The 57,083-nt window shown below is 64.8% G+C and carries 55 protein-coding genes and 3 tRNA genes (2 of these 58 cut by a window edge); 44 read left to right on the top strand and 14 right to left on the bottom strand.

Features of this window, described 5'->3' with window-relative positions; translation table 11 throughout:
• The 3 genes in view from KA261_01525 to tgt are tightly spaced (at most 17 nt apart) and all read left to right on the top strand, a layout consistent with a single transcriptional unit that may run on beyond the window.
• Positions 1 to 665, top strand: partial view of an ABC transporter ATP-binding protein gene (locus KA261_01525; protein MBP7696462.1) — the 3' portion only. The gene continues 112 nt to the left of window position 1, outside the view; only the last 665 of its 777 coding nucleotides appear in the window; its start codon lies off the left edge, out of view; its stop codon occupies positions 663 to 665.
• Between the two features lie 17 nt (positions 666 to 682).
• Positions 683 to 2,059 (top strand): DNA repair protein RadA, encoded by a 1,377-nt coding sequence (gene radA, locus KA261_01520; protein MBP7696461.1) that lies wholly within the window; start codon positions 683 to 685, stop codon positions 2,057 to 2,059.
• Positions 2,056 to 3,171 carry a tRNA guanosine(34) transglycosylase Tgt gene (gene tgt, locus KA261_01515; protein MBP7696460.1) on the top strand — a complete coding sequence of 372 codons (1,116 nt, stop codon included), beginning with the start codon at positions 2,056 to 2,058 and terminating at the stop codon, positions 3,169 to 3,171. Before radA ends, tgt begins: the two co-directional genes overlap by 4 nt.
• 185 nt (positions 3,172 to 3,356) lie before the next feature.
• On the opposite strand, the gene KA261_01510 is transcribed toward tgt, so the two are convergent.
• From KA261_01510 to KA261_01480, 7 genes are all read right to left on the bottom strand, one after another.
• On the bottom strand, positions 3,357 to 4,085 hold the full coding sequence (locus tag KA261_01510; GenBank protein ID MBP7696459.1) for a HesA/MoeB/ThiF family protein: 729 nt from the start codon (positions 4,083 to 4,085) through the stop codon (positions 3,357 to 3,359).
• 33 nt (positions 4,086 to 4,118) lie between these two features.
• The gene (locus KA261_01505) at positions 4,119 to 4,358 is read right to left on the bottom strand and encodes a MoaD/ThiS family protein (protein ID MBP7696458.1); all 240 of its coding nucleotides are present in this window, start codon (positions 4,356 to 4,358) and stop codon (positions 4,119 to 4,121) included.
• A 155-nt stretch (positions 4,359 to 4,513) separates the two neighbouring features.
• A complete protein-coding gene (locus KA261_01500; GenBank protein MBP7696457.1) occupies positions 4,514 to 6,451 on the bottom strand; it encodes an aldehyde ferredoxin oxidoreductase family protein in 1,938 nt (645 codons plus the stop codon).
• Entirely contained in the window at positions 6,451 to 6,867 is a 417-nt protein-coding gene (locus tag KA261_01495) for a 4Fe-4S dicluster domain-containing protein (protein MBP7696456.1), read from the bottom strand. The genes KA261_01500 and KA261_01495 overlap by 1 nt, the downstream gene beginning before the upstream one ends.
• A 17-nt stretch (positions 6,868 to 6,884) precedes the next feature.
• Positions 6,885 to 7,526: a hypothetical protein gene (locus KA261_01490; protein ID MBP7696455.1), complete on the bottom strand. Its 642-nt coding sequence runs from the start codon at positions 7,524 to 7,526 to the stop codon at positions 6,885 to 6,887.
• A 391-nt stretch (positions 7,527 to 7,917) separates the two neighbouring features.
• A complete protein-coding gene (locus KA261_01485) occupies positions 7,918 to 9,666 on the bottom strand; it encodes a metallophosphoesterase (GenBank protein ID MBP7696454.1) in 1,749 nt (582 codons plus the stop codon).
• A gap of 234 nt (positions 9,667 to 9,900) precedes the next feature.
• Complete coding sequence (locus KA261_01480) at positions 9,901 to 10,509, bottom strand: hypothetical protein (protein ID MBP7696453.1); 609 nt, start codon at positions 10,507 to 10,509, stop codon at positions 9,901 to 9,903.
• A 360-nt stretch (positions 10,510 to 10,869) separates the two neighbouring features.
• Between KA261_01480 and KA261_01475 the strand changes: the two genes are divergently transcribed.
• From KA261_01475 to icd, 14 genes are all read left to right on the top strand, one after another.
• Positions 10,870 to 12,363: an aldehyde dehydrogenase family protein gene (locus KA261_01475; GenBank protein ID MBP7696452.1), complete on the top strand. Its 1,494-nt coding sequence runs from the start codon at positions 10,870 to 10,872 to the stop codon at positions 12,361 to 12,363.
• A gap of 181 nt (positions 12,364 to 12,544) precedes the next feature.
• Positions 12,545 to 13,921, top strand: coding sequence for a GTPase (locus KA261_01470; GenBank protein MBP7696451.1), 1,377 nt, complete (start codon positions 12,545 to 12,547; stop codon positions 13,919 to 13,921).
• Between the two features lie 38 nt (positions 13,922 to 13,959).
• A complete protein-coding gene (gene arcC / locus KA261_01465) occupies positions 13,960 to 14,943 on the top strand; it encodes a carbamate kinase (protein ID MBP7696450.1) in 984 nt (327 codons plus the stop codon).
• 1 nt (position 14,944) lies between these two features.
• On the top strand, positions 14,945 to 16,342 hold the full coding sequence (locus tag KA261_01460; protein MBP7696449.1) for an HD domain-containing protein: 1,398 nt from the start codon (positions 14,945 to 14,947) through the stop codon (positions 16,340 to 16,342).
• Positions 16,339 to 17,478 (top strand): ADP-forming succinate--CoA ligase subunit beta, encoded by a 1,140-nt coding sequence (gene sucC / locus KA261_01455; protein ID MBP7696448.1) that lies wholly within the window; start codon positions 16,339 to 16,341, stop codon positions 17,476 to 17,478. Before KA261_01460 ends, sucC begins: the two co-directional genes overlap by 4 nt.
• 12 nt (positions 17,479 to 17,490) lie before the next feature.
• The gene (sucD, locus tag KA261_01450) at positions 17,491 to 18,561 is read left to right on the top strand and encodes a succinate--CoA ligase subunit alpha (GenBank protein ID MBP7696447.1); all 1,071 of its coding nucleotides are present in this window, start codon (positions 17,491 to 17,493) and stop codon (positions 18,559 to 18,561) included.
• Positions 18,562 to 18,616: 55 nt separating this feature from the next.
• Positions 18,617 to 18,883, top strand: a complete 267-nt coding sequence (locus KA261_01445; GenBank protein MBP7696446.1) for a ferredoxin — start codon at positions 18,617 to 18,619, stop codon at positions 18,881 to 18,883.
• 14 nt (positions 18,884 to 18,897) lie between these two features.
• Positions 18,898 to 20,031: a 2-oxoacid:acceptor oxidoreductase subunit alpha gene (locus tag KA261_01440; GenBank protein MBP7696445.1), complete on the top strand. Its 1,134-nt coding sequence runs from the start codon at positions 18,898 to 18,900 to the stop codon at positions 20,029 to 20,031.
• A complete protein-coding gene (locus KA261_01435; GenBank protein ID MBP7696444.1) occupies positions 20,031 to 20,897 on the top strand; it encodes a 2-oxoacid:ferredoxin oxidoreductase subunit beta in 867 nt (288 codons plus the stop codon). Before KA261_01440 ends, KA261_01435 begins: the two co-directional genes overlap by 1 nt.
• Positions 20,898 to 20,905: 8 nt before the next feature.
• Positions 20,906 to 21,484, top strand: coding sequence for a 2-oxoacid:acceptor oxidoreductase family protein (locus tag KA261_01430; GenBank protein ID MBP7696443.1), 579 nt, complete (start codon positions 20,906 to 20,908; stop codon positions 21,482 to 21,484).
• 82 nt (positions 21,485 to 21,566) lie between these two features.
• The gene (gene ndk / locus KA261_01425; protein ID MBP7696442.1) at positions 21,567 to 21,974 is read left to right on the top strand and encodes a nucleoside-diphosphate kinase; all 408 of its coding nucleotides are present in this window, start codon (positions 21,567 to 21,569) and stop codon (positions 21,972 to 21,974) included.
• Positions 21,975 to 22,077: 103 nt separating this feature from the next.
• On the top strand, positions 22,078 to 23,304 hold the full coding sequence (locus KA261_01420) for a DUF2088 domain-containing protein (protein MBP7696441.1): 1,227 nt from the start codon (positions 22,078 to 22,080) through the stop codon (positions 23,302 to 23,304).
• Between the two features lie 33 nt (positions 23,305 to 23,337).
• A complete protein-coding gene (gene mdh, locus KA261_01415) occupies positions 23,338 to 24,264 on the top strand; it encodes a malate dehydrogenase (protein ID MBP7696440.1) in 927 nt (308 codons plus the stop codon).
• 11 nt (positions 24,265 to 24,275) lie between these two features.
• Positions 24,276 to 25,520, top strand: a complete 1,245-nt coding sequence (gene icd, locus KA261_01410; protein ID MBP7696439.1) for an isocitrate dehydrogenase (NADP(+)) — start codon at positions 24,276 to 24,278, stop codon at positions 25,518 to 25,520.
• Between the two features lie 87 nt (positions 25,521 to 25,607).
• Here the strand turns inward: icd and KA261_01405 are convergent, their stop codons facing one another.
• From KA261_01405 to KA261_01375, 7 genes are all read right to left on the bottom strand, one after another.
• Positions 25,608 to 26,027, bottom strand: coding sequence for an energy transducer TonB (locus KA261_01405; protein MBP7696438.1), 420 nt, complete (start codon positions 26,025 to 26,027; stop codon positions 25,608 to 25,610).
• A gap of 106 nt (positions 26,028 to 26,133) precedes the next feature.
• Entirely contained in the window at positions 26,134 to 26,757 is a 624-nt protein-coding gene (locus tag KA261_01400; protein MBP7696437.1) for a tail fiber domain-containing protein, read from the bottom strand.
• Positions 26,758 to 26,887: 130 nt separating this feature from the next.
• Positions 26,888 to 27,343 (bottom strand): energy transducer TonB, encoded by a 456-nt coding sequence (locus KA261_01395; protein ID MBP7696436.1) that lies wholly within the window; start codon positions 27,341 to 27,343, stop codon positions 26,888 to 26,890.
• Positions 27,340 to 27,741: a hypothetical protein gene (locus KA261_01390; protein MBP7696435.1), complete on the bottom strand. Its 402-nt coding sequence runs from the start codon at positions 27,739 to 27,741 to the stop codon at positions 27,340 to 27,342. Before KA261_01390 ends, KA261_01395 begins: the two co-directional genes overlap by 4 nt.
• 21 nt (positions 27,742 to 27,762) lie before the next feature.
• Positions 27,763 to 28,407 carry a cyclase family protein gene (locus KA261_01385; protein ID MBP7696434.1) on the bottom strand — a complete coding sequence of 215 codons (645 nt, stop codon included), beginning with the start codon at positions 28,405 to 28,407 and terminating at the stop codon, positions 27,763 to 27,765.
• Positions 28,407 to 29,597 carry an aminotransferase class V-fold PLP-dependent enzyme gene (locus tag KA261_01380; GenBank protein MBP7696433.1) on the bottom strand — a complete coding sequence of 397 codons (1,191 nt, stop codon included), beginning with the start codon at positions 29,595 to 29,597 and terminating at the stop codon, positions 28,407 to 28,409. The genes KA261_01385 and KA261_01380 overlap by 1 nt, the downstream gene beginning before the upstream one ends.
• Positions 29,598 to 29,937: 340 nt before the next feature.
• Positions 29,938 to 30,378 carry a CBS domain-containing protein gene (locus tag KA261_01375; GenBank protein MBP7696432.1) on the bottom strand — a complete coding sequence of 147 codons (441 nt, stop codon included), beginning with the start codon at positions 30,376 to 30,378 and terminating at the stop codon, positions 29,938 to 29,940.
• A gap of 186 nt (positions 30,379 to 30,564) precedes the next feature.
• Here KA261_01375 and KA261_01370 point away from each other — a divergent pair, with 186 nt between their 5' ends.
• The 27 genes from KA261_01370 to fusA all read left to right on the top strand — a co-directional run.
• Entirely contained in the window at positions 30,565 to 31,245 is a 681-nt protein-coding gene (locus KA261_01370) for a hypothetical protein (protein MBP7696431.1), read from the top strand.
• A gap of 59 nt (positions 31,246 to 31,304) precedes the next feature.
• Complete coding sequence (locus tag KA261_01365) at positions 31,305 to 32,069, top strand: isoprenyl transferase (protein ID MBP7696430.1); 765 nt, start codon at positions 31,305 to 31,307, stop codon at positions 32,067 to 32,069.
• Entirely contained in the window at positions 32,066 to 32,920 is an 855-nt protein-coding gene (locus KA261_01360; protein ID MBP7696429.1) for a phosphatidate cytidylyltransferase, read from the top strand. The genes KA261_01365 and KA261_01360 overlap by 4 nt, the downstream gene beginning before the upstream one ends.
• Before the next feature lie 12 nt (positions 32,921 to 32,932).
• Positions 32,933 to 33,844 (top strand): UbiA family prenyltransferase, encoded by a 912-nt coding sequence (locus tag KA261_01355; protein MBP7696428.1) that lies wholly within the window; start codon positions 32,933 to 32,935, stop codon positions 33,842 to 33,844.
• A complete protein-coding gene (locus tag KA261_01350) occupies positions 33,844 to 34,359 on the top strand; it encodes a C40 family peptidase (protein MBP7696427.1) in 516 nt (171 codons plus the stop codon). Before KA261_01355 ends, KA261_01350 begins: the two co-directional genes overlap by 1 nt.
• Before the next feature lie 30 nt (positions 34,360 to 34,389).
• On the top strand, positions 34,390 to 36,240 hold the full coding sequence (uvrC, locus tag KA261_01345) for an excinuclease ABC subunit UvrC (GenBank protein MBP7696426.1): 1,851 nt from the start codon (positions 34,390 to 34,392) through the stop codon (positions 36,238 to 36,240).
• A gap of 193 nt (positions 36,241 to 36,433) precedes the next feature.
• A complete protein-coding gene (gene xseA / locus KA261_01340; protein ID MBP7696425.1) occupies positions 36,434 to 37,663 on the top strand; it encodes an exodeoxyribonuclease VII large subunit in 1,230 nt (409 codons plus the stop codon).
• Positions 37,641 to 37,949, top strand: a complete 309-nt coding sequence (xseB, locus tag KA261_01335; GenBank protein MBP7696424.1) for an exodeoxyribonuclease VII small subunit — start codon at positions 37,641 to 37,643, stop codon at positions 37,947 to 37,949. The genes xseA and xseB overlap by 23 nt, the downstream gene beginning before the upstream one ends.
• Positions 37,931 to 38,815 carry a polyprenyl synthetase family protein gene (locus KA261_01330; protein ID MBP7696423.1) on the top strand — a complete coding sequence of 295 codons (885 nt, stop codon included), beginning with the start codon at positions 37,931 to 37,933 and terminating at the stop codon, positions 38,813 to 38,815. Before xseB ends, KA261_01330 begins: the two co-directional genes overlap by 19 nt.
• A 21-nt stretch (positions 38,816 to 38,836) precedes the next feature.
• Positions 38,837 to 40,822 (top strand): 1-deoxy-D-xylulose-5-phosphate synthase, encoded by a 1,986-nt coding sequence (locus tag KA261_01325; GenBank protein MBP7696422.1) that lies wholly within the window; start codon positions 38,837 to 38,839, stop codon positions 40,820 to 40,822.
• A gap of 63 nt (positions 40,823 to 40,885) precedes the next feature.
• Positions 40,886 to 41,752 (top strand): NAD(+)/NADH kinase, encoded by an 867-nt coding sequence (locus KA261_01320; GenBank protein ID MBP7696421.1) that lies wholly within the window; start codon positions 40,886 to 40,888, stop codon positions 41,750 to 41,752.
• Positions 41,753 to 41,810: 58 nt separating this feature from the next.
• Positions 41,811 to 41,882, top strand: a tRNA-Gly gene (locus tag KA261_01315).
• 403 nt (positions 41,883 to 42,285) lie between these two features.
• A tRNA-Thr gene (locus KA261_01310) sits at positions 42,286 to 42,358 on the top strand.
• Positions 42,359 to 42,388: 30 nt separating this feature from the next.
• On the top strand, positions 42,389 to 43,597 hold the full coding sequence (tuf, locus tag KA261_01305) for an elongation factor Tu (protein ID MBP7696420.1): 1,209 nt from the start codon (positions 42,389 to 42,391) through the stop codon (positions 43,595 to 43,597).
• Between the two features lie 23 nt (positions 43,598 to 43,620).
• Complete coding sequence (gene rpmG, locus KA261_01300) at positions 43,621 to 43,773, top strand: 50S ribosomal protein L33 (protein MBP7696419.1); 153 nt, start codon at positions 43,621 to 43,623, stop codon at positions 43,771 to 43,773.
• A gap of 14 nt (positions 43,774 to 43,787) precedes the next feature.
• Positions 43,788 to 43,860, top strand: a tRNA-Trp gene (locus KA261_01295).
• Positions 43,861 to 43,880: 20 nt separating this feature from the next.
• Positions 43,881 to 44,072 (top strand): preprotein translocase subunit SecE, encoded by a 192-nt coding sequence (gene secE / locus KA261_01290; GenBank protein MBP7696418.1) that lies wholly within the window; start codon positions 43,881 to 43,883, stop codon positions 44,070 to 44,072.
• A 9-nt stretch (positions 44,073 to 44,081) separates the two neighbouring features.
• Positions 44,082 to 44,618, top strand: a complete 537-nt coding sequence (gene nusG / locus KA261_01285) for a transcription termination/antitermination factor NusG (protein MBP7696417.1) — start codon at positions 44,082 to 44,084, stop codon at positions 44,616 to 44,618.
• Positions 44,619 to 44,647: 29 nt separating this feature from the next.
• A complete protein-coding gene (gene rplK, locus KA261_01280) occupies positions 44,648 to 45,073 on the top strand; it encodes a 50S ribosomal protein L11 (protein MBP7696416.1) in 426 nt (141 codons plus the stop codon).
• A gap of 73 nt (positions 45,074 to 45,146) precedes the next feature.
• Entirely contained in the window at positions 45,147 to 45,851 is a 705-nt protein-coding gene (locus KA261_01275; GenBank protein MBP7696415.1) for a 50S ribosomal protein L1, read from the top strand.
• Positions 45,852 to 45,869: 18 nt separating this feature from the next.
• A complete protein-coding gene (locus tag KA261_01270; GenBank protein ID MBP7696414.1) occupies positions 45,870 to 46,433 on the top strand; it encodes a 50S ribosomal protein L10 in 564 nt (187 codons plus the stop codon).
• 105 nt (positions 46,434 to 46,538) lie between these two features.
• Positions 46,539 to 46,874: a 50S ribosomal protein L7/L12 gene (gene rplL / locus KA261_01265; GenBank protein ID MBP7696413.1), complete on the top strand. Its 336-nt coding sequence runs from the start codon at positions 46,539 to 46,541 to the stop codon at positions 46,872 to 46,874.
• Positions 46,875 to 47,214: 340 nt separating this feature from the next.
• Entirely contained in the window at positions 47,215 to 50,928 is a 3,714-nt protein-coding gene (gene rpoB / locus KA261_01260; protein MBP7696412.1) for a DNA-directed RNA polymerase subunit beta, read from the top strand.
• A 68-nt stretch (positions 50,929 to 50,996) separates the two neighbouring features.
• The gene (rpoC, locus tag KA261_01255) at positions 50,997 to 55,121 is read left to right on the top strand and encodes a DNA-directed RNA polymerase subunit beta' (protein MBP7696411.1); all 4,125 of its coding nucleotides are present in this window, start codon (positions 50,997 to 50,999) and stop codon (positions 55,119 to 55,121) included.
• A gap of 69 nt (positions 55,122 to 55,190) precedes the next feature.
• Positions 55,191 to 55,565: a 30S ribosomal protein S12 gene (rpsL, locus tag KA261_01250; GenBank protein ID MBP7696410.1), complete on the top strand. Its 375-nt coding sequence runs from the start codon at positions 55,191 to 55,193 to the stop codon at positions 55,563 to 55,565.
• A 14-nt stretch (positions 55,566 to 55,579) separates the two neighbouring features.
• Positions 55,580 to 56,050, top strand: coding sequence for a 30S ribosomal protein S7 (rpsG, locus tag KA261_01245; GenBank protein ID MBP7696409.1), 471 nt, complete (start codon positions 55,580 to 55,582; stop codon positions 56,048 to 56,050).
• Positions 56,051 to 56,269: 219 nt separating this feature from the next.
• Positions 56,270 to 57,083 carry the start of an elongation factor G gene (gene fusA / locus KA261_01240; GenBank protein ID MBP7696408.1) on the top strand. The gene runs 1,256 nt beyond the window's last position, so only the first 814 of its 2,070 coding nucleotides appear in the window; its start codon is at positions 56,270 to 56,272; the stop codon falls past the right edge of the window.

The raw sequence follows: 57,083 nt of genomic DNA, 5'->3' as shown, positions 1-57,083 counted from the left end.
GGGAGTCGGTGGCGATCATCGGGCAGTCGGGCTCGGGGAAATCGGTGCTGCTGAAACACCTGATCCGGCTGCTGGTGCCGGACCGCGGCCGCGTCCTCTACCGGGGGCGGGACCTCGCCGACATGAGTTCCGGCGAGCTGGTCGAAGTGCGGCGGAAAATCGGTATGCTCTTTCAGTCGGCGGCGCTGTTCGATTCGATGACGGTGGCGGAGAATGTCGGGCTGGGACTGCGGGAGGCGCGGCGGCACGAGCAGAGAGAGATCGACCGGATTGTCGCGGAGAAGCTCGAGATGGTCGGGCTGGCCGAGGCGGGGGACAAATATCCCGCCGAGCTGTCGGGCGGGATGCGCAAGCGGGTGGGGCTGGCCCGGGCGATCGCCAACGACCCGGACGTGCTGCTGTACGACGAACCGACGACCGGGCTGGACCCGGTGACGGCCGACGTAATCAATGACTTGATCGTCAACCTCAACCGGCAGCTGCGGGTGACCTCGGTGGTGGTGACGCACGACATGAAGTCGGCGTTCCGGATCGCCGGCCGGGTGGTGATGCTCTATGACGCGCGGGTGCGGTTCGACGGCAGCCCGCAGGAACTGCAGCGGGCGGGCGACCCGGTGCTCCGACAATTTATCGCCGGCGACTCCGCCGGGCCGATACGGATATGACGGGAAGTCGGGCGGCGATGGCGGACAAGCGCAGCGGCAAAGTGAAGACGGCGTTTTTTTGCACCCAGTGCGGGGCCGAGCACACCCGCTGGCAGGGGCAGTGCCGGGAGTGCGCGGAGTGGAACACGCTGGTCGAAGAGCGGCTGGTCAAACCGGCGGGGGGCAAGGGGCGGGGGACGCGCCCGCCGGCCGAGGCGCGGCGACTTCCGGAAATATCGCTCGCCGCGGAGGCGGGGATCGAAAGCGGGATCGGCGAATTCGACCGCGTGCTGGGCGGACGGCTGCTGCCGGGGATGAGCGTGTTGATCGGCGGCGAGCCGGGGATCGGGAAGTCGACGCTTCTCTTGCAGGCGGCCGAGGCCTACTCGCGGCGGGGGCACCGGGTCGCTTACGTCACGGGCGAGGAATCGCTCGCCCAGATCCGCCTGCGGGCCGAGCGGCTCGGCGTGGCCGGCGAAAACATCGTGGCTGTCAACGCCAACGCGCTGGAAGAAATCTGCGACCTGGTGGCCGAGGGCGCTTACGAGATCGTGCTCGTCGACTCGATCCAGACGGTGGCCTCGGCGATGTTTGACTCGCCCCCGGGGACGGTCGCGCAGGTGCGGGAGTCGGCCCAGCGGCTGATGGGACTGGCGCGGCAGCACGGGTTCGCCCTGTTCCTCGTGGGGCACGTGACGAAGGATGGGATGGTCGCGGGGCCGAAGGTCCTCGAGCACATGGTCGATACGGTGATCTCTTTCGAGGGCGACGGGAGCCACCTGTACCGGATGCTGCGGGTGATGAAGAACCGGTTCGGGTCGGTGGCCGAGATCGGGCTGTTCGAGATGCAGTCGCGCGGGCTGGTGGAGGTGACCAATCCCTCGTCGCTGTTTCTGTCGCAGCGCCAGGATGCGCGCCGGACGGGGTCGGTGGTGGCGGGCATCTGCGAGGGGCAGCGGCCGCTTTTGGTCGAGATCCAGGCGCTCGTGACGGCCGCCAGCTACGGCAACCCGCAGCGGGTGGCCGGGGGCATCGATAACAAACGGCTGGCCCTCCTGATCGCGATTCTCGAAAAAAAGGGGGGCTTTCCGATGGGGATGAACGACGTGTTCGTGTCGATCGCCGGGGGGCTGCGGCTGAGCGAACCGGCGCTCGATCTGGCGATGCTCGCGGCGATCGCCTCCTCGCTTCTGAACAAACCGGTCGATCCGCGGACGATGGTGGTGGGAGAGGTCGGTCTGTCGGGGGAGGTGCGCGGCGTGACCATGATCGACCGGCGGCTGGCCGAGGCGGCCAAGCTGGGGTTCACGGCCGCGGTGATCCCGGCGATGAACGCGGCTCAGGCCAAGCGGGAACTGCCTTCGGTGCACGGCGTGGGGTCGCTCCAGGAGGCGATCGAGGTGCTGCTCGGGTGATACGGATCCTTTGCCGCGACGGCGCGGCGCGGCGGGGGGAAGCGGCGACCGCGCACGGCCTGTTTCAGACGCCCGCGTTCATGCCGGTCGGCACCGCGGGGGCGGTCAAAGCGCTCACCTGCGAGGACCTCGAGGAGATCGGTGTCGAAATCATCCTCGGCAACACCTACCATCTCTACCTTCGCCCCGGCCCCGAGACCATCCGGGAGAGCGGCGGGCTGGCGGCCTTCAGCGGTTGGGGGAAGCCCACGCTCACCGACAGCGGGGGGTACCAGGTGTTCTCGCTCAAAGACCGGCTGCGGATCTCCGACGACGGCGTGGAGTTCCGCTCGCACCACGACGGGTCGACGCACCTGTTCACGCCGGAGAAGGTGATACAGATTCAGCACGCGATCGGCGCGGACATCATCATGGCGTTCGACCAGTGCGTGCCCTACCCGGCGGAGCGGCGGGCGGTTGAAGAGGGGGTGCGCCGGACGGGGGAGTGGGCGGCGCGCTGTGCGCGGGAGCACGAGCGGCGCAGCGAGAGTGGTCCGGACCCCGGCCGCCTGTTCGGGATTGTCCAGGGAGGGACCTACGCCGACTTTCGCACGCGCTCGGCTGAGCAGATCCTCGCGCTCGATCTGCCGGGGAATGCGATCGGCGGGCTATCGGTGGGGGAGAGCAAGGCCGAGATGGAGGCCATGCTGGCGCACACGGTGCCGCTGCTGCCGGCGGACAAGCCGCGCTACCTCATGGGGGTGGGGTATCCGGAGGACATCCTGACTGCGGTGTCGTACGGGGTGGACATGTTCGACTGCGTGCTGCCGACGCGCAACGCGCGAACGGGGAATGTGTTCACGACGGTCGGACCGATCACCTACCGCAACGCCGCGTACGCGCAAGACCAGCGGCCGCTCGACCCGCACTGCGGGTGCCGCGTGTGCCGCCGCTACACCCGGGCATACCTCCGGCATCTCTACAACCAGTCGGAGATCACGGGGATAGTGCTCGCGAGCTACCATTCCGTGTATTTCTTCCAGGAACTGATGCGGGGGATCCGGCGGGCGATTGAGGAAAGGCGGTTTGACGCGTTTCGGCGGGAATTCCTGGCGAGGTATGCGGGAGAGTGACCGGGCGGCAGCCGCCGCCGGAGTCCCGGCGTCCCTGTCGCGCCTGGCCGGGAGGGGGTAATCCGGAACCCTGTGAGGCCGGTGGGGGCAGCAGTTCCGGCGCCATCCTCCGACGATCCGTTGGGCGCCGGTCGGGGAGTGGAGCCATCACGCGTGGTCGGGCGCCCGGCGGCCCTTCCGGGCTGTCAGGGTCGGGGGTCCGGCGGCACGGGTTTCCCGCACACCCGGCAGTCCGGCCTTTTCTCGAACCCCACCATCTCAAAGGCCATCGTATCGGCGCGGAAAATCAGAAGCGTGTTCGAAACCGGCATGTCGCCGGTCATCAGGTAGCGCAGCGCCAGCGTTGCCTGAAGCGATCCGATCACCCCCGGCAATGCCCCGAACACCGGCGTCGGCCCGGCGTGCAGCGCATCCTTGTGCAGGAGACAGGCCAAGCAGGCGGTCTTCGGGGGATTGAGGAAACTCAGTTGCCCGAGCCATTCATGGATAGCCCCGTAGACATAGGGAATGCTGAGGCGGAAAGAGACATCGTTCAGTATCAAACGCCCGGCGTGATTATCCAGGCCATCGATGATCACGTCGCATCCCGAGGCCAGCTCGCCGGCGTTGTCCTCGGTCAGCTTCAGCGGGATGGCTTCGACGGTTATTTCGGGATTCTGCGCCGCGAGCTTCTCGGCCGCAAGAACCGCCTTGGGTTTGCCGATGTCCCCGGCGGCAAAGAGAAACTGGCGATTCAGGTTGGAGAGCTCGACCCTGTCGCCGTCGCATATGCACAGGTGCCCCACGCCGGCTGCGGCCAGGCAGGTCGCACTAATCCCGCCCAGTCCCCCGGCCCCGACAACCAGGACGCGCGCGCTTTTGAGTCTGTCCTGGTTCCAACGGTCAACCGGGAGTTGGCGTCGGTACCTCTCCATTTCAGGTTTCGACAGGGGCATGAGAAGGGGTTCTCAGCCGCCGGAGACCGGCGGCTGGAGAGTGATTGTCTGGCCGTTGGATGGCTTGAAGGACAAATCCTTCACGTGGCCGTCCACGTAGATGACGGCAACATAGGCGGGGTCGAGCGAAATAGCCTCGAGGATTTCTCCGATCGTCCTGTCGCCGTCAATCTGGACCCTGCGGGTATAGTGATCGACATCAGGTCTCAGCATCGCGCGCAGCTGACCTCCGGCTCGAAGGAAGACTATCATGTTTAATTTCCTCAAAGACGGGCAACGGCGCGGACGCGTCACCTTGGAGGCACGGCGAGCCCGCCGCGCCGAAACGGTCCGGCAGTCGGCCTCGTTACGCTGTCCGCGCCCCGACCCGCTCCGCTGAGAGAGACGAGGCCCGCCGCGGCCCAGGGCTAGAACGCTTTCGGTTTATATCGTTCTCCGCGAACTGCCGGGATGCCATTCGGGAGCGGCTTTCCCAAGAGCCCGATCTTTTCGATATTGTCGGCCGCGAAATGGAGTTTCAGGTCATGCAGCACTTCGCGGCTCGGGTTGCCATCGGCATCCCACCCGCGCGCGGCGTAATACTCGTCGAGCATTGCCTCGATCTGGTCTCTGGTCAGCCCCTTGCCGGCACTGGGGCCGGTCGGGATCTTGTCCTCCCAGGATCGCGCCGGCGGGTAGTCGAAGGTGCGGCCGTTGGCCCGGTTGCGTTCCAGGTAATGGCATCGCACGAGATTCCAGATTTTCTCAGAAGTTTTGAGCGCTTCGGCAGTATCGACATTCCACCCGGTGATATAATTGAGCGCCACGACAATCTCCTCCGGCTCGACGTCGAGCTCGCCCCAGAAGAGGCGGCAGATGCACCAGCAGTCGAAGAGCGGCCGGATGTGCTGCAGGTACACAACGACCTTAGCACGTCCCTCGATCCGGTCGCGTCCTTCGGCCATGTCGACCGTGATCGTCCACGAGCGGTTGTGATGGGCGCCGATGTCGCTCGTCATATACGAGAGCAGCATGCCCGGGGCGTAGCGTCCGTCATACCCCGACATTTCCTGGCCCTTGACCTGCATGGCGAATTTCTCGCTGCCCCGCCCGATTTTCTCGGCGGCCCGCCTGGTGCCGTCCGCGAAATAGTCGCCGATCCCTCGGCGGTGCACAATCATGTCGATGAAGTGTTCCGCGTCATCGACAGAACCCCAGTTGAGCGTGTGCCCTTCGAGGTCGTCGGCGCTGATCAGCCCGCGCTGGAAGCACTCCATACCGAACGCCACCACGCCGCCGCCGGACATGGTGTCCATGCCGACGTTGTCCATCAGCCAGTTCAGGTAGGCGACCTGGTTGATGTCGGTCATGCCGAGGTTGGAGCCGCACAGGGCGCCGGTTTCATATTCCGGGCCTTCGAGATAGACCGTTTCCTTGCCCGGGACGACCGCCTTGGTGTACTTGCCGCAGTTCATCCAGCAGCCGAAGCAGGCTTTGTGCGTGATGAGGCACTTTTCGACCAGGGCGTCGCCGTCAATGCCCTTGGAATTCTCATAGTAGGTGGTCTGGAAATTCCGGGTGGGGAGAACCGCGTTGACGTTTGACCAGTCGATAAAGAATGCAGTGCCGTATTTCTGCCACGGCGCCATGTTCGGATGGGTCTGCGTCCGCTTGATGATGGCCGACACATGTTCGGTGAGCCGGTCGAGATCGTGCACTTTGATCCCGCGGGTACCGCGGACAGCGATGGCTTTGAGCTTTTTCGAGCCCATGACCGCCCCCTGCCCGGTCCGCCCCGCCTGGCGGCCGAAATCGTGGGTGATGCAGGAGAAGCGAATGCCGTTTTCGCCGGCCGGCCCGATGGTGGCGATTTCGAAATCCTCGCCCAGGTCCTTCTTCATGGCCGGTTCGCACTCCAACGAGCCCATGCCCCAGTACGGGGAGGCATCGCGCAGTTCGACCGTGTCGTCATCGATAAAGAGGTAAACCGGTACGGGGGAGATGCCGGACATGATGACCATATCGTATCCGGCGAACTTGAGGGCCGGGCCGAGATGGCCGCCCATGTTGGAATCGCCATGGCCGTTGGTCAGGGGGGAAATGGAGCCGAATTCGACTTTCGCGCCCGCCGGGATAAAGCACCCGCTCATAATCCCGGCGTTCATGATGAACAGGTTCTCCGGCCCGAACGGGTCGGCATCGCGGGGGACCTCGTCGTAGAGAATCCTGGCGATCGTGCCCCGTCCTCCGAACCATTCGCGCACCAACTTCGCATCGGTGGGGTGCCTCCTGATCTCCCCGGTAGTGAGATTGATGCGCAGGGTCGTGCCGGCCATGCCTCCACAGCTCGCGGACTCGTGCGCCATCACTTACCCTCCTTTGCCGGCCTGGTGAAGACGGTGATGGCGCCGGTGTTGCACAGCTCGGCGCATTGGAAGCAGTTGTCGCAGATGATGACGTGATCGACATCGCGATGCTGAAATATCACACCTGGCTTGCAGACCGCGATGCAGTCGCCGCAATTGGTGCACTTTTCGGCGATCACGATATAGGCGCCGTCATCGCGACGGAAGATGGCGTGTTCGGGGCAGGCCTCGAGGCATCGGCCGCACTGCGTGCAGACTTTGGGCTTGTACAGCCCCGGCTGCGGAAAGAGAACCTCGATTCTCAAGCTGGCCTTTCTCGGATTGATCTCGTGGTAGTGGCTGATGGCGCAAATCTGCATGCACAGGCGGCACCCGCTGCACTTGCCCGGCGAAACTTTGAGTCTCTTTGTTTCCATGATGCCCTGGTTGACTCCTATGCTTTCGCGTATACCTGCCCGGCAATCCAGATGGCGGCCACGAGCACGACGGAAACGACTCGGAACAGGACGGCCGGCGCGCGCCATTTGCGCAGGAGGGCGTAGGGTTGAATGGCATTGCCCAGGTAATAACCGAGGTTTATCGTCACAATCGAGATCAGCGAGGCGCTGACAGCGTCGGAGGCAAGGAACGAACGAATCCCCGCCCACCCGTTTGCGGCCCACGAGGCCTCGCGCAGGACGTACGCGGCGATGAGCGCGAAGGCGGCGTACGAGGCATAGACAATGACCGGCGCGGCGAGAACTCTGTAGAGCGGGCTGGAATCTAGCCGTTCACGGAACGCCGAGTAGGCGATATCGAAGACGATCCCGTTGATCATCACCGCCGCGAACTGGCAGGGGAAGAAGTAGCTGGAGGCGGTTTTGAACAGGCCGGCGATCAGCGCCATGACCACTACGGAGCCGGGAAAGTCGACGAGCCGCTTGGAGGCGTAGAGGATGATGATGCCAAGTCCAAAGAGCACGGCCGATTTCTCCGGCGCCCCAGCGGCTCGGAGCAGGTCACGCCCGAAGAGCTCCAGTGCGCCCCACAGCGAACCGAGAACGAGGAGGACGAGGATCTTTTCATATCTTCTCATGGTCTGCTCCAGCAGGTGGACGCTGATGTTTTTGTTGGCCGGTCCCCGCCGCGGTCGACCTGCGGCCGCAAGATCTCAGGCCAACCTCCTTAGCGACAACATGATCTGTCATGCGGCACGCCTGCCCGCAGGCTGCCATCTGTATGGACCTGGAATCCTACGGACAAGACACTCTATATTAATACACGCCTTCCCTTATAGCAATGACTTTCGGAGTGTTGTCGGCGGTTTTGGGCGGTCACGATTCGTCCGAATGCGTTGTGACCGCAGCCGCACCCCGCGTTCTTCGAGCCGATTGTTGTGTGCCGGTCCGGTTAAGAAGCGACCTCGGCCCTGCTCCATTGCGGCCGGCGTACGGTGCCTGATTTGGGGACCCCTGGCCGTCCGCCGCCTACTCGAATACGAGCTCGCCGAAGGCAGCCGGGTCGTAGGACCAGGAAGTCTGGAACGATGCCGAGGAGTTCATCCGCACTTGTCGGCGGCGGAAGTTCAGTCGCCAGCGATCTCCGGAGTCGGGCGTCGCTGCGAACTGCGCGAGCGGGATACGCATCTCGACGGCGTAGAAGTCCGCCCCGCGGACCGTTTTCACCTCGAAATCGCCGTTCCAGTCCGAGCGGCCGGCCCAGTACCCGTCGCTCGCCTGCTGGACTTGCTGATCATACAGGGTCCCGAGGGCGTTGACATACACCTGGGCGACGACGCGGTTGGTCCCGCCCAGCTCGATCATCCAGCCGACTGCATCCTCCGTGAACACGGGGGCGTCGCGCTCGGTCATCGCGGCATGGATCGCGGCCATGTCCGAATCGCGGCAATGCGCGGCGAGGTACAGGTTGTCGCTGTCGTAGGCGAAGTAGAACATGGTCGGATCCTGTGCCGCCGGTGTCCCGTTTTTGCTGAACAGCGCGGTGACCGGCCGCGCCCAGCAGGGTTCGATCAACTGCCCGTCGATAACGACTGGTTCATTCACCCGGATGCACCGGGCGGCGCGGGCGACCTCCAATTCGCGGCTCACCCTTGTCGATTTTTCCGCGGCGTAGGGAAGCCGGGTGGAAATCACAGGCAGTGGAAGCAGCGCGGGCGCCGGCTCAATGGCAAACTGCGCGGTTACGGTCGCCCCCGGGACCAGCGTAAATGGACAGGCCGCGGGCGTAATTGTCCAACCTTCAGGTACGTCCCAGCGCAAGGTGTCGGTCCATTGTCCCCCTGCCGTCGGACCATCCAGCAGCACGGTCACTGCCCCGGCTGCCGGCTTCAGCCCGTCGGTGAGCGGGAGCGGCTGTGCGAACCTGATCCCGATGCTCCTGACCCGACTGGCGGCCCGCGCCTCTGCGACGGTCTGCACATCCCACGGCAGCACCGCATCCTTCTTGATGGGCGCGATGTGTACGCCTCGATCATCGACCGTTACCCAGCCGAAGTGATACCGCAGACCATCGGGGCTCTCCTCGGTCTCGGCGCCGGAACTGCCGAGGGATGTGTACAGGATGCCGTCAAACTCGGCCGAGAAGTAGCAGTGCATATGACCGGTGAAAACGGCATCGACCCCGTTGGCCCGGAAGATGTCGTGCAGGGCGTCCGGCTGCCCGCTGCCCAGTGTCCGATACCAGAACGGCTTGTGGAGAAAGACAATCGTGTAGCAGGCACTGCGATTCTTCGCCAGATCGTCTTTCAGCCAGCCGAGTTGCTCCTGGGCGATCTCGCCGGCGCTCTCTGTACGGCTGTTGTCGAGCACCACGAAATGGATGCCGCGGTGGTCGAAGGCGTAGTACGGCTCCCCTGCGCGGGCGCGATAGGTTGACTCCATGGCGTCTGTGCTGATATCGTCGTTGCCGGGTGTGAAGCGGACCGGCATGGTGAGCGGTCTGATAATGGCGAAGTACTCATCCCACCGGCTGCGCATTTCGATCGTATCGGTGGTGTGCCCCTCGATCATGTCGCCGACGGTCACCACGAAGTCGGGCCGCAGCCGCTCAATCTCGGCGACCACCGATTCGTACACTCCGTCCTGGTGGTCACCGGTACGGTCGCCAAGAACCGCGAATCGAACCGGGGCGTCCGATAGATCATCGCATGGCGTCTGGGCTGGAGCTGGAGATCCGAGGGCGATGAGGACAAGGCCAAATATGGCGGTAGTTTTCATCACGTCGCAACACCCGTCTTTGAGTTTGCCGGTTTTGCCCCGAAAGATACACCGGGTCCGCGTCCGACACAATGCAATCTGAAGTGTTCGGTACCTGGGCGAGGGACGAGAATCCGCCAAAGGGGTGGGGGAACCGGCAGAGCGGGCGGCCGCCCTGCCGCGGCTCGCGGCAGTACGGTCGGAGCGGTCAAGGAGCGCGGGCCTTTCGGATGCTCCGGGCGACGGCATGGGCGGCTAGAGCGGGACAAGGTAGCCGACAGACATGCGGACATCGTGGAGGCGGACGGGTTGGGAGAAAGTGCGGAGGCGGCTGTCGCCGGTGTCGCCGGTGATGCGGATGGTGGGGCGCGCCTCCGACATGCCGATTTCGAGCGAGAAGTTGCGATTGAAGCGAAGGCCGAGGGTCGCCCGATAGCCGATTTTCGGGGCCATGGCGATGTCGAGGCCGACGGCGCCGGGAACGAAATCGGTCGGTTCGAGGCCGTCGAAACGGAAGTATCCCTTGTAGAGGAGGGGGCCCATGCCGACAAACCCGGTCATGGCATCGGTGCCCCGGTAGAGGAGGATCTCGGCGCTGAGAATCATAGAGTGCAGCGCACCGTCGGGGTAGGTCTTTGAGCGCATGGCGGCGAATCCGTAATCGGCGCAGGCGCGCAGGAGGAACGGGTGGCGGAGGAGGAATTCGTACTTGGCGGAGATGAGGAGACCGGGATCGGTGAGGACGTTGGGTCCGCCGACACCGATCGTGAAATGCATGTTGACGCCGTTCACCGTGTCCTCAACGACCGGGTTGAGCGGGTAGAGCGGGGAAACCAGCCAGGCGGCAATCAGGATGGTCAGCATACTCGTAGGGCCTCACAGCGGTGATCTAAAAGAATAACGCACCGCGATCAGAAAAAGTCGAAGAAAAGTTGCGGGGATGGGGCCAGGCCGCGAAGGGGCGCGATTGCGGCACTGGCGGCTCCGGAGCGGGGGAAGCCGGCGCCGGCAGCCTGGGTGCGGCAGGCGGCCGGGTGAGGTCATGCAAGCGCTTGCGGCACAAGGAGCATATCGATCTGATTTGACCGCGAAAGCGGTTGACAACCGAGCGAGGGAGGGTATATTAACGCTCTGTGTATGCGATAAGGTGTGAACAAATTCACAAAATGACACGGCGTCGTCCGTGGTAAGTGTCTGTAAGGAATAACCTTAGAACAAACAACTATGAGTGAGCCGAGAACTTTCCTGAATCTCATCAAGGGCGAGTGGGTGCGGTCGAAGTCGGGCAAGACGTACGACAACATCAACCCGGCCAACACGGATGAAGTGGTCGGCGTTTTTCAGAAATCGAACGCCGAGGATGTGAAAGACGCGATTGATGCCGCGGCCGAGGCCTACAAGTCCTGGCGCCTCGTGCCGGCCCCCAAGCGGGGAGATATCCTGTTCAAAGTGGCGGCCCGCCTGCAGAAAGAGAAAGAGAATCTGGCGCGCGACATGACGCGCGAGATGGGGAAAATCCTCGACGAGGCGCGCGGAGACGTGCAGGAAGCGATCGACATGGCTTTCTACATGGCCGGGGAAGGGCGGCGGCTGTTCGGTCAGACGACCCCCTCGGAGTTGCGCAACAAGTTCAACATGTCGATCCGCCAGCCGCTGGGCGTGTGCGCGTTCATCACGCCGTGGAATTTCCCGATGGCGATTCCCTCGTGGAAGATTATGCCGGCCCTGGTGGCCGGGAACACGGTGGTGATCAAGCCGGCGACGGACACGCCGCTGTCGGTGGTTAACCTGGTGCGGATCATGCACGAGGAAGGGGTGCCGGCCGGCGTGGTCAACGTCGTAACCGGCTCGGGCGGAGCGCTGGGCGAACCGCTCATCCGCGACCCCCGCGTGCGCGTGGTGTCGTTCACCGGGTCGACCGAAGTGGGGAGGAAGATTGCCGAGATGTGCGCCCCGCAGTTCAAGCACACGTGTCTGGAGATGGGCGGCAAGAATGTCCAGATCGTGATGGATGACGCCAAGCTGGAGCTGGCGGTGGAAGGGGCGCTGTGGGGGGCGTTCGGGACGACCGGGCAACGCTGCACGGCGACCAGCCGGATCGTGTGCCACAAGGACGCGGTCAAGAAGTTCACCGAGATGATGGTGGAGCGGGCCCGGGCGATCCGGATCGGCAACGGGCTCGACGCGAAGACGCAGATGGGTCCGCACATAAACAAGGACCAGTTGGAGACTTCGCTCGGCTACGTGGAGATCGCCAAGGGGGAGGGCGCGAAGCTCCTGTGCGGCGGGCAGCGGGTGACGGGGGGCTCGTACGACAAGGGATGGTTCATTCAGCCCACCATTTTCGGCGAGGTGACGCAGTCGATGCGGATCTGGCGGGAGGAGGTGTTCGGGCCGGTGCTGTCGATCGCCGTGTGCCGCAATTTTGACGAGGCGATCGAGATGGCCAACGACACCGCCTACGGGCTGTCGGCCTCGATTTACACGCAGGATATCAACAAGGCGTACACGGCGATGCGCGACGTGTACACGGGGATTTTCTATGTCAATGCGCCGACGACCGGGGCCGAGATCCACCTGCCGTTCGGCGGGACGAAAGAGACCGGCAACGGCCACCGCGAGGCGGCCACGGCGGCGCTGGACGTGTTCACGGAGTGGAAGTCGGTGTTTGTCGATTTCTCGGGCGTGTTGCAGCGCGCGCAGATCGACAACGCCTGAGACATGCGGGCGAAAGGAAAGTCCAGGTGCGGTGCAGATACGTTTACCATAGCCGGCACGGGTACCTCCCGCTGTACCTGGTGGAGCAACTGTGGCTGGCCTCGTCGATCGGGCGGCGGGGCGGCGGGACGAGGGGCGGTCACAGGCAATCGTGAACAGGTGCGCTAACCGGAGGTAGGACATGGCCAAGACGAAGAAACGGATCATTATCATGGGGGCGGCGGGACGAGATTTTCACAATTTCAACGTCCTCTACCGCGACAACGACAGCGTCGAAGTGGTCGCATTCACGGCCACGCAGATCCCCGACATCGAGGGGCGGAAGTACCCGAAGGTGCTCGCGGGCAAGAACTACCCGAACGGGATCCCCATTCACGCCGAGGACGAGCTGATCAACCTGATCCGCAAGCACGGCGCCGACGAGGTTGTGTTCTCCTACTCGGACGTCCCCTACCACTATATCATGCAGAAAGCGGCCTACGTGATGGCGGCGGGGGCGCGCTTCGCAGTCGAAGGGGGCGCGGCGACCATGCTGGCCTCGGCCAAGCCGGTGGTGGCGGTGACGGCGGTGCGGACCGGCTGCGGGAAGTCGCAGACGACCCGGCGGGTGGCCGAGGTGCTGCAGGCGCTCGGCAAGAAAGTGGTGGCGATCCGCCACCCCATGCCCTACGGCGACCTGGGCAAACAGGTGGTCCAGCGCTTCGCCCACCTGCGCGATCTCGATACGCACAAGTGCACGATCGAGGAGCGGGAGGAATACGAGCCCCACATCGACCGGGGCGTGGTGGTCTACGCCGGCGTCGATTACGAGAAGATCATTCGCCAGGCCGAGCAGGAAGCCGACGTGATCCTGTGGGACGGCGGGAACAACGACATGTCGTTCTACAAGCCGGACCTGTACATCACGGTGGTCGACCCGCACCGCCCGGGCCACGAGATCTCCTACTACCCCGGCCAGAACAACCTCCTGCTGGCGGACGTGGTCGTGATCAATAAGATCGACTCGGCCGAGCCGGAAGGGGTGGCCGAGGTGCGGGCCAACGTCAGTGCCTACAATCCGGACGCGGTCGTGATCGACGCGGCCTCGCCGCTCGATGTCGACAAGCCCGCGCTGATCAAGGGCAAGCGGGTGCTCGTGGTCGAGGACGGGCCGACACTCACCCACGGCGAGATGGCCTACGGGGCGGGCGTGGTGGCGGCCGAGAAATTCGGCGCGGCCGAACTGGTCGATCCCCGGCCCTACACGGTCAACTCGATCTCGGAGACATTCAAGAAGTACCCGGACATCGGAGTCCTCCTCCCGGCCATGGGCTACGGCCCGAAGCAGATCAAGGATCTGGAGACGACGATCAACCGGACGGAGTGCGACGCGGTGGTGATCGCCACGCCGATCGACCTGTCGCGGATCATCAAGATCAGGAAACCGACGGTGCGGGTGGGTTACAGCCTGCAGGAGATCGGGCGGCCGAACCTGGCGGACGTGCTGGGCGAATTTGTCGGACGGCAGAAGAAAGGGGCGGCCAAGGCGCCGGCCCCGAGGAAGAAAGCCCGCGGATGACCACGGCGCGGGCCGGGGAAAACCCCCGGCCCGCCGGCATGAACTGCAACGAGGACAGACCAATCAGGCAGACAGCAGCAAACAGAACGGCAGTGGTGGCGCTCGGCGGGAACGCGATCACCCGGCCGGACCAGGAAGACACGATCGCCAACCAGTTCGCGAACACGCGGAAATCGCTGGACGGGATCGTGGATCTGGCGCGCGACGGTTTCAACCTGGTGATCTCGCACGGCAACGGGCCGCAGGTCGGCAACGCGCTCTTGCGGGTGGAACTCGCCCGCGGACGGGCGCCGATCCTGCCCTTGGGCGTGCTGGTGGCGGACACCGAGGGCGGGATGGGCTACATGATCGAGCAGTCGCTCCAGAACCGGCTGCGCAGCGAGAAAATCGACCGGCGCGTGGTCACCCTCATCACCCAGATGCTCATCGATATGAACGACCCGGCCCTCCAGAACCCGACCAAATTCATCGGGCAGTTCTACACCGAAGAGGAGGCGCGGCGCTTCGCCAAGGAGCGCGGGTGGACCATGAAGCAGGATGCTCAGCGGGGGTGGCGGCGCGTGGTCCCGTCGCCGAAACCGACCGCCGTGGTCAACGGCGAGACGATCAGGGAGCTGGTCGCCCGCGGTATCATCGTCATCGCCGCCGGCGGCGGCGGCATCCCGGTCTACCTCGACGGCCGGGGATACTACGAGGGGTTCGATGCGGTGATCGACAAAGACCTCGCCTCGGCGGTGCTGGCCAACGAGATCGGCGCCGACATCCTGTGCATCCTCACCGCCGTCGACCACGTCGCCGTCGCTTTCGGCACCCCGCAGGAGAAAAAGCTCGAAGAAGTGACGGTGACGCGGATGCGGCAGTACCTTCGCGAGGGACACTTCCCCCCGGGGTCGATGGGGCCGAAGGTGGAAGCGGCGGTGAAATTCATCGAGCACGGGGGAAAACTCGTGATCATTACGTCGCTGGAAAACGCTCACGCCGCGGTGCACGGCCAGGCGGGAACGCGCATACGCCCGGATTGAAATGAACGAATTGTCACGGGAAGCGATCGAGGCAGTTCTGGAGAAAGGCCGCATGTACGAGGTCGGAGGAACGGTCCGGGACCGGCTGCTGGCCGGGAGTCCGGCGAGCGCGGACCGGGATTTCCTCGTCACGGGGATCGGGTACGACGAGTTGTCGCGCCTGCTGCGGCAGTTCGGCCAGGTAAACCTGGTGGGCCGCAGTTTCGGGGTAATCAAGTACACGGAGTACCGGGACGGGGCGCCGGTGACGTTCGACATTTCGCTGCCCCGGACGGAGCACTCGACGGGGGTGGGGCACAAGGATTTCGAGGTGCGGTACGATCCCGCGCTGGCGATCGAAGACGACCTCGTGCGGCGGGATTTCACGATCAACGCGATGGCGATCGCGCTGGGGTCCGACGAGATCATCGACCCGCTCGGCGGGCAGGAAGACCTGCGCAAGCGGCTGGTCCGGATGGTCTACCCGGAGTCATTCACCGACGACCCGCTGCGCATGCTGCGGGCGGTGGGGTTTGCGGCGCGCTTCGAATTCGACATCGAGGAGCGGACGTTTGCGGCGATCGCGGCCAAGGCCCCGCTTATCCGGACGGTCTCGGCCGAGCGGATCGCCGAGGAGCTGCGCAAACTGCTCGAGCGGGCGGCCCGCCCCTCGCGCGGACTCCAGCTGATGGAACGGAGCGGGCTCCTGGCGGAGGTCCTCCCCGAACTGCAGGCCTGTGTCGGCGTGGCGCAGCCGGGCGGGTTCCACGCCTACGACGTGTTCGAACACACGCTGCGGACGATCGACGCCTGCCCGCGCGGGCTGGCGGTGCGGCTGGCGGCGCTGTTCCACGATATCAACAAGCCGCAGGCCAAGCGCGAGGTGATCCGGGAGGGGCAGCCGGGGGCGACGTTCTACGGCCACGAGATGCTCGGCGCGGCGACCGCCCGGAGCGTGCTGCGCCGCCTGCGCTTCGCCCACGACCTGATCCGGCAGGTGACCACCCTGGTCGAGCGGCACATGTTCACGACGGACGTGACCGACAAGGGGTTGCGCCGGCTGGTCCGCCGGGTAGGCGTGCCCCTTATTTTCGACCTTTTGGACCTGCGGCGGGCCGATGTGACCGCCCAGGGCATGGGGGGACGGACGGACGATGTGGACGAATTTGAGGCCCGGATCCGCGCGGAGCTGGACCGGAAACCGCCGTTTTCGCTGAACGATCTGGCACTTGACGGCGGCGACGTGATGCGTATCCTGAAGGTGGCGCCCGGGCCGCTGATCGGCCGCGTGCTGGACTACCTGCTGGAGCAGGTGCTCGACGACCCGGAGCTGAATCAGCCGGAGACGCTGGCGGACCTGGCCCGGGAGTTCTACGAGGCAACGAAGGAGAGTCCGAACGATAAGGAATCCGACCTATGAAGATTCACGAGTATCAGGCGAAGCAACTGTTCGCGCGCCACGGGATCCCGGTGCCGGCGGGGGACGTGGCGACGACGCCGCTGGAGGCGTATCAGATCGCCGACCGGGTGAACAAGCCGGTGATGGTGAAGGCGCAGGTCCACGTCGGCGGCCGCGGCAAGGCCGGGGGGGTCAAATACGCCGAAAACGCCGAGGCCGCGAAAGTGCTCGCCACCACCATCCTGGGGATGGACATCAAGGGTCTGACGGTCAAGAAGGTGCTGGTTACGGAGGCCGCCGACATCATCTCGGAAGCGTACGTGGGAATCATCCTCGACCGGGCGAGCCGGAGGCCGGTGATCATGGTGTCGGCGGCGGGCGGGATCGACATCGAGGAAGTGGCGGCGAAGACGCCCGAGAAGATTCACAAGCTGGCGGTCGATCCGGTCACCGGGCTGAAGCTGTTCCAGGCGCGGAACCTCGCCTACAAGCTCTACCGGGACATCAGCCAGGTCCGCCAGGCGGCCGACATCATCATGAAGCTCTACGAGACGTTCTGGGCGGTGGATGCGTCGCTGGTGGAAATCAATCCGCTCATCACGAACGCGGCGAGCGAGGTGGTGGCGATCGACGCGAAAGTCAACATCGACGACAACGCCCTCTACCGCCAGCCGGCAATCACGGCCATGCGGGACCTGGACGCGGAGCCGCCGACCGAGACCCAGGCGCGCGAGGCCGACCTCTCGTACGTGAAACTCGAGGGGACGATCGGGTGCATGGTCAACGGAGCGGGGCTGGCGATGGCGACCATGGATCTCGTGAAGCGCTACGGGGGCGAGCCGGCCAATTTCCTCGATATCGGCGGCTCGTCCAACCCGCAGAAGGTGGTGACGGCGCTGCGCATCATCACCTCGGATCCCAACGTGAAGGCCATCCTGGTCAACATCTTCGGGGGGATCACGCGGTGCGACGACGTGGCCAACGGACTCGTGCAGGCGCTCGACGAGTTGAAGCCGAAGACGCCGATCGTAGTGCGGCTGGCCGGAACGAACGAGGCGGAGGCGGCGCGCATCCTCGCGCGCTACCATCTGCCGTTTGAAGATACGCTCGACAAGGTGGTCAAAAAAGCGATTGCGCTGGCGGGCGGACAGGACTAGGCGAGGTAGCGTATGGCGATATTCATCAATCAGAAATCCAGAGTGCTCGTGCAGGGAATCACCGGCCGCGACGGCTCGTTTCACGCCCAGCAGATGAAGGCTTACGGCACGCAGGTGGTGGGCGGCGTGACGCCCGGAAAGGGCGGCTCCCAGGTGGCGGGAATACCCGTGTTCAACACGGTGGAAGAGGCGGTCGGGGCGACCGGGGCGGACGTGTCGGTCGTCTACGTGCCGCCGGCGTTCGCCGTCGATGCGATCTACGAGGCGGTCGACGCCGGGATCGGGCTGGTGGTGTGCATCACCGAAGGACTTCCGGCGAACGACATGATGAAGGTGTACCCGTACGTCAAGGCGCGCGGGGCGCGGCTGATCGGGCCCAACTGCCCCGGCCTCATCTCGGTCGACCAGTGCAAGATCGGGATCATGCCGGCGACGATTGTGAAAAAGGGCAACGTCGGAGTGGTCTCGCGGTCGGGGACGCTCACCTACGAGGCGATCTGGGCGCTCACGCTGGCGGGAATGGGGCAGACCACCTGCATCGGAATCGGCGGGGACCAGGTGATCGGGACCACTTTCATCGACTGCCTGGAGGCGTTCGAGGCCGACCCGGCGACGCGGGGGGTGGTCATGATCGGGGAGATCGGCGGATCCGACGAGGAGGAGGCGGCCGCGTTCATCAAGAAGCGCATGACCAAGCCGGTGGTAGCCTTCATCGCCGGGCGTTCGGCGCCGCCGGGCAAGCGGATGGGGCACGCCGGGGCGATCATCTCCGGCGGCAGCGGCACGGCCGAGGGGAAGGTGGCGGCGCTCACGGCGGCGGGGGTGCCGGTGGCGGGATCGCCGACCGAGATCCCCGCGCTGTTGAGAGACCTGATGGCCAGGCGCGCGGGCAAGGCCAGGAGCGCGGCGCGGCCGGCGGCCAAACCGGCGTCCCGCGCGGGGACCAAGATCAGGACCACATCCGGCCGAGCAAGCGCGGCGCGCGCGGCCCGACCGGCGGCAAAAGCAAACAAAAAGCCGCACGCGGCGAAGAAGACCGGGACCAAGGCCAGGAAGAAAGCTCCGGCGGGCAGACGAAAATGAGCGGCGTCGGCGGACGTTCGGCCGCCACGGCGGCCGACAACCTCGGAGACGTGAGATGACGGCGATAGAGACCGAGTCGGGCGAGACCAGAGAGAAGCCCGGCCCGCAGAACAAGTACGACTATTCGAAGGGGCCCGCCCCTTTGAACATCAACCTCGCGTGGTGCAAGGCCTGCAACATCTGCATCGCCCTGTGCCCGCGTCAGGTATTCGAACCGGACCGCGACGGCAAGCCGGTCCTCGCGCGGCCGGAGAACTGCACCCAGTGCCAGATTTGCTGGATTCACTGTCCGGATTTCGCGATAACCTCGAACTACAAGTGATGGGAGCGTCGCTTATGCCACTCAATCAACAACTGCTGCAGGGGAACGCCGCGTGCGTGCAGGGCGCCCTGTACGCGGGGATGCGATTCTACGCCGGCTACCCCATCACGCCCTCGACCGAGATCGCCGAGGTGAGCGCGCGCGAACTGCCCAAATTGGGCGGCCGGTTCATCCAGATGGAGGATGAGATCGCCTCGATCGCGGCCATCGTGGGAGCCTCGGTGTCGGGGCTCAAAGCGATGACGGGGACCTCGGGGCCCGGGTTCTCCCTCATGGTGGAGAACCTCGGGTATGCCTACATGACCGAGGTGCCGGTCGTGATTGTCAACGTCCAGCGCGGCGGACCCTCGACGGGACTGCCGACCAAGGTGAGCCAGTCGGACACGATGCAGGCGCGCTGGGGGACGCACGGCGACTACACCGCGATCGCCGTCGCGCCCTCGAACGTCAACGATACCTTCACCGAGACCGTCCGGGCATTCAACCTGGCCGAGCGCTTCCGCACGCCGGTCACGGTGCTGCTCGACGAGGTGATCGGGCACTCGCGGGAGATCATCCGGATCCCGGAGCCGGGGGAGCTCGAAGTGCGCGACCGGGTGAGGCCGACGGTGCCGCCGGAGCAGTATGTGCCGTATGAGATGACGGCCAACGGGGTGAACCCGATGCCGGCGTACGGCGAGGGATACCGCTACAACGTGACCGGACTCACCCACGACGCGAAGGGGTTTCCGACCAACCGGGCGGACGAGATCAAGCCCAAGCTCGACAAGCTGCGGTTCAAGATCGAGCACTTTGTGGACGAGATCGCGAAGTTGCGGACCGAGTATGTCGAGGACGCCGAGTACGTGTACGTGACCTACGGATCAGTGGCGCGGACGGCCCTGCAGGCGACGAAGCTGGCGCGCCAGGCGGGGTTCAAGGTAGGGTGCGTACAGCTCTACACGGTGTGGCCGTTCCCCGACCGCCAGCTGCGCGAGCTGTGCGGGCGGGCGCGGCAGGTGATTGTCGGCGAGCTGAACATGGGACAGATCATTCACGAAGTCAGGCGGGTGCTGCCGCCGGATATTCCGGTGCACGGATTACAGCGGTATGACGGGGAAATCCTGACGCCAATGCAGCTTCTGGAGAAGCTGGAGGAGGTGCTCTAATGGCCACTGTGACCGACAGCAAAGAGAGCCGGAAGCAGCGGTCGGACGTGACCCTGGGCTACCTTCGGCCGGGGAAGAAATTCCCGAACGTGTGGTGTCCGGGCTGCGGGATCGGCGTGGTGATGGGGGCGTTCATCCGCGCCCTCGACAAGCTCGGGTACGGCAAGGACGAGGTGGTCATGGTCTCGGGGATCGGCTGTTCGAGCCGGATGCCGGTGTACATGGATTTCAACTCGCTCCACACGACCCACGGACGGGCGCTGCCGTTTGCGACCGGTGTGAAGTTCGCGCGGCCGGAGATGAAAGTGGTCGTGATCACGGGCGACGGCGACGCGCTGGCGATCGGCGGGAATCACTTCATTCACGCCTGCCGGCGCAACATCGACATCACCACCATCCTCATCAACAACAACATCTACGGCATGACCGGGGGACAGGGATCGCCGACGACACCGGCCAACGCGTTTTCGACAACCACCCCCTACGGGAACTCCGAGAAGCACTTCGACGCGTGCGAGCTGGCCAAGGCGGCGGGGGCGACCTGGGTCGGGCGGGGGACGGTCTACCACACGCCCCAGTTGGAGAACCTGATCACCAAGGCGCTCGAACACAAGGGCTTTTCGCTGGTGGAGGCGGTGTCCAACTGCCACACCTATTTCGGGCGGCTCAACCGGCAGGGGGACGCGGTGACGATGCTCCAGTCGTTCAAGGAAAACGCGGTCATGGCGAGCAAGGCCAAGTCGATGACCAAGGAGGAACTGGAGGGGAAGTTCACAATCGGCGTGCTCCACGACGACACCCAGACGAGCGAGTTCTGCGACGAGTACCGGATGCTGGTCGAGCGCGTCCGGGCCAAGAAGAAATGAGGCGCACTATGGCACATCGGTTACTCGACAAGATACAGGTTCCGACCGACCGGTTCGAGATGCGGCTGTCGGGGTCGGGCGGCCAGGGAATGATATTCGCCTCGGTCGTGCTGTCGAAGGCGATCGGGACCGGCGAGCAGGCGAAGAAAGTCTGCCAGAGCCAGTCGTACGGTCCGGAGGCGCGCGGCGGGGCATCGAAGTCCGACGTGGTGGTGTCCTCGGACGAGATCTACTACCCGAAGGCGATGAAGCTTGACCTGCTGCTGGCGATGACGCAGGAGGCCCTGGACAAGTACTTCGGGGATCTCAAGGGCGACGGGATCCTGATCGTGGATTCCTCGCTGGTCAGCGAATACCCGGCGGACCGGGCCTACGCGCTGGAGTTCACACGCATGGCGCGGAACGACATCGGGAGCATCATGGTGGCCAACGTGATCGCGCTGGGATCGATCGCCGCCCTCACCGGGTTGGTCTCGTGTGAGAAGCTGACCGAGGCGGTGCTGCAGCACGCGCCCAAGGGGACCGAGGACAAGAACCGCCGGGCCGTCGAGCTCGGGTGGGAGGAGGCGCTGAAGCTGAAGAAGTAGGGGGGCGAACCGGACCGGATCGACCCCCGACCCGCGGGAGCGCGGGGGGCGGGCCGCGCACGAAGCAGACAAAGGAGTCGGATTGAACAGGACGCTGCTGATAATCAAACCGGATGCGACGGAGCGGAATCTGATCGGGCATGTGATCGGCCGGCTCGAACGGGCGCATTTCAGGATCATCGCCATGCGCATGGAGCGGCTGACCGCCGCAGAGGCGGAACGGTTCTACGAGGTGCACCGGGAGCGCCCGTTCTTCCGTTCGCTCGTGGCTTTCATGACGTCCGGCCCGGTGGTGTCGATGGTGCTGGAGAAGGAGAATGCCGTGGCCGATCTCCGCACGCTCATGGGGGCGACCAACCCGGCCCAGGCGGCGTGCGGGACGATTCGGCAGGAGATCGGCGTGAACGTGGAGAAGAACTCGGTGCACGGCTCCGACTCCGAGGAGAATGCGCAGCGCGAGATCGCGTTCTTCTTTGAAAGTCCGGTGTAAACAGCGGCGCGCGGGCGGCCCGGCCGCCCGCCGCCCGACGGTGTCATGACGGGCCGGATCCCCCGCCGGGAGCCGGCCTGTCGCATTGGGGAAGTCCTTGCGCATGCAGCAGGTGGCGCTTCACTACGGGCGGGGAGAACTGGTCCTCGCCATTCCCGACGAGTACGCGGTCACCGCCTTCGCCCCCCGGCCGGCGGACGAGCCGGTCACCTACGAGCGGTTCCGCGCGGAGTTCATCGGACGGGGCGGGCTTGCGGCGATCCGGGGAGAGCCGGTCGTGGTGGTCAACGACGGTTTTCGCCGCACGCCCACGGCGCTCGTGCTCGAGTGGCTCGACCGGATCGACTCCGGACTCCTGGACCGGGCGTCATTTCTGGCGGCCACGGGAACGCACGGGACGCCGAGCGAGGAGGACTGGGGGAAGATTTTCGGCCGCTTCCGGGAGCGGGTGCGGGCGCGGACGGCCGTCCACGACTGCCGCGACGCCGGATCGATGACGCGGCTGGGAGAGGACCCGCTGGGCGGCGAGGTCTATGTCAATCGGGCGGTGCTCGGGACGCGGCCGGTGGTGGTGATCGGATCGGTCGAGCCGCACTATTTCGCGGGCTACACCGGGGGGCGCAAGGGGATTTTCCCCGGCATGGTCGACCTGGCGACGACGGAGCGGAACCACAATTTGGCGCGGGCGATGGCGGCGGCGCCGCTTCGTCTGGCCGGGAACCCGGTGGCCGAGCATTTGCAGGCGCTCATGGACCGGATCGACGGGGCGAGGTTTTTCTCGATTCAGGCGGTGCTCGATGCGGCGCAGCGGGTTGCGGGCGTCTTCTGCGGAGGAATGACGGAGTCGTTCCAGCGGGCGACGGTCCTGGCCGACCAAATCTACGCTTTCCGCGGGGCGGGGCCGTTCGGGACGGTGCTGGCGGAACTCCGTCCGCCCCTGGACCGGAACCTGTACCAGCTTCAGAAAGCAGTCGAGAACTGTCAGGCGGCGGTGGCCGACGGGGGGGCGCTGGTCGTGGTCTCGGCCTGCGCGGAGGGGATGGGGTCGCCGCATTTTGCCGATTTGGCGACGCGCTGGGATCCGGGCGGCAATGCCCCGCGCGACGGCGGCCCGGCCACTTTCGGGTCGCACAAGCTGTCGCGGGTCGTGGCGATCGCCCGGCGCATTGCGGTGCGCGTCCACACGGAGATGAAAGATGACGAAGTGAGGCGGGTGTTTTACGAACCGCTTGACAACGTGGCGAACTTTTTGTACTTAAGGCGCGACGCATGTGAAAATAATAACTTAGCGGTTGTATATGACGCGGGCCACACGGTTCTCACTGCATAACGCTCCGCGCCGTGGCAACACCAGGAGGTTCGAATGAACAGAAAGATCGCCGTAGTAGGAGCCGGGAATGTGGGTGCGTCGTGCGCGATGTACCTGGCCGAGGCGAACCTGGCCGATGTCGCGATGGTCGACATCATTGAGGGGCTGCCCCAGGGGAAGGGGCTCGACCTGAGCCAGGCCGGGCCGGTGCGCGGGTACAACGCCATGATCGACGGGTCGAACGACATGGCGGCTGTCAAGGGCGCGGACATTGTAGTGATGACGGCCGGGCTGGCCCGCAAGCCGGGCATGACGCGCGAGGATCTGCTGACCAAGAACGCCGAGATCGTGGGCGGCGTGGCCAAGGAGATCAAGAAGCACGCGCCCAAAGCCTACGTGATCGTGGTCTCCAACCCGCTCGACCTGATGACCTACCACATGATGAAAGTGACGGGCTTCCCCAAGGAGCGTGTCATCGGCCAGGCCGGCGTGCTGGATTCGACACGCTTCCGCACATTCGTGGCCATGGAGCTGGGGGTGGCGATGGCCGACGTGCAGGCGATGGTGCTCGGGGGACACGGCGACACGATGGTGCCGCTGTCGCGCTACACGACCGTGGCGGGCATCCCGATCGGCGAGCTGATCCCGAAAGAGCGGATCAAGGCGATCGAGGAACGGACGGCCAACGGGGGCGGCGAGATCGTCAAGCTGCTCAAAACCGGGTCGGCCTACTACGCACCGGCGGCAGCGACCGTGCAGATGGTGCGGGCGATCCTCAACGATGAGAAGCGTCTCCTGCCGTGCTCGTGCTACCTCACGGGCGAGTACGGGATCGAGGACATGCACATCGGCGTGCCGTGCATTCTCGGCGCCAAGGGTGTGGAGAAGATCCTCGAGCTGAAGTTGAACAAGGCGGAACTGACGTCGCTGCAGAAGTCGGCGGCCACTTACAAAGAACACATGAAGATCATGGGATACTAGAGGAGCGAGCGATGGCGAAGTACAAGCATATCGTCGTCCCGAGCGAGGGGACGCGCATCGTCGTCAAGAACAAACAGCTCCAGATCCCCGATGAGCCGATCATCCCGTTTATCGAGGGAGACGGCACCGGGCGGGATATCTGGAAAGCGACGCGGCGGGTCGTCGATGCGGCGGTTGAGAAGGCCTACGGCGGCAGGAAGCGGATCGTGTGGATGGAGATCTACGCGGGGGAGAAGGCCAACGAGCTGTACAAGGAGTGGCTGCCGGACGAGACCGTGGATGCGATCCGCAAATACGTGGTGGCGCTCAAGGGGCCGCTCACCACGCCGATCGGGGGCGGGTTCCGCTCGCTCAACGTGAGCCTGCGCCAGTTCCTCAACCTCTACGCCTGCGTCCGGCCGGTGCGCTATTTCCGCGGCGTCGGGTCACCCGTCTGCCACCCGGAGAAGCTCAACGTCGTCATCTTCCGCGAAAACACGGAAGACGTCTACGCCGGGATCGAGTGGCAGAAGGGGTCGAAGGAGGCGCAGAAAGTGATCGCCTGGCTGAACAAGAACATGAAGCAGGCGATCCGGACCGACAGCGGGATCGGAATCAAGCCGATCTCGATGACCGGGACCACCCGGCTGGTGCGCAAAGCGATCAAGTACGCGCTGGAGAAGAAGCACAAATCGGTGACTTTGGTGCACAAGGGGAACATCATGAAGTACACCGAGGGCGCGTTCCGCGACTGGGGATACCGGGTGGCGAAGAAGGAGTTCGGCGCCCACACGATCACCGAGGACGAGCTGTGGTCGAAGTACGACGGGAAGCAGCCGGAGGGCAAGCTGCTGATCAAGGACCGGATCGCCGATTCGATGTTCCAGCAGATTCTCACCCGGCCGGACGAGTACGAGATCCTGGCGACGCCGAATCTGAACGGGGACTACCTGTCGGATGCGTGCGCCGCGCAGGTCGGGGGCCTGGGGATGGCGCCGGGCGCGAACATCGGCGATTTCGTGGCCCTGTTCGAGGCGACCCACGGCACGGCGCCCAAGTACGCCGACAAGGACATGATCAACCCCGGCTCGCTGATCCTGTCGGCGGCGATGATGCTGGATTACCTGAACTGGCCCGAGGCCGGTGCATTGATTCACTCGGCGCTGCAGACGACGATCGACCGGAAGACGGTCACCTACGACCTGGAACGCCAGATGCCGGGGGCGACCAAGGTCGGGACGGCGGAGTTCGGAATGCAGATCATCAAGAACATGTAGATCGGACCGGCCGACACATGAAAAGGCAGGACCGCGAGCGTCCTGCCTTTCTTTTTTGGCTGAGCGGCGGCGAGGGGCGCGCGCCGGTCATTTCGGCTTGTCCCCGAGGGCAAACACGACCTTGTAGGAGATCCAGACACTCACGGGTTTGCCTTCGTAAACTGCGGGGGTGTAGCGGTTCTTGCCGGCGGCGTCGACCGCGCTGCTGTCGAGCGCCGGGATGCCCGACGACTTCTGCACTTTCACCCGCGAAGGAACGCCGGCCGTGTCGATGAGCGCCCGGATATAGAGGGAGCCTTCGATTCCCTTCTCCCGGGCCTCCGGCGGGTACACCGGCTGTTCGCTGTGGATGACCTCGGGCATCCGGTCGACGGCCACGAAATCATCGGGCGTCGGCGCGGACAGACTGTCGGCGGGTTCTTCATCGGCGGCGCCGACCGGCGTGCACACCAGCGGCGCGGCGACCAAAAGCAGGACGCAGGAACAGATCAGCCAGACGCTTTTCATCGTCTACCTCCAGTAAAATGGTCTGTTGCAAAAACGCGCCGCGGGGACAAAACGTGCAATGAGATTTCGGTCTTCGTCGCGGGCCGGCCGCGCCGCCCCGGGGCGGCTACGTCCTCTCCGGCGCCTCCACCCGTTCTTTGAGCGACTCGTTTTCGGACCGGAGTTCCTTGATCGCCTGTATCAGCACGGGCGTCAGGCGGCTGTAGTCGACCGTCAGAGATCCGTCCGATTGCTCGGTGACGGCCTCGGGGAGCACTTTCCGGACCTCCTGGGCCACGAGGCCGACCTGGCGATCGGTGCCGAAATGGATCTCGGCGAAGTCCTCAACGCGCCAGGAGTAGCGGACGCCGGTGAGCCGGTCGACCGGCGGCAGGGCACCGTCGAGCGGCTCGATGTCATTCTTGAAGCGGACATCGGAGCAGGCGCCGATAGAGCCGGCGGAGCAGATGTTGCCGACCACGTGCAGGGCCTTGGTGGGGAGGTCAGTGCCGACACCGATGCTCGCGCCGGCCTTGGTCATCAAGGTAATCGTGCTCGGCGGGACCGGGGGAATGCCCGGCTCCATGGGACCCACGAGCGTGATCGAGCCGGCCGTGGCGGACGAAAGGGCCCTGATGGAGGAGTCGGTGACGGACTCGAGGCCCGGTCCGAGACGGAGTTCGCCGCCGCGAGGGCGGCCGTGCACAGCATGCGCCGCATCGACATGGAAGACTCCTTGCCGATAGAACACGGTTGTTTCTCGGAGCGGCAATTCCGGGGTTCATTCTGCGTGTCTGCAATGTCCTGGCCGAACGGTTCCTGGGCATGTTGAAACTGGAGAACACTGTCTGAAATGGAATCCCGCGCGGGGCGCACCGGGGCTAGCGGCGGAGGCGGGCGCCGTCGGCGCGCGGCGGGAGGAAGTCATAGCGCACGCGAATCCAGGAGGCGACCGGGCGGTTGTTCTCGACCGCCGGGGCGAACCGGCAGAGCGCGACGCCCTCCCGGGCGGCCGCGTCGAGAATCGGCGATCCGCTCGAGGTGCTCACCACGCTCTCGATGACGCGCCCGTCGCAGCCCACCAGCACGCGGAGGCGGACGCTCCCGGCGGTCGCGGCCCACGGCGGCAGCGGCGGGTAGGCGTCGGCAGGCCGGCGGATCACCTGGGGCTGGAGGCGGGTGTCGAAAGCGCTGTCGGCGGGGGCGGGCGGCGTGTCGCACGGCCCGGCGTAGAAGCTGAAGCTCTCCCGGTCGACGCGGCCGGGGAAAAAATCGCGGACGCATCCGGCCGGGAGAACCGCAAGGGTGACCAGAAGTATGATGCGAAGCGCTGTCATCGCGATCCGGCGGCGGGAGCCCGCCCGCTCAAAAGCGATCGCGGCGCCGCCGCAACCCATACCACGTCGAGGAGCCAGAGGTTGCCGGACGTGATGTCGTAGTTGGCCAGGAGCCGGCTCCAGGAATCTCCCGCCGCATAATAGCCGATGAGGAGCTCGAAAGCAACGGTGAGGACAAGCCAGAGGCCCCCGGTCGCCCGCGTCGGGCCGGGCGCAAGACGCCTGCGGCGGCCCAGGAGAACCACGTACGCTGCGATCAGCAGAGAGAGCGAGAGCCCGGACAGCGGGCAGGCCGCCGGTTCCCCGAGATGCGGGGTCAACGGGAGCTGCCGAAGCACGCCGCTGAGCACGCAGAGAACGGGAAGGGGAAGCCAGGCGAAGAACGCGAATCTCCACATTGCGGCGCCCGACCGGGACGGTCAATCGAGAGTTCGGAGGACGGCGCGGACCGGCGAAGCGTCCATGTCCGCGAATTTGAGCGGCAGGGCGATCAGCTCGTAGCGGCCGGGGACCACGTGCCTTAGCACGAGACCCTCGAGAATGACGATGCCGCGGTCGGCGAGGAGATGGTGCACGCCCATATCACGGGAGTCGACGCGATCGACGGAGGGGGTGTCGACGCCGATGAGCCGCACGCCGAGGTCGGCCAGGAAGCAGGCCGCCGGGAGAGTGAGGTGGGAGAACGACCCCGGAAAGGTCCGACCGTCGCCGCCGGTCCCGGTCTTCAGCAGCACCCGCGGGGCGAAGTTATCTTTCAGACTGGCGAGGAGTTCGGGGAGAATCGCCTCGGTGTCGAGCGGCCCGCGGGCGGATGCAAGGTCGAAGACGACAGCCTCGCCGACGCACGGGTCGAGACTCAGGTCGGCCACAGGGGACCCCGAGTCGCGGAAATGCTTGGGGGCGTCGAGGTGGGTGCCGGTGTGAAGGCTCATGGTTACGCCGCCGATGTTGACCGAGCCGGTCTCGGCCAGCCGCGCGGTCCAGAAGGGCCGGAAAGGGGCATCGCCCGGCCAGACCGCCATGCCGGCGACGAGCGGCTGCGAGATATCGATCAGACTTGCCATCAGGTAACCACGCGGTCTTCCCCGAGGTGCTTTCGGTAGGCGCCCTCGGCGATGATGGTTTCGATCGCGGCGATCACGTCCTCGATCTCCCGTTCGGTGTTGTAGAAGTGCGGCGAGAGGCGGATGCCGGCCCGGGGGCGGTAATCGCACAGGAAGCTGCGGGCGTTGAGCTCGGTGGCGATCGCCAGACCGTGGTCGAGATCGATGGCGACCGTGCCGGCGCGGCGCGCGGGATCCTCCGGAGCGGTGGTTTTCCAGCCGCGGAGGCGGGCCAGCTCGAGAAGGCGGGCGGTCATCGCCTGCGAGTGCGCGCGGATGCGTTCGATGCCGATCTCCGAGACGAGATCGAGGCCGGGACGGCACGTGTAGAGAGCCGGAATGACCGGGGTGCCGTTCAGGAAGCGGTAGGAGCCCGCGGCGCGGCGGATCGGCGGCGGCTCAAAGGCAAACGGGGCATCGTGGGCCAGCCAGCCGGTGAAGCTCGGGCGGAGGGAGCCGATGAGGTCGGGACGGACATAGAGGAACGCGGCGCCGGGACCGCCGCACAGCCATTTGAGGCAGCCGCCAACGGCGAAGTCGGCATCAAGGGCGCCGAGGTCGACCGGAATCGAACCGAGCGACTGGTAAACGTCGAGAACCACCCGGGCGCCCACGCGATGGGCCTTCTCGATGACGGCCGGGGCATCGATGATGAACGAGCTGCGGAAAAGGACGTGCGAGATGGGAACCAGCAGCGTGGCCTCGTCAATGGCCTCGAGGAGGCGCTCGGTCGGGACCGTGACGCCGTCGGGGCAGGGCACGATCTCGACACGGCCGCCGCGGGCAGCGGCCCACTCCTGGCAGAGATACTTGATCGAGGGGAATTCCATGTCGACCATGACGATCTTGTTACGGGGGGCGGCGAAGTCGAAGCAGGAGAGGATGACAGCCTCGGCGGTGGTGACGTTCGGCTGCATGGCGACGGTGTCGGGGGCGGCGTGCATGAAAGCGCCGATGTGATCGCCGACAGTGCGGGGCAACTCCCACCACTCGTCGTGCCAGGCCCGCACCCCCCGGGCGGCCCATTGGTCGGCGTAGGCGGCGGCCGCGGAGCGGGCGGCGTTGGGCATGGCTCCGAGAGAGTTGGAGATGAGGTAGCAGCAACGGCTCAGGGAATCGAAATGCCGGCGATAGCTCAGAAGATCGGCCATGAGATGTTTCCTCGGGGCGCCCGGGCCCCCGTACATCGGTTGAGCCTATAGTACGAGGGCCGGGGCGGCGGGGACAAACGGTATTTTCGGGGCCGGGTGGAAAAAGTGGGAAGTTTTAGTCGACAGCGGTGGCCGGAGCCGGCTTTCGTAGAATATCAGCACCGGCATCACGCGATCGGCGGTGTTGCTATGCGAAATGGCGCCGGCGGACATCTAGTCCGCCGGTTTCTCTTTCCAACCGGCCAACCGGAGAAGAGACGATGGATTTCCTGCTGCTGCCGGCGGTGACGCCGGCCGTCGCAGTCGTCGTCACGGCGGCCGGTCGCGCGCCCGCCCGCCCTCAGCCGGGATACGCGCCGTCGATGTACTGCCGGAGGTAGCGGTTGTCGACTTTCAGGTCGCGCAACTGCGCTTTCAGGATGTCCCCGATCGAAAGGAGGTTCGCCAGCCGGCCATCGTCGATGATCGGCACGTGGCGGATGCGGTTGTTGGTCATGACGGCCGCGATGTACTCAATGTCGTCGTCGAGGACGCCGATGATCAGGTCGGTCGTCATGAGGTCGGCGACCGGGATGGTCTTGAAGTCGCGGTCGCGGTCATGGGCCGCCCGGAAGATGTCTTTGTCGCTGATGATGCCCCGGAGCATTCCCCCGGAGTCGACGACCGGCAGGCAACTGATGCGGTTGGCCAGCAGGAGGTGCATGGCGCGGGCGACGACGGCTTCGGGCACAATCGTGATCACGGCCCGGGTCTTGGTTTTAAGAAGGTCTCTGACGAGCATGCGTAATCCTCCGCGGCGAAGGGTTTCGGGACGGCTCCTTTACGGACGTGCTCATCGGCATAACCTCTGTCGGGTGACTGTTGTCCGGCCGGCGGGAAACCCGATGAAGCGGCAGATGCCGGGGCAAGGGAGTCGGACAAAGGATTCGTTGGCAACTTGAATACAATGTGATATACTGAGTTGGCTATGTCAAGGCAAAAAGCGACCATAAATATCCTCTTTGCTCTTTTTCTGGCCATGGCCGGCGGTATGCGGGGGCAAGCGGAATCCGAAGATCCCGTGCTGCGCTACTACTGCCAGCGGGCGGCCGGGCAGGGTGAAAGCCGCGACCCGGCCAAAACCGGCCTTCGCTACGAAGTGTGGGTGCGGACTTACCTGACCCACTTCGGGCGGGGGAACAAGGTGGAGCTGACCGATTCGGCGTTGTTTCGGCGCTTCTGCAGTTTCGGCGCGATCGACTCGCAGCAGACGGAGGCGGTGACGAAGGAGTCGCTGGCGAAGTTCGACCTGTCATACCCGAATGTCTTTCAGGGCGCCTACGAGTTCCGGTTCTTTCCGAACGACACCGGCGGGGCGGCGCTGGCGATCGGGTTCGAGAGCGACACGGTGCAGAACCTGAGCCCGGTGGGATTGGCGGTGATTGACCGGACCAGTTTCTACCTGCAGCGGCTCTACCTCTATTACCCGAACGCGGAGAAGTATGAGCGGTACTCGCGGACGTTCAGTCTCCGGCTGCAGGACGGGTACGTGTTTCCGGACACGGTGGTGACGATGTACTCCGAGGCGGGGATATTCGCGGTGGAGCATTACCGGATCGACACCTATGTCGATTCGGTGCGGATTTTTCGGGACCGGCCGGGCGAGTGAACCTCGCGGGCGGCGAAAGGGCTTGCCCGGCAGGCGGGAGCAGGATTACTTTGCGCCGTATGGCAGCGGACGCGGATCGACTCAAGGACCAGGTACTGGCGCGGCCGGACCGCATCCCCCGGCACGTGGCGATCATCATGGACGGCAACGGTCGGTGGGCGGCCAAGCGCAACAAGCCGCGGACCTACGGGCATGAGGCGGGGGTCAAGGCGGTGCGGGCGACGGTGCGGGCGGCCGGGGAACTGGGAATCCGCTACCTCACCCTCTACACGTTCTCCTCGGAGAATTGGCAGCGGCCGCGGTCGGAAGTGGCCGCGCTCATGTCGCTGCTGTCGCGCACGACGCGGCGGGAACTCGATGAACTGGTCAAGCACGACGTCAAGCTGATCACGGTCGGGCGGGTGAACGGTCTTTCCGCCAGCCGCCAGCGGGTGCTCGCCCGGGCGGTCGAGAAAACGCGCCGGAACAAAGGGCTCACGCTCTGTCTCGCGCTCAACTACGGCGGGAGGACCGAGATTCTCGACGCCGTGAAAGCGATCGCCGGCGCCGCACGGGCGGGGATGATCGACATGCCTGAGATCACCGAAGAATTGTTTTCGAGCTTTCTCTACACCGCGGGGCTGCCCGACCCGGACCTCCTCATCCGGACTTCCGGGGAGATGCGGATCAGCAATTTTCTGCTGTGGCAGACGAGCTACACCGAGCTGTACGTGATCGACACGCTCTGGCCGGACTTCGGCCGAATCGAGTTGTTCCAGGCGGTGGCCGACTACCAGCGGCGCGAGCGGCGGTTCGGCAAGCTCAGCGAGAAAACCAGGTTATGAGCCGCAACCTGGCCTTGCGAATTCTCGTCGCCGCCCTCTTCATCCCGGCCATCCTCTGGATCGGCTACGCGGGCGGGTGGTGGCTCTACGCCATGCTGCTGGTGTTTCTGACGGTCGGGCTCGGCGAGTATCTCATCCGCGAGGGCTATCGCCTCGACCGTCCGGTATTCTGGCTGACGGAAGCCACAGCGGTGGCGGTTTATTCGGTGGTCGCGCTCCCCCGGCTGGGGGTCGAGGGTCTGGGTGAATTCGTGATCTACCGGTGGCACGTCGCGGCGGCCGGACTCCTGGCGGCTTTCTTCCTCGTCTCGGGCATGCTGTTCACGCTGGGCAAACGGCCGCCGGCGGAGTTGTTCACGCGCCACTGCCGGCTGTGCTGGGGACTGGCGTACCTGAGCATCACCTGGCCGATCGTCTTTCTCGTCGGGAGCGGAGTCGCGGGTCAGCACGGCGGCGATTCGCTGCTGTTTCTGTTCGGGCTTCTGTGGGTGGGGGACACGGCGGCCATGGCCGTGGGCAAAGGACTGGGGCGGCACAAACTCTCGCCCGCGGTGTCGCCGAACAAGACCGTGGAGGGGTTCATCGGGGGGATCGCGGGAGCGGCGGCGATCGGGGTCGTGATGTATTTCTGGAAATTCGAAGGGCTTGGCCTGGGGCATGCGCTCGCGGCAGCCGTGGGCGCCAGCGTGTGCGGGCAACTGGGCGACCTGGTCGAATCGATGTGGAAACGGTCGGTCGGGGTGAAGGATTCGTCGGCGATCATCCCCGGCCACGGCGGTGTGCTCGACCGCTTCGACTCGCTTCTGTTCGCGGCCCCGTTTCTCCTTCTGTATTTCACCCTCATCAGATGACGGAGGGGCGGAGTGCGGTGGCTCGATTACCTATTTGCCGCCCGGCCGCTTCTCCACGTGCCGGTCTGGTCGATTTACCTGGTCTCGCTGCACTACCACCAGATGGCGTCGGGGAGAGAATTTCACGGCGAAGATCTGGCGACTCCGGCGCTGTTGAGTCTGCTCTGCGCCGGCGCCTACTATCTGAACCAGGTGTATGATCGGGAGGGGGATGCGCTCAACGGGAAGCTGGGATTTCTCGGGCCGGGACGCCTGAGCGAACGCGGCCTGCTCGGCGCCCACCTGGCGCTCTCGGTCCTTGCGCTGGCGGGCGCGGCGCTCCTCTCGTGGGGCTTGTTGCTGGTGTTCGCCCAGCTCCTCGTGCTCGGCTACATTTATTCGGCGCCGCCGCTGCGGCTGAAGGACCGGCCGTTCTGGGGGCTGGCGGCCAACGCCTGGAGCTTCGGCTTGCTCATCCCGCTGACCGTGATGCGGGATCTGTCGGAGCACACCGTGGGGCTGCTGGGCGGCGACACGCCCGTGTATTTCCTTCTCGCAGTGGGGGGCACGTACCTTCTGACCACCATCCCGGACCGCGCCGGCGACGGGGCGACGGGGAAGCGGACGCTGGCGGTGGTCTGGCCGGTGGGGTGGGTGAAAGCGGCGGCGCTGGCGTTGACGGGGCTGGCGGCGGCCGTGGCGTGGCGCGGAGGGTTGGCCGAACTGGCCGGGGTCGCCCTTATCTCGCTGGCGCCGATAGCAGTAACGCTCCTGGCCCCAAGCCCATCGAGCGAACGCCTGGCGGCCAAAGCCCCGATCGCGATCCTGACCCTGGCGGCCGGATGGTGGTTTCCCGCATACCTCATCTTTGTCGTTGTGCTGGCGGCCGCCACCAGCGTATACTACCGGGCGAGGTTTAACCAGATTTATCCACGATTGACGTGATGCGAGTTACCGCCATCTTGCTGCTGTTGTACACCGGGCTGCTGTTCGGCTGCGCCGGCTACCCGCGCTACACCGGGGGACTGGTGGAGCGGCCGGCCGAGGTGGGGGAACGCCAGGTGGATTTCACGACCGCGGAGTATGTCCGGCTCGGGCTGATTGTGCAGTCGTTCCTCGGCAAACCCTACGCCGGCGCCTCCCCCTACGATCCCGGCATCGACTGCTCGCTCTTCATTCGCGAGGTGTTCGAAAAGTACGGCCGGATCAAACTACCGCGGACGGCCGAGGAGCAGTTTGCGGCGGGGACACAGGTGCACCGGAATCTGCTGCGCTACGGCGACCTGGTCTTTTTCCGCACGGTGCCGGGACAGGTGTCGCACGTCGGGGTGTATCTCGGCAACGACGACTTCATCCACGCCTCGAGCTCGCGGGGCGTGATCATCAGCAGCCTTCGCGAAGAATACTGGGCCCGGTCGTACGCCGGCGCCCGGCGGGTTCTCGACTCGCCGAAGGGGTGAACTCCCGCCGGCCCCGGGCGTTCCACAAACATGGCACCGCACATTGCCGAACTTGACCTGAAACTCAGGAACCTGCCGTCCTCGCCGGGGGTCTACCTGTTTCGCGACCGCCGGGGGCGAATCCTGTACATCGGGAAAGCCAAGATTCTGCGCAACCGCGTGCGGTCGTATTTTCAGCGGGGAAACGGCCACGAGGAGCGGATCGCGCGGATGGTGGCGCAGGTGGCCGATCTCGAGGTCATTGTCACCGACAGCGAGGTCGAGGCGCTCATTTTCGAGGCCAACCTGGTGCGCGAGCACAAACCCCACTACAACGTCAACCTGAAAGACGACAAACATTTTCCGTACATCAAGATCACGACCAACGAACCCTTCCCGCGCGTCCTGATCGTGCGGCGCATCGAGAAAGACGGGGCCACCTATTTCGGCCCGTACACGAGCGCGAAGGGGATGCGGCGCACAGTGGCGTTTCTCACGCAGTTGTTCAAGATCCGCTCCTGCAGTTATGTGATTCCGCCGCCCGAGGGAAAGACGCTGCGGGTGTGTCTGGACTACCATATCAAACGGTGCGGCGGACCATGCGAGGGACTGGTGGACCAGGCGAACTACCGGCGCGGGGTTGAGGCGGTCATCATGGTGCTGCGGGGGAAATCGCGCTCCCTGACCGAGCAGCTCACCGCGCGCATGCACGAGGCCTCGGCCGCGGAGCGGTTCGAGGAAGCGGCCGAGGCGCGCGACCAGATCGAGGCGATCGAGTCGGTCATGATCAAGCAGAAGGTCGATGTGGGGGAGCCGGTCGACCGGGACATCGTGGCCGTGGCGCGCGAGGGAGGCGATGCGGTCGGCGTCGTCATGCAGATTCGCGAGGGGGTGCTGATCGGGCGGCAGGATTTCCAGTTGACGGCGGGGGCGGATCGCGACGACCAGGCGGTGCTGGCAACGTTCCTCATGCACTACTACAACCACCAGCCCAACCTTCCCGACGAAGTGCACCTCCCGTTCGCCATGGAGGATCTCGACCTGTTCGCGGAGTGGCTGCGGAGGCAGAAGGGGGCGAAGGTCAAAGTGCAGGCGCCGCAGATCGGGGAGAAGTCGAAGCTGGTCGAGCTCACCGCGACAAACGCGCGGCTGCTGCTCGATGAACTCCTGATCCAGAAGCGGCAGGTGGCGGACCGCACGAGCAGGATGGTGACCGGCCTGAAAGACGCGCTGAAACTCGCCGTCTCGCCCCGGGAGATCGTCTGTTTCGACATCTCGAACACGGGCGAGACGGACGCGGTCGGGTCGGCGGTGTACTTCTCCAACGGCAAGCCATACAAGAGCGAGTACCGCCATTTCAGGATCAAGGGGGTGAAGGGGCAGGATGATTTCAAGATGATGCGCGAGGTGGTGGGGCGGTATTTTCACCGGCGCACTGAAGAGCAGAAGCGCATGCCGGACCTGGTTGTGGTCGACGGCGGGAAGGGGCAATTGTCGGCGGCGCGGAAGGAGCTGCAGAGAGCGGGGCTGGCGGCGCAGCCGGTGATCGGGCTGGCCAAGCGGCTCGAAGAAATATACGTCCCGGGAGCGGCCGACCCGATCGTGATCCCGCGCAGTTCTCCGGCCCTGCTGCTGCTCAAACACGTGCGCGACGAGGCGCATCGGTTCGCGGTCGAGTACAATCGGAATGTCCGGACGAAGCGGACGATCAAGTCGGTGCTGGGGGAGATCAGGGGGATCGGCCCGGCCCGGCAGCAGGCGCTGCTGAGGGAATTTGGGTCGGTCGAGCAAATCCGGCAGCAGACAGCGGAGCGGCTGGCGGAGGTGAAGGGGATAACGCGGGCGCTGGCGGAGCGGGTGCTAGAGGCGCTGCGGGAGAAAAGCGGCGAGGGCGGGGAGTAAAATGCGCCGGCGGGAGCCGGGCGGCCCCCTCTCCTGCGGGCTTGTGCGAAAGCAGGAATGGACCATCTGCCCGACGGGAATCATCGCGCTGACGTCCATGCCTCCCGTCCGGCACGGATGGCTCGCCGACGGCGGCCGCCGGGGGCGAGGATAGTGGTTGCAATCGGGGACCGGCCGTGCCTATACTCCCCTCATGCAGCAGCCCAAGGCGTACACGGTCACGGCGATCACCCGGATGATCAAGAATGTCCTCGAAGAATCCTTCCAGGGGATCTGGGTGGAAGGCGAGATCTCCAACTACATCCACCACACGTCGGGCCACCGGTATTTCAGCCTCAAGGACGACAATGCCGTCCTCAAGGGGGTGATGTGGCGGTCGCTGGGGAACGGGCTGAAATTCGAGCCGAAAAACGGGCAGAAAGTTCTCGCGTTCGGGGATATCGCGGTCTATGAAAAAGGGGGGCAGTACCAGCTCAACTGCAGGAAGATTGTGCCGGTGGGAATCGGGCCGCTCGAACTGGCCTACCGCCAGTTGTACGAGAAACTCTCGGCCGAGGGGCTGTTTGCGGCCGAGCGGAAGCAGCCTCTCCCGCGCTTTGCCCAGAAGATCGGGATCGTGACCTCGCCGACGGGGGCGGCGATTCGGGATATCGTGCAGATTGCGCGGCGGCGGAACCGGTCGGTCGAGCTGATCCTCTATCCGGCGCAGGTGCAGGGGGAGGGGGCCGAGGCGACGATCGCGGCGGGCATTCGCTATTTCAACACGCGGGCGGATATCGACGTGCTCATCGTCGGGCGCGGCGGCGGCTCGCTGGAGGACCTGTGGCCGTTCAACACGGAGACCACGGTGCGGGCGATCGCCGGGTCGCGCATCCCGGTGATCTCGGCCGTCGGGCACGAGATCGATTTCACGCTGGCCGACTACGCCGCCGACATGCGGGCGCCGACCCCCTCGGCGGCGGCCGAGCTGGCCGTCTGGCCGGCCGAGGAGATGCGGCGGCTCGTGCGGCAGTTGGTGGTGCGGCAGGCGACGCTCCTGGGGGGGCAGGTGCGGGAGGCCCGGCGGCGGCTTGCAGGTTCGCTCTCGCGCCCGGTGCTCGCGCGGCCGATGGAGATGGTGTTCCACCGCCAGCAGCGCCTCGACCACGCCGCGGAACGGCTGGCGACGGCGGGAAAAAACAGTTTTGAAAAGTACAGAAACCGTCTATCTTTGGTCGTGACCCGGATGGACGCTCTGTCGCCGCTGGCTATTCTCGCCCGCGGGTATTCGGTCACGCGGCGGCTACCCGGCCAGACGATAGTTCGAAGTGCGGGGGAGACGGCGCCCGGCGACCGCCTGGAGACGCTCGTGGTCGACGGCGAGATCATTTCGGTCGTGCAGGAATGCAGGCGGAAACAGGATGACGAACAAGAAGAAGCCTAAAGATTTCGAGAGCGCCCTGGAACGGCTCGAGGCGATCACCGAGCAGTTGGAGGCGGGAGAATCGTCGCTCGAAGAGTCGATCCGCCTGTACACCGAGGGGTTGGAGATCGCCCGGTTCTGCGACCGCAAACTCGGCGAGGCGGAAAAACGGATAAAGATGATCCAGGAATCCGACGGGGCGGCGGTCGAGGTGGAAACGGAAGCCGACGCGGCCGACGACGACGGGGAGGAGGACGACGAGGACGAGGAGGGGGGAGACGGGACGGGATGGCCATCGGGACGGTGAGTATCGGCGCCTATCTCCGCGAGCAGAGCGCGGTGGTCGAGGCCCTTCTCGACCAGTACCTTCCGCCGGCGAGCGCCCCGCCGCAGCGGCTGCACGAAGCGATGCGGTACTCGGTGCTGGCGCCCGGCAAACGGCTCCGGCCGATTCTCGCCCGGCTCAGTTTCGAATACTGCGGAGGGGACGCCTCCGGGACCGATAAACCGATTCACTGCGCCATGGCGGCGCTCGAAATGGTGCACACCTACTCGCTCATTCACGACGATCTGCCGTGCATGGACGACGACGTCCTGCGGCGGGGGATGCCGACCTGCCACGTCAAATTCGGCGAGGCCACGGCGGTCCTGGCCGGGGACGCGCTGCACGACGTGGCGTTCGAGCTGCTGGCGCGGACGGGGGAAATCCAAACGGTGGCGGAGCTGGCCGAGGCGCTCGGGACGGCCGGGATGATCGGCGGGCAGATGGCGGATGTGGAGGCGGAGGGACGGCCGGTCGGCCGGGGGGACGTCATGAGGATCCACACCCGCAAGACCGGGGCGCTCATCCGGTGCGCGGCCCGGCTGGGAGGAATTCTCGCCGGAGCCGGCGAGCCGACGATGGCGCGGCTCACGCGCTACGGCGAAAACGTGGGGCTGGCTTTCCAGATTATCGACGACATCCTCGACGTCGAGGGGGACCGGGAATTGCTGGGAAAGAACGTCGGATCCGACAGTAAAAAGCTTAAGGCGACCTACCCCGGCGCGGTCGGTCTGGAGGCGGCGCACCGGGACGCCGCGGCGCTCGTGCACGAGGCGGCGGCCCTGTTTGCCGCCGAAAGCGACAGCCGGCTGAGCGAACTGGCCCTCTATATCGGTCAACGGAACCGGTGAGCGGGGACGGAGAAGAAGCATATGAAGCATCTGCAGAATATCAACTGCCCGGCGGATCTCAAGCGTCTGTCGATGAGCGAGCTGAGAGAGCTCGCCGAGGAGATCCGGCAGGCGATCATCTCCTCGGTGTCGAAGACGGGCGGGCATCTGGCGACGAATCTCGGGTCGGTGGAACTGACTGTGGCCCTGCACTACGTGCTGAACCTCCCCCACGACCGCCTCATTTTCGACGTGAGCAACCAGACCTACACGCACAAGATACTGACCGGGCGGCGCGACCGCATGGACACCCTCCGCCAGTACAAGGGGCTGGCCGGATTCGCCAAGCGGGAGGAGTCGGAGTATGATCACTTCGGGGCCGGCCATGCCTCGACTTCGATCTCAGCCGCCCTCGGGTTCGCGGCGGCGCGCGACCAGAAGGGCGAGGACCGTCGGGTGATCGCGGTGATCGGCGACGGGGCGATGACGGGAGGGCTGGCCTACGAGGGGCTCAACAACGCCGGATCGCTCAAGAAGGATCTGCTGGTCGTGCTCAACGACAACACCTGGTCGATCTCGAAGAACGTGGGGGCGATCTCGCGCTACTTCACGAGCATCATGACGGACGAGAAGTTCAACCGGCTGCGCAACGAAATCTGGGAACTGACCGGGCGGTTCAAGCGGCGCGACCGGATCCGCGAGGCCATTTCGCGGATCGAGGACTCCGTGCTCGGACTGATCACCCCGGGCATGCTCTTCGAAAAACTCGGCTTCCGCTATTTCGGGCCGATCGACGGCCACGACCTCGAACTGCTCATCAAGCGCCTGCGCGATCTCCAGAACATCCGCGGACCGCTCCTGTTGCACGTGGTGACGCAGAAGGGGCGGGGGTTCCGCCCGGCCGAGGGAGATCCCTCGCGGTTCCACGGGGTCGGGCAGTTCGACAAGGTGACGGGCAAGGCGGCGGCGAAATCGGCGGGCCTGCCGACGTTCACGAAGGTGTTCGGCGACACGATGGTCGAACTGGGGGCCAAAGACCGGCGGGTGGCGGCGATCAGCGCCGCCATGTGCGACGGGACGGGGCTGGTCGATTTTGCCGCCGCCTACCCCGAGCGGTTTTTCGATGTCGGGATCGCGGAGGAGCACGCCGGGACCTTCGCCGCCGGACTGGCCGCCGAGGGCATCAAGCCGTACCTCGCGATCTACTCGACCTTCCTGCAGCGCACTTACGATCAGGTGGTGCACGACATCGCCCTGCAAAACCTGCCGGTGGTCATGTGCCTCGACCGCGCCGGGCTGGTGGGAAACGACGGCCCCACGCACCACGGCGTGTTCGACCTGTGCTATCTCGGCTCGGTGCCCAATGTCGCGGTGGCGGCGCCGAAAGACGGGAACGAGCTCCGGGCGATGCTCCACTACACGGCCGGCCACGACCTGCCGGGGCCGGTGGCCATCCGCTACCCGCGCGGCGCCGTGCCGACCGCGATGCGCCCCGAAATCGACCCCCTCGAGTGGGGGAAGTGGGAGTACGTAACTCCCCGCCGCGAGGTGGCCGTGCTGGCGGTCGGGACTATGGTGGCGCAGGCGCAGGAGGCGGCGGCGAGGATGCGCGAGGGCGCTGACCGGGTGGGCATCATCAACGCCCGCTTCGTCAAACCGTGGGACGAAGCCATGCTGCTGGAGATCGCCGATCACGCGCGGGCGATCATCACCATGGAGGAGGGACAACTGCGGGGCGGGTTCGGCGAGGCGGTCGGCGCGTTCCTCCTCCAGCGCGGGTGGGACGGCCAGTTCCGCGCCCTCGGTATCCCCGACCGGTTTGTGACCCACGGGGACCGGGAGGAGCTCCTGGCCGAGATCGGGCTCGATGCGGAAGCGGTCGCGACCCTTCTGGAAAATGTCGCCCGGGAGCAGGGGCACGAGCACGGCCGGGGGATCCTTCGCAAACTCGGCCTGCGACGGGCGATGCGATTCGGGCACGCCCGCCGGAAGACCGAGGAGGAGTTCAGCGGGGCCGCCGAGGAGTGAGGGGCGGGGTTTTTTCACAGCAAGTTGTTGCCTGAATCGGCGCCGCGGTGTTATGTTCGGGGCATGAGACTCGGCCTGTTTGCCAATGTGACGCGCCAAGGGGCGAGGGAGGCGATTCAGACCTTTGTCGAGTGGGCCCAGCAGGCGCGGCACGAGGTGGTCCTGTCCACGGACCTGGCCGGGTACACGGGAGATCACCTGACCTATCTGCCGCGCAGTGACATCGCCGGATACTCCAACGTGATCGTGTCGATGGGCGGAGACGGGACGATGCTTGCCACGGCCCGGGACATCCGCGACAGCGGCACGCCCATTCTCGGAATCAATCTCGGGTCGCTCGGTTTTCTCACCCAGCTTACGCCCAAGCAGCTGGTGGCGGCCCTGGACCGGATCGCGGCCGGGGAGTACCTGATCGAAGAGCGCATGCTCCTGAAAACCGCGGTGGCCGGGGACCACCAGCCGAGCTGGCCCTACGCCCTCAACGACATCGTGGTCGACAAGGGCGCCGTGAGCCGCCTGATCGAGCTGTATTTCCGCGTCAACGGGGAGGACATTGTGACGTATCGGGCGGACGGAATCGTGATCGCGACGCCGACGGGATCGACGGCCTACAGCTTGGCGGTGGGAGGACCGATCCTGCACCCCAAAATGCAGGGTATTGTGGTGGCGCCGATCTCGTCCTTTTCGCTCACCACGCGGCCGATGCTCTTCTCCGCCGACGATGTGCTCGAGGTGACGGTGAAGTCGCCCGACCGGGTGGTGAGTCTGACGCTCGATGGGCAGGTCATGACCGAGTTGTTCGACAATTCGCGGGTGACGATCACACGGGCCGAGTTCACGCTGAAATTTATCGTGTTTCCGGAGAATTCTTTTTATAAGGTGTTGCGCAACAAGCTCCACTGGGGAAGACCGCCACGCACGGGATCATGACTGGAGTTCAGAAAGAGCTTGCCCGGCGGCCGTTTCCACACTAGAATAGGCCCCATAGGCGGGAGTAACTCAGAGGAAGAGTCACAGCCTTCCAAGCTGTTGGTCGCGGGTTCGAGTCCCGTCTCCCGCTTATTCTCTCTGACTGCAAACAGACTCCGCTTATGTTGTTATGAGACAACATTATAGCATTTTTTGTGGGAATCTTGCCGATCTGGCCGGCGGGGATCGGCCGGACGGGATAGGGAAGTCAGTCTACCTGCCGACCGGCGACCCGGAGCGAGGGGGCGAGCCGCCGGCGCAGAGCGAAGGAGGGTGGCGGAGGGAGACGCGGGCGGCCGGGAGCGCGAGACAGGGTTCGTTGGGGATGGGGCTAAGCGCTTTGGGAGCAACAATTTTTTTGCGGGGCTGGGCGATTTTGCCTTGACAGCGATAGGGTCACTTTTATATTTGGGGTTCCCGTAAGGGCTCTGCCGTGGCCTATTTTTTTTGGCCGGAAGGCGGAGTTTATATAATGTGGAACAAAAATCGGAGCTGCCCAGATAGCTCAGTTGGTAGAGCACGTCCTTGGTAAGGACGAGGTCACCAGTTCGATCCTGGTTCTGGGCTCTTGTATAATTTCGGAGGCGAGCCGGAGTTATGGCGAAGCAGAAGTTTGAGCGGACGAAGCCGCACGTGAACGTGGGGACGATTGGTCACGTGGACCATGGGAAGACGACGTTGACGGCGGCGATGACGATGGTGTTGTCGCGGGTGACGGGGACGCAGGTGCGTTCGTTTGACAGCATTGACAATGCGCCGGAGGAGCGGGAGCGGGGGATCACGATAGCGACGGCGCACGTGGAGTACGAGAGCGCGAGGCGTCACTACGCGCACGTGGACTGTCCGGGTCACGCGGACTACGTGAAGAACATGATCACGGGTGCGGCGCAGATGGACGGGGCGATATTGGTGGTGAGTGCGGCGGACGGGCCGATGCCGCAGACGCGGGAGCACATTTTGCTGGCGCGCCAGGTGGGGGTTCCGTACATCGTGGTGTACCTGAACAAGGTGGACCAGGTGGACGATCCGGAGTTGCTGGACCTGGTGGAGTTGGAGGTTCGGGATCTTCTGAGCCAGTATGAATTTCCCGGGGATGACGTGCCGGTGATCCGGGGGAGTGCGTTGCAGGCGATGACGGTGGGATCGGATTTGAGCAAGCCGCTGGACAGTGCGGAGTTCAAGTCGATAATGGAGTTGATGGAGGCGCTGGACACGTACATTCCGGAGCCGAAGCGGGACAAGGAGATGCCGTTCCTGATGCCGATCGAGGACATTTTTTCGATTACGGGTCGGGGGACGGTGGCGACGGGGAGGATCGAGCGGGGGGTGGTGAAGCAGGGGGAGGAGGTGGAGATTGTGGGGATTCGGGAGACGCGCAAGACGGTGGTGACGGGGGTGGAGATGTTTCGGAAGTTGTTGGATTCGGGTCAGGCGGGGGACAACGTGGGGTTGTTGTTGCGGGGGGTGGACAAGGAGGAGGTGGAGCGGGGGATGGTGTTGGCGAAACCGGGATCGATCACGCCGCACAAGAAGTTCAAAGCGGAGGTGTACGTGTTGACGAAGGAGGAGGGGGGTCGTCACACGCCGTTTTTCAGCGGGTATCGGCCGCAGTTTTATTTTCGGACGACGGACGTGACGGGGGTGGCGACGTTGCCGGAGAATGTGGAGATGGTGATGCCGGGGGACAACGTGCAGATGACGGTGGAGTTGATCACGCCGATCGCGATGGAGAAGGAGCTTCGGTTCGCGATTCGGGAGGGTGGTCGGACGGTGGGCGCCGGCGTCGTCGCCGAAATTGTCGAGTAACGCGGTCCGCGACAGGATAGGATATGCCGAGAGATCAGATCATATTGGCGTGCGAAGTGTGCAAACGCCGGAACTACACGACGACCAAGAACAAGCGTCTGCACCCGGAGCGGGTGGAGTTCAGCAAGTTCTGCCCGTTCTGCAACAAGCACACATCGCACAAAGAGACGCGCTAGCAACCGGTTTTGACAGGCCAGTAGCTCAACTGGTAGAGTTCCGGTCTCCAAAACCGGCGGTTGGGGGTTCGAGTCCCTCCTGGCCTGCATAGAGATAGGTGACGGGATTGGAAAAAGTAGCCAAGTTTCTCAAAGAGGTCAACGCCGAACTCCACAAGGTGACCTGGCCGACGAAGGATGAGTTGATCGGATCGACGATCGTGGTGATTGTCGTCTCGATCATCGTAGCGGTGTTCATCGGGGTGGTGGACCGCGTGCTCACCGTCCTGGTCCAGGCGATCTTCGGCGGGGGAGCGTGAGTATTGGTTATGGCGATGGCGTGGTATGTCGTACACACGTACTCGGGTCATGAGGCGAAGGCCAAGCGGTACCTCGAGTCGGCCATAGCGAATGCCGGACTGGGGGCGAAGTTCGGGGAGATCCTGGTACCGACGGAAGAGGTGACGGAGATGCGGCAGGGGAAGCGCTCGACGAGCACGCGCAAGTTTCTCCCGAGCTACATCCTGGTGCAGATGGATCTGGACAAGGTGACCCAGGAGCTGGTGGTTGCGACGCCGGGCATCACCAATTTCGTCGGCAGCGGCGGCAAGCCCCGGCCGCTGCGGGAGAAGGAAGTCGAGCGGATCGTGGGGCAGATCAACCGGAGCCGGACCGAGGAGGTGGCCGACATCCCGTTCCAGGCGGGGGATGCGGTCAAGGTGAGCGACGGGCCGTTTGCCGATTTTTCGGGGACGGTGAGCGAGGTGAACCTGGAGCGGCGGAAGGTGAAGGTGATGGTGTCGATCTTCGGGCGCCCGACGCCGGTGGAGCTGGATTTTCTCCAGGTGGAGTTGCTGAAGAAATAACGATGCGATAGAGTGGAGCGGACGCGACAGTGGCCAAGAAAGTAATAGGACAGATCAAACTCCAGATTCCCGCGGGGCAGGCGAATCCGGCGCCGCCGGTCGGCCCGGCGCTCGGCCAGCGCGGGGTCAACATCATGGAGTTCTGCAAGGCGTTCAACGCGCGGACGCAGGACGGCAAGGGGATCCTGACGCCGGTGATAATCACCGTGTACAGCGACAAGTCGTTTTCGTTCATTACGAAAACCCCGCCGGCCTCGACCCTGCTGCGCCTCGCGGCGAAGCTGCCGAAGGGTTCGGCCGTGCCGAACCGCGACAAGGTCGGCAGCGTGACCTCCGAACAGCTCCGCCAGATCGCGGAGCAGAAAATGGCCGACCTCAACGCGGCCTCGATCGAGGCGGCGATGCTGATGGTGGCCGGGACCGCCCGGTCGATGGGCATTGAAATCAAGGGGTAGGGACCCCCGGGTTCCTGCCGTTATTCGTTAACACCTGTGGCGCCCGGCGGCGCCGACGGGGAGAATAGGATACATGAAACGATCCAAGCACTACCAGGCATCCCGCGAGAAAGTCGACCGGACGCGCCGCTACGCGCTCGACGAGGCGATCGCGCTCGTGAAGGGCAACGCCTTCGCGAAGTTCGACGAGTCGGTGGAGGTGGCGATCCGGCTGGGGGTGAATCCCAAGCACGCCGACCAGATGGTGCGCGGGACAGTGGCGCTGCCACACGGCACGGGGAAGAAAATCCGCGTGGCGGTGTTCGCGGCCGGCGACAAGGCCGAGGAGGCCCGGGTCGCAGGCGCCGACATCGTGGGCGCGGAAGATCTCGCCGAGAAGGTGAAGGGCGGGTTTCTTGATTTCGACGTCGCCGTGGCGACGCCGGACATGATGCGCGTCCTCGGTCCCCTCGGCAAAGTGCTCGGCCCGCGCGGGCTCATGCCCAACCCGAAGACGGGGACGGTGACGATGGACCTGAGCCGGGCGGTCAAGGAGCTCAAGGCCGGGCGCATCGAGTTCCGCATCGACCGGCAGTCGAACGTGGCCGTCTCAATCGGCAAGGTGTCGTTCGAGGCGAACCAACTCAAAGAAAATGTCGAGACCTTCATCGCGGCCGTCGCCCGGGCCAAGCCGGCCTCGGCCAAAGGGACCTACTTCCTGAGCGCGTCGCTCTGCTCGACCATGGGTCCCGGGGTCAAACTCGATCACAGCCTGCTGCTGGCGGATCTCAAGAAGTGACGGAGAAGGAGCAATCGTATGGCAAAACCGGAAAAAGTTACCGCCGTCGCTGAGATGAAAAAGCTGTTCGACGAGTGCGACTCCTTTTTCGTGACGGACTACCAGGGGCTGAGCGTGGCCGATGTCACCGCGCTGCGCAAGTCGCTGCGGGAACAGGGCGTCACCTTCCTGGTGGGCAAGAATACGCTGTTGAAGCGGGCGGCGCACGAGGCCGGGGTGGGGGAGATCGACTCCTTCCTGGTCGGGCCGACCGCGATCGCGTTCGCGCGCGCCGATGCATCGGCGGCCGCCAAGGTGCTCCAAGACTCGTTCAAGGAGCGGGAGCTGCCGCGGACGAAGGTGTTCGTGGTGGCCGACCGGGTCTACGGGGCGGGCGATCTCAAGGCGCTCGCCGAGCTGCCCCCGCGCGAGCAGTTGCTGGCCCAGGTGGCGGCGGCGGTCGAGGCGCCTCTGGCCGAACTGGTGCGGACGATCGACGCGTTCTTCCAGCAACTGGTCGGCTCGGTCGACGCGCTGGCCGAGAAGCGGAAGGCGGAGGGCCCGGCCGGCCCGCCGCCCGGAGAGGCCGGGGCGGCGTCATGACGAGGCAATACGAAAGGTGTAACTTTACATTCAACGGAAGAGGTACGAACCGTGGCTAACCCTGCAATTGAAGAGATTGTCGACAAGATTGCCGGACTGACTGCGATGGACCTGGCGGATCTGTCCAAGGCCATTCAGGATAAGTTTGGCGTGACGGCGGCGGCCCCGATGGCGATGATGCCGGGGATGATGGCCGGCGGCGGCGGGACCGCGGCCGTGGCCGAAGAGCAGACCGAATTCGACGTCGTGCTCACGGCGGTCGGCGACAAGAAGATCCAGGTCATCAAGGTCGTGCGCGAACTCACGTCGCTGGGCCTGAAAGAGGCCAAAGACCTCGTCGAAGGAGCCCCGGCGAAAGTGAAGGAAGGCTTGTCGAAGGACGAGGCGATGAAGGCCAAGGAGAAGCTCGAGGAAGTCGGCGCCCAGGTCGACATCAAGTAGCCCCCGGGGGCGTCGGAAAAGAAACGCCCGCCGGGAACAAACCGGGTCCCGGCGGGTTACCACACCATACCGTCAGCGTGAGGTCTTAGCGATCCCATTTTTTTCGAATTCGGCTGGTGGATTGACTGCAGCAGGTGCTCCCGCGACCGGACGGCCGGGAGATAAGTAAGACTAGATGACAGGATCACCGCGAGCGTACAATTGAATCGTCGCCAACTGACCCCACATGGAGTCGTCTGCCTGTGAGGGTTTTCGCCGTTGGCCATAGGAGGGTAGTGGTTTGGCTACCGCAAGCATAATTGAGAGGAAATCGTACGGGGTGTTTCGGGATGCGACCGAGATGCCGAACCTGCTGGAGGTTCAGCTCGAGTCGTACCGGGAATTTCTGCAGCCGGACACGCCGCCGGACAAACGGAAGCGGCAGGGCCTCCATCAGATCTTCCTGGACATCTTCCCGATCACGGACATCCACGAGAATTACTCGCTCGAGTATGTCGGCTACCACCTGGGGCCGTCGCGGTACACGATCGACGAGTGCCGGGCGCGGAACATGACGTACGCGGCCCCGCTGCGGGTGACGATGCGGCTGATCAGCCGCCAGGGGGAAGGGGAGAAGAAAGAAGTCAAGGACATCATCGAGCAGGACGTCTACCTCGGCGAATTGCCGCTTCTCACCGAGTGGGGGACGTTCATCGTCAACGGCGCCGAGCGGGTGGTGGTCAGCCAGCTGCACCGCAGTCCCGGGGTGTTTTTCGACGAGGACATGCACCCCAACGGCAAGAAGCTGTACTCGGCCCGGATCATCCCCTACCGGGGTTCGTGGGTCGAGTTCGCCATGGACATCAACGACGTCATGTACGTCTACATCGACTCGCGTCGCAAGATGCCCGCGACCACCCTCCTGCGGGCCATCGGCTACTCCTCGGACGAAGAGATTCTCAATCTGTTCTATAAGGTGTCGAAGGTCAACCTGAAGGGGAAGAGCGACGAGGACCTGGCGACGTACGTGTTGGCGGAGACGATCGTGAACACCGAGTCCGGCGAAGTGATCCTGGAGCCGGGCGAGACGCTCGACGAGGAGATGGTCGAGAAGATCGCGGCCGCCGGGTACAAGGCGGCGCGGGTGGTCGACAAGGTGACCAACAAGCGCGAGGCCTACGTCATTCTCAACACGCTGCGGAAGGACCCGACGAAGTCGCGCGAGGAGGCGCTCATGCGCATCTACGCGCTCGTGCGGCCGGGCGAGCCGCCGACGCTCGAGATGGCGGAGTCGCTCCTGGAGAAGTTCTTCTTCAACAACAAGCGCTACGATCTCGGCGAGGTCGGGCGCTACATGATCAACCACCGCATGCAGATCAACATCGACCTGAACCGGACGACGCTCGACCCGCAGGATTTCGTGGCCATCGTCAAGTACCTCGTCGGCCTGGTGAACGACGAAGGGTACGTCGACGACATCGACCACCTGGGCAACCGGCGGGCGCGGACGGTCGGGGAGCTGATGGCGAACCTGTTCTCGGTGGGTCTGTCGCGGGTGGCGCGGACGATCCGGGAGCGGCTCTCGCTGAAGGATCAGGAGAACGTGACGCCCCAGCTGCTCGTGAACGCGCGGACGGTGTCGACGGTGGTGGAGACGTTTTTCGGCTCTTCGCAGCTCTCGCAGTTCATGGACCAGACGAACCCGCTCTCGGAGCTGACCCACAAGCGGCGGCTGTCGGCGCTGGGTCCGGGGGGGCTGACGCGGGAGCGGGCGGGGTTCGAGGTGCGCGACGTGCACCACACCCACTACGGCCGGATGTGCCCGATCGAGACGCCGGAGGGCCCGAACATCGGACTGATCACCTCGCTGGCGACTTTCGCGCGCATCAACAAGTACGGCTTCCTCGAAACGCCCTACCGGAAAGCGGTCAACGGGAAGGTGACGGACCAGATCGACTACCTGTCGGCCGACGAGGAGGACCGCTATTTCATCGCCCAGGCCAACGAGCCGCTGGACAAGAACGGCCGGTTCGTGAACGACAAGGTGCTCGCGCGGCGGCGCTCAGACTACCCGCTGATTCCGGCCAGCGAAGTGCAGTTCATGGACGTCTCGCCGCGGCAGATTGTGTCGGTGGCGGCCTCGCTCATCCCGTTTCTCGAGCACGACGACGCGAACCGCGCGCTCATGGGCTCGAACATGCAGCGCCAGGCGGTGCCGCTTCTGAGAACGCAGGCGCCGTTCGTGGGGACGGGGATGGAGCGGAAGGTGGCCGAGGATGCCGGGGCGGTGATCAAGGCTCGGCGGGCGGGCGAGGTCGTGTACGTCGATGCGCGCCAGGTCGTGATCCGGCCCGACGTGCGACCGCGGATCAACGAGCTCGGGTGGGTGGAAGACGACGTGTACGAGCTGACCAAGTACCGCCGCTCCAACCAGGACACCTGCATCCTCTACAAGCCGAATGTCGCGCTGGGGACGAAGGTGGCGGTGGGCGACGTGGTCGCCAACGGCCCGGCGGTCGAAAACGGCGAACTCGCCCTCGGCTACAACGTCCTCGTCGCATTCATGCCCTGGCGCGGCTACAACTACGAAGACGCGATCATCCTCAGCGAGCGCCTCATGCAGGACGACATCTTCACCTCGGTGCACGTTGAGGAGTACGAATTGCAGGTCCGCGACACCAAGCGCGGCAGCGAAGAAATCACCCGCGAGATCCCGAATGTCTCGGAAGAGGCGTTGCTGAACCTGGACGAAAACGGGATCGTGCGGATCGGCGCGGAGGTCGAGGCCGGGGATATCCTGGTGGGCAAGGTCACGCCGAAGGGCGAGACCGAACTGTCGCCGGAGGAGCGGCTCTTGCGGGCGATTTTCGGGGAGAAGGCGGGCGACGTCCGCGACGCCTCGTTGAAAGCGCCGCCCGGGATGAAGGGCGTCGTGATCAAAACCCAGGTGTTCAGCCGCAAGGAACGCACCGAGGAGGCCAAGCGGCAGGAGAAGACCGAGGTGGCGGCGATCCGGAAGACGTTCAACCACCAGATCGACCAGATCAAGAAGCTGCGGGCGCAGCGGATCGGCGAATTGCTCGACGGCAAGACGTCGCAGACGGTGCGGTCGCTCGTCGACAACTCGGTGGTGGTGCGGGCCGGCCACAAGTACAAAGCCGACTTCTTCGAGAACTTCGACTTCGACGCGGTGGTGGCGCCCGAGGGTTTCACGACCGAGGCCAACACGAACAAGCACGCCGATGCGATCGTCGAGGAAGCCGCCCGGCTGATCGCCCGGAAGCAGCAGGATATGGAAGTCGAGGTCGACAAGGTCGTCCGCGGCGCCGAACTGCCGCCGGGGGTGAAGCAGTTGGTGAAGGTGACGATCGCCATCCGCCGGAAGATTTCAGTCGGCGACAAGATGGCGGGCCGTCACGGCAATAAGGGGGTGGTGTCGAAACTGGTGCCGGTGGAGGACATGCCGCACATGGAGGACGGCACGCCGGTGGACATCATCCTCAACCCGCTCGGCGTTCCGTCGCGTATGAACGTGGGCCAGATTCTCGAAACCCACCTCGGCTGGGCGGTCGCCAAATTGGGCGAGCGGGTGGCGACGCCGGTGTTCGAAGGCGCCGACATCGAGGAGATCAAACGCAAGCTGCGGACGGCCGGCCTCCCGGAGGACGGCAAGCTGCAGCTGTTTGACGGCCGGTCGGGCGAGCCGTTCGACAACCCGGTGACGGTGGGCTACATTTACATGCTGAAACTCTCGCACCTGGTCGACGACAAGATCCATGCCCGGTCGATCGGGCCGTACTCGCTGGTGACGCAGCAGCCGCTCGGCGGCAAGGCGCAGTTCGGCGGGCAGCGGTTCGGCGAGATGGAGGTGTGGGCGCTCGAAGCCTACGGCGCGGCCTACACGCTCCAGGAGATGCTGACGGTCAAGTCGGACGACGTGACCGGCCGCAGCCGGATCTACGAGGCGATCGTGAAGGGCGAGAATCCGCCGGAACCGGGGTACCCGGAGGCGTTCAACGTGCTGATCAAGGAGCTCCAGGCGCTCGGCTTGGACGTCAAGCTCCTCGAGAAGTAGGGCGGCGGGTCCGCGAGGTCGTGAGTTCGGTTCGATGGACGTCGAACAGGAGAATACAGGAGTGAGCCATGTTTGATATCGCTGGGAAGAACATGGGCCAGCAGAAGAAGGGTCCGGCCGAGTACGCGGCCATCCAGATACAGATGGCATCGCCCGAGACGATCCTCTCGTGGTCGTACGGCGAGGTGACGAAGCCGGAGACGATCAACTACCGGTCGTTCAAGCCGGAGCGCGACGGTTTGTTCTGCGAGCGCATTTTCGGTCCGGTGAAGGACTGGGAGTGCAACTGCGGGAAGTACAAGCGGATCCGTTTCCGCGGGATCGTGTGCGACCGCTGCGGCGTGGAGGTGACCCAGTCCAAGGTGCGCCGCGAGCGCATGGGGCACATCCAGCTCGCCGTGCCGGTCTCCCACATCTGGTACTTCAAATCGCTCCCCTCGCGCATCGGCCACCTGCTCGACCTGTCGATCCGCGAGCTCGAACGCATCCTGTACTACGAGAACTACCTGATGATCGATCCGGGCAACTCCTCGTACCAGCGGGGCGACGTCCTCACCGAAGAGGAGTTCGTCGAGCTGGAGGAAGCGGGGAAGTCGTTCGACGCGCGCATGGGCGCGGAGGCGGTCCAGGAGCTGCTCCGGCAGATCGACATCGAAGAACTGGCGGTGGAACAGCGGGCCAAGGCGCGCGTGGAGACGTCCGCCCAGCGAAAGAAGGACATCCTCAAGCGCCTGCGCATCGTGGAATCGTTCCGCCAGTCGAACAACCGCCCCGAGTGGATGATCATGAGCGTGATCCCGGTGATCCCCCCGGATCTCCGTCCGCTCGTGCCGCTCGAGGGGGGGCGTTTCGCGACCTCCGACCTCAACGACCTCTACCGCCGGGTGATCAACCGGAACAACCGGCTGAAGAAGCTGATCGACATCCAGGCGCCGGACGTGATTTTGCGGAACGAGAAACGGATGCTGCAGGAGGCGGTGGACGCGCTCTTCGACAACGGGCGGCGGACCCACTCGGTGCGCGGCGATTCCCGGCGGCCGCTGAAATCGCTGTCCGACCTGCTTAAAGGGAAGCAGGGGCGGTTCCGGCAGAACCTGCTGGGCAAGCGCGTGGACTATTCGGGCCGCTCGGTGATCGTGGTCGGCCCGGAGCTCAAGCTCCACCAGTGCGGCCTGCCCAAGAACATGGCTCTCGAGCTGTTCAAGCCGTTCATCATCATGAAGCTCGAGGAGAAGGGGTACGTCCAGACGGTCAAGTCGGCCAAGAAGCTGGTGGAGCGGGAGCGCCCCGAAGTGTGGGATATTCTCGAGGAGATTATCGCCGACCACCCGGTGCTGCTCAACCGCGCCCCCACGCTGCACCGGCTCGGGATCCAGGCGTTCTACCCCGTGCTCGTCGAGGGGAAGGCGATCCGCCTGCACCCGCTCGTGTGCGCGGCGTTCAACGCCGACTTCGACGGCGACCAGATGGCGGTGCACGTGCCGCTGTCGTTCGAGGCCCAGCTCGAGGCGAAAATCCTCATGCTGGCGACCAACAACGTCCTCGTGCCGTCATCGGGACGGCCGATCGCCGTTCCCTCGCAGGACATGGTGATCGGGTCGTACTACCTGACCAAGCCGCGCCAGGGGGCCAAGGGGGAGGGGATGAGGTTCTACTCGCCGGACGAGGCGCTGGCCGCCTACGACGCCGGGCATGTCGACCTGCACGCGACCGTGCACGTGCGGATCAGCGGACAATCGGTCGAGACCACTCCCGGACGCCTCATCTTCAACAACATTCTCCCCAAGAACGTGCCGTATTTCAACGAGACGGCGACTAAGGGGACGCTCGGCGAGGTGGTGGCCTCCAGTTTTTGGCTGGAGGGACAGGCGGCGACGGTGGAGTTCCTCGACCGGCTCAAGCAGATCGGCTTTGAGTACGCGACCAAGGCCGGGGTGACGGTGTCGATCGAAGACCTCGTGGTCCCGGACGAAAAGGCCGTGCTGATTGAGGATGCGCGGCAGCAGGTGGCGAAGATTCAGAAGCAGTACGAGCGGGGGGCGATTACCTACGGCGAGCGCTACAACAAGGTTATCGATCTCTGGACGCACACCACGAACGAGGTGGGGCGGGTGATGTTCGAGAACCTGGCCGCGCAGAACCAGGGGTTCAACCCGGTGTATATGATGGCGACGTCGGGCGCCCGCGGCTCGCGCGAGCAGATCCGCCAGCTCGCGGGGATGCGCGGGCTGATGGCAAAACCCCAGAAGAAGCTGACCGGCGGCGTCGGGGAGATTATCGAAAACCCGATCACGTCGAATTTCCGTGAAGGCCTGAGCGTGCAGGAGTACTTCATCTCGACCCACGGAGCCCGCAAAGGACTGGCCGACACGGCGCTAAAGACCGCCGACGCCGGCTACCTCACGCGCCGGCTGGTGGATGTCGCGCAGGATGTCATCATCCGGGAAATCGACTGCGGGACGATCCGCGGGCTCGTAGTGCGGGCAATCAAAGAAGGGGAGGAAATAATCGAGTCGCTCGCCGACCGCATTCTCGGCCGCGTGGCGCTCGAGGACGTGTTCGATCCTTACTCCGACGAACTCATCGTCGAGGCCGGGCAGGAGATTTCGGAGCGGATGGCGATGGCGATCGAGGAGGCGGGGATCGAGTCGGTGCAGATCCGGTCGGTGCTCACCTGCGAATCGAAACACGGCGTGTGCGCGAAATGCTACGGGCGCAACCTCACGACCATGAAGATGGTCGACATCGGCGAAGCGGTCGGCGTGATCGCCGCCCAGTCGATCGGTGAGCCGGGGACGCAGCTGACCCTCCGGACGTTCCACATCGGCGGCACGGCGGCGCGCATCGCCGAGCAGTCGCAGGTGGTGGCCAAGTACGCCGGGACGATCAAGCTCGTGGAAATCCGGTCGCTCAAGCGCGAGGACGGCTCGGTGATGGTGGTCAGCCGCGAGGGCACGGGCGAGGTGCACATCATCGACGAGAAAGAACGGGTGCGCTCGCGCCTGAAAGTGCCCTACGGCGCACACCTGCTGGCCGACGACGGCCAGGCGATCAAGAAGGGCGACATCATCTACGAATGGGATCCCTACAAGACCGTGATCCTGGCCGAGAAGAACGGCGTGGTGAAGTTCCGGGATATCGAGAAGGACGTGTCCTACCGCGAGGCCCACGACGCTCAGACCGGGTTGATCCAGCGCATCATCACGGACACCAAGGACAAGAGCCTGTTCCCGACCATCCTGATCCAGAGCCAGAGCGGCAAGACGCTGGCCAGCTACCGGGTGCCGACCGAGGCCCAGTTGGAGGTGAAGGAGGGGGACGCGGTGACGGCGGGGGACGTGCTGGTGAAAATGCCGCGGGTGATCGCGAAATCGCGCGACATCACCGGGGGTCTGCCCCGGGTGGCCGAGCTGTTCGAGGCGCGGCGCCCCCACGACCCGGCGGTCATTTCCGAGATCGACGGAACGGTCGAGTTCGGCCGCATTGTCCGCGGCCAGCAGCAGGTGCTCATCCACGGGGAAATGGATGAAGTCCGCGAGTACCTGGTTCCGCACGGCAAGCACATGATGGTGCACGCCGGGGACCGGGTGACGGCGGGCGACCGGTTGTGCGAGGGGGCGGTCGATCCGCACGACATCCTCGACATCCTGGGGCCCTACGAGGCCGAGCGCTACCTGGTGAACGAAATCCAGGAAGTCTACCGCCTCCAGGGCGTGCGCATCAACGACAAGCACATCGAAATCATTGTGCGCCAGATGATGCAGAAAGTCCAGATCGACCAGGTCGGGGACACCAACTTCCTGGAAGGGGAGAAGGTTGACAAGCTGAAATTCGACGAGGAGAACGCCCGGGTGACGGCCGAGGGGGGCGAGCCGGCCACTTCGCGGCCGCTCCTGCTGGGGATCACGCGGGCCTCCCTGTCCACCGAGAGCTTCATCTCGGCCGCCTCGTTCCAGGAGACGACCAAGGTGCTGACCGAAGCGGCGATTTCCGGCAAGGTGGACTACCTGATGGGGTTGAAGGAGAACGTCATCATCGGGCATCTGATCCCGGCCGGGACCGGGATTGACCGCTACAAGCGCCTGGAGGTGGTGACGGACGAGGCGGAGGAGGAAGAGGCCGCCCGTGGGCTGATCGAATCCGGGCACGCCTCGGAAGGCGATGTGGCCGATATTTTTGACAAAAACTCTTGACAGGCCGGGTGGAAAGCTTACATTAGCGGTCTGTGATTTTTTGGACGATTCTGTGTAACAGGAGAGATTTTGCCGACTATCAACCAGCTTGTTCGTAAGGGTCGCCGGCGGGTGATCGAGAAGACCAAGACGCCCGCGCTCAATTCGTGTCCGCAGAAGCGCGGCGTGTGCACGCGCGTGTATACATCGACGCCCAAGAAGCCGAACTCGGCGCTGCGGAAGGTTGCCCGCGTGCGGTTGACGAACCAAATTGAAGTGACGGCATACATACCTGGCGAAGGCCACAACCTTCAGGAACACTCAATCGTGATGATACGCGGCGGTCGTGTCAAGGATCTTCCCGGGGTGCGCTACCACATCATCCGCGGGACGATGGACACGGCGGGCGTGAACGACCGCCGCAAGGGCCGCTCCAAGTACGGGGCAAAGAAACCGAAGCAGTAGGACTCGTTGGGCTTATGTCGAGACGCACGAGTGCAGAGAGACGACCAGTCGTTCCCGATTTTAAATACGGCGAGAAGACGATCACCCAGTTCATCTCCTGTCTGATGAAGGACGGGAAGCGGTCCACGGCGCAGCGGCTGTTCTACGACGCCGTCGGCCAGGCCGAGAAGAAGTCCGGGGAGAGCGGACTGGAAGTCTTCCGCAAGGCGCTGAACAACGTGAAGCCGGTTCTGGAAGTCCGGTCGCGGCGCGTGGGCGGCGCGACCTACCAGGTGCCGGTTGAAGTGCGGCCGGAGCGTCGGACGGCGCTGGCGATCCGCTGGCTCATTTCGTATGCGCGCGCGCGCGGCGGGCATACGATGGCGGAGAAGCTGGCGGCCGAGTTCCTGGCCGCGGCGAATAATGAGGGCGCCGCCATCAAGAAGAAGGAGGATACGCACAAGATGGCCGAGGCCAACAAGGCCTTCGCTCACTTCCGGTGGTAGAAGCGTCGCCGGGCTGGTTGTTTTACTTGGGCCTGTTGCCGGGTCCATTGAATAGGGAACGGGAATTTTGACGCGAACAATGATGTGGCGGTACTGACGCAGGCATAACATAGCCGCTCGCCCCGGCCGGCCTCCCGGCCCAGGGCTACCGCCCCTGATGAACCAAGCGAATGAGACAGCCGTGAGTCAGGGATTTTTTTTGTCTAAAGTGCGAATGACATGGACCTGGCGAGAGTTCGAAATATAGGAATCATGGCCCACATCGACGCGGGCAAAACCACGACCACGGAGCGCATCCTGTTCTACACCGGGAAGGTGCATCGGATGGGCGAGGTGGACGAGGGCGCGGCGACCATGGATTTCATGGAGCAGGAAAAGGAGCGCGGCATCACCATTATGTCGGCCGCCACCACCTGCGGGTGGAAAGGCCATGTCATCAATATCATCGACACACCGGGACATGTGGATTTTACGGTTGAAGTGGAACGGTCGCTGCGGGTGCTGGACGGGGCGGTGGCCCTGTTCTGCGCTGTCGGAGGAGTCGAGCCGCAGTCGGAAACCGTTTGGCGACAAGCAGATAAGTATAGCGTGCCGCGCATCGCCTACATTAATAAGATGGACCGGACCGGCGCCAACTTCGAACGCACCCTCCAGATGATGAACGAACGGTTCGCCACCCGGTGTATCCCGGTGACCATCCCGGCCGGCGAGGGACCGATGTTCGCCGGAATCGTCGACCTCCTCTCCATGCGCTTCCGGGTGTTTCACGAAGACTCGTTCGGCACGACCTTTGACGATCTCGATGTGCCGCCGGACATGCTCCCCGCGGCCAGGGAGTACCGGGAGCGGCTCTTGGAGGCGGTGGCCGAGTACGACGACCAGCTCCTGGAGCAGTTTCTCCGCGACCAGCCGCTCGACCCGGCCAAGGTAATGGCGGCGGTGCGGCGGGCGACTATCGAGAACCACATGGTGCCGGTGCTGTGCGGGTCGTCGTTCAAGAACAAGGGCATTCAGAAGCTGCTCGATTGTATCA

The sequence above is a fragment of the Candidatus Zixiibacteriota bacterium genome (assembly GCA_017999435.1).
In the GTDB taxonomy this organism is placed as follows: domain Bacteria; phylum Zixibacteria; class MSB-5A5; order GN15; family FEB-12; genus JAGNLV01.
Note: the sequence above shows the minus strand (reverse complement) of the source record. Positions and strands in the feature narration are given on the sequence as shown.

Excerpts from the sequence above, each read along its gene's own strand:
- KA261_01405 (MBP7696438.1), bottom strand. The coding sequence starts at position 26,027 with ATGAAAAGCGTCTGGCTGATCTGTTCCTGCGTCCTGCTTTTGGTCGCC.
- arcC (MBP7696450.1), top strand. The coding sequence starts at position 13,960 with ATGAACTGCAACGAGGACAGACCAATCAGGCAGACAGCAGCAAACAGA.
- KA261_01370 (MBP7696431.1), top strand. The coding sequence starts at position 30,565 with ATGTCAAGGCAAAAAGCGACCATAAATATCCTCTTTGCTCTTTTTCTG.
- KA261_01470 (MBP7696451.1), top strand. The coding sequence starts at position 12,545 with ATGGCCAAGACGAAGAAACGGATCATTATCATGGGGGCGGCGGGACGA.
- KA261_01500 (MBP7696457.1), bottom strand. The coding sequence starts at position 6,451 with ATGGCGCACGAGTCCGCGAGCTGTGGAGGCATGGCCGGCACGACCCTG.
- KA261_01275 (MBP7696415.1), top strand. The coding sequence starts at position 45,147 with ATGAAACGATCCAAGCACTACCAGGCATCCCGCGAGAAAGTCGACCGG.
- icd (MBP7696439.1), top strand. The coding sequence starts at position 24,276 with ATGGCGAAGTACAAGCATATCGTCGTCCCGAGCGAGGGGACGCGCATC.
- mdh (MBP7696440.1), top strand. The coding sequence starts at position 23,338 with ATGAACAGAAAGATCGCCGTAGTAGGAGCCGGGAATGTGGGTGCGTCG.
- KA261_01430 (MBP7696443.1), top strand. The coding sequence starts at position 20,906 with ATGGCACATCGGTTACTCGACAAGATACAGGTTCCGACCGACCGGTTC.
- KA261_01270 (MBP7696414.1), top strand. The coding sequence starts at position 45,870 with ATGGCAAAACCGGAAAAAGTTACCGCCGTCGCTGAGATGAAAAAGCTG.
- KA261_01485 (MBP7696454.1), bottom strand. The coding sequence starts at position 9,666 with ATGAAAACTACCGCCATATTTGGCCTTGTCCTCATCGCCCTCGGATCT.
- KA261_01390 (MBP7696435.1), bottom strand. The coding sequence starts at position 27,741 with ATGTGGAGATTCGCGTTCTTCGCCTGGCTTCCCCTTCCCGTTCTCTGC.
- rpsG (MBP7696409.1), top strand. The coding sequence starts at position 55,580 with ATGTCGAGACGCACGAGTGCAGAGAGACGACCAGTCGTTCCCGATTTT.
- KA261_01445 (MBP7696446.1), top strand. The coding sequence starts at position 18,617 with ATGACGGCGATAGAGACCGAGTCGGGCGAGACCAGAGAGAAGCCCGGC.
- rpmG (MBP7696419.1), top strand. The coding sequence starts at position 43,621 with ATGCCGAGAGATCAGATCATATTGGCGTGCGAAGTGTGCAAACGCCGG.
- KA261_01460 (MBP7696449.1), top strand. The coding sequence starts at position 14,945 with ATGAACGAATTGTCACGGGAAGCGATCGAGGCAGTTCTGGAGAAAGGC.
- KA261_01435 (MBP7696444.1), top strand. The coding sequence starts at position 20,031 with ATGGCCACTGTGACCGACAGCAAAGAGAGCCGGAAGCAGCGGTCGGAC.
- KA261_01480 (MBP7696453.1), bottom strand. The coding sequence starts at position 10,509 with ATGCTGACCATCCTGATTGCCGCCTGGCTGGTTTCCCCGCTCTACCCG.
- sucD (MBP7696447.1), top strand. The coding sequence starts at position 17,491 with ATGGCGATATTCATCAATCAGAAATCCAGAGTGCTCGTGCAGGGAATC.
- xseB (MBP7696424.1), top strand. The coding sequence starts at position 37,641 with ATGACGAACAAGAAGAAGCCTAAAGATTTCGAGAGCGCCCTGGAACGG.
- KA261_01330 (MBP7696423.1), top strand. The coding sequence starts at position 37,931 with ATGGCCATCGGGACGGTGAGTATCGGCGCCTATCTCCGCGAGCAGAGC.
- KA261_01360 (MBP7696429.1), top strand. The coding sequence starts at position 32,066 with ATGAGCCGCAACCTGGCCTTGCGAATTCTCGTCGCCGCCCTCTTCATC.
- rpoB (MBP7696412.1), top strand. The coding sequence starts at position 47,215 with ATGCCGAACCTGCTGGAGGTTCAGCTCGAGTCGTACCGGGAATTTCTG.
- KA261_01495 (MBP7696456.1), bottom strand. The coding sequence starts at position 6,867 with ATGGAAACAAAGAGACTCAAAGTTTCGCCGGGCAAGTGCAGCGGGTGC.
- KA261_01510 (MBP7696459.1), bottom strand. The coding sequence starts at position 4,085 with ATGGAGAGGTACCGACGCCAACTCCCGGTTGACCGTTGGAACCAGGAC.
- KA261_01325 (MBP7696422.1), top strand. The coding sequence starts at position 38,837 with ATGAAGCATCTGCAGAATATCAACTGCCCGGCGGATCTCAAGCGTCTG.
- KA261_01395 (MBP7696436.1), bottom strand. The coding sequence starts at position 27,343 with ATGACAGCGCTTCGCATCATACTTCTGGTCACCCTTGCGGTTCTCCCG.
- KA261_01475 (MBP7696452.1), top strand. The coding sequence starts at position 10,870 with ATGAGTGAGCCGAGAACTTTCCTGAATCTCATCAAGGGCGAGTGGGTG.
- radA (MBP7696461.1), top strand. The coding sequence starts at position 683 with ATGGCGGACAAGCGCAGCGGCAAAGTGAAGACGGCGTTTTTTTGCACC.
- nusG (MBP7696417.1), top strand. The coding sequence starts at position 44,082 with ATGGCGATGGCGTGGTATGTCGTACACACGTACTCGGGTCATGAGGCG.
- KA261_01420 (MBP7696441.1), top strand. The coding sequence starts at position 22,078 with ATGCAGCAGGTGGCGCTTCACTACGGGCGGGGAGAACTGGTCCTCGCC.
- KA261_01375 (MBP7696432.1), bottom strand. The coding sequence starts at position 30,378 with ATGCTCGTCAGAGACCTTCTTAAAACCAAGACCCGGGCCGTGATCACG.
- KA261_01385 (MBP7696434.1), bottom strand. The coding sequence starts at position 28,407 with ATGGCAAGTCTGATCGATATCTCGCAGCCGCTCGTCGCCGGCATGGCG.
- sucC (MBP7696448.1), top strand. The coding sequence starts at position 16,339 with ATGAAGATTCACGAGTATCAGGCGAAGCAACTGTTCGCGCGCCACGGG.
- KA261_01350 (MBP7696427.1), top strand. The coding sequence starts at position 33,844 with ATGCGAGTTACCGCCATCTTGCTGCTGTTGTACACCGGGCTGCTGTTC.
- KA261_01380 (MBP7696433.1), bottom strand. The coding sequence starts at position 29,597 with ATGGCCGATCTTCTGAGCTATCGCCGGCATTTCGATTCCCTGAGCCGT.
- rplL (MBP7696413.1), top strand. The coding sequence starts at position 46,539 with ATGGACCTGGCGGATCTGTCCAAGGCCATTCAGGATAAGTTTGGCGTG.
- KA261_01320 (MBP7696421.1), top strand. The coding sequence starts at position 40,886 with ATGAGACTCGGCCTGTTTGCCAATGTGACGCGCCAAGGGGCGAGGGAG.
- KA261_01365 (MBP7696430.1), top strand. The coding sequence starts at position 31,305 with ATGGCAGCGGACGCGGATCGACTCAAGGACCAGGTACTGGCGCGGCCG.
- rpoC (MBP7696411.1), top strand. The coding sequence starts at position 50,997 with ATGTTTGATATCGCTGGGAAGAACATGGGCCAGCAGAAGAAGGGTCCG.
- tuf (MBP7696420.1), top strand. The coding sequence starts at position 42,389 with ATGGCGAAGCAGAAGTTTGAGCGGACGAAGCCGCACGTGAACGTGGGG.
- KA261_01490 (MBP7696455.1), bottom strand. The coding sequence starts at position 7,526 with ATGAGAAGATATGAAAAGATCCTCGTCCTCCTCGTTCTCGGTTCGCTG.
- KA261_01440 (MBP7696445.1), top strand. The coding sequence starts at position 18,898 with ATGCCACTCAATCAACAACTGCTGCAGGGGAACGCCGCGTGCGTGCAG.
- KA261_01505 (MBP7696458.1), bottom strand. The coding sequence starts at position 4,358 with ATGATAGTCTTCCTTCGAGCCGGAGGTCAGCTGCGCGCGATGCTGAGA.
- xseA (MBP7696425.1), top strand. The coding sequence starts at position 36,434 with ATGCAGCAGCCCAAGGCGTACACGGTCACGGCGATCACCCGGATGATC.
- uvrC (MBP7696426.1), top strand. The coding sequence starts at position 34,390 with ATGGCACCGCACATTGCCGAACTTGACCTGAAACTCAGGAACCTGCCG.